The 42,934-nt window shown below is 60.6% G+C and carries 37 protein-coding genes; 25 read left to right on the forward strand and 12 right to left on the reverse strand.

Annotation, left to right across the window (positions count from 1 at the left end; all coding sequences use genetic code 11):
- Positions 1–72: 72 nt before the first annotated feature.
- The 3 genes from MRY75_RS08300 to MRY75_RS08310 form a co-directional block, all read right to left on the reverse strand.
- Entirely contained in the window at positions 73–780 is a 708-nt protein-coding gene (locus MRY75_RS08300) for a mannosyl-3-phosphoglycerate phosphatase (RefSeq protein ID WP_292306862.1), read from the reverse strand.
- A gap of 136 nt (positions 781–916) precedes the next feature.
- A complete protein-coding gene (locus tag MRY75_RS08305) occupies positions 917–2,431 on the reverse strand; it encodes a CRTAC1 family protein (RefSeq protein WP_292306864.1) in 1,515 nt (504 codons plus the stop codon).
- Positions 2,421–3,635 (reverse strand): ROK family transcriptional regulator, encoded by a 1,215-nt coding sequence (locus MRY75_RS08310; protein WP_292306866.1) that lies wholly within the window; start codon positions 3,633–3,635, stop codon positions 2,421–2,423. Before MRY75_RS08310 ends, MRY75_RS08305 begins: the two co-directional genes overlap by 11 nt.
- Positions 3,636–3,800: 165 nt before the next feature.
- On the opposite strand from MRY75_RS08310, the gene xylF reads away from it, so the two are divergent.
- The 8 genes from xylF to MRY75_RS08350 all read left to right on the forward strand — a co-directional run bounded on the left by xylF (position 3,801) and on the right by MRY75_RS08350 (position 12,908).
- Positions 3,801–4,814, forward strand: coding sequence for a D-xylose ABC transporter substrate-binding protein (gene xylF, locus MRY75_RS08315; protein ID WP_292306868.1), 1,014 nt, complete (start codon positions 3,801–3,803; stop codon positions 4,812–4,814).
- 74 nt (positions 4,815–4,888) lie between these two features.
- Positions 4,889–6,181 (forward strand): sugar ABC transporter permease, encoded by a 1,293-nt coding sequence (locus MRY75_RS08320; RefSeq protein WP_292306870.1) that lies wholly within the window; start codon positions 4,889–4,891, stop codon positions 6,179–6,181.
- The gene (locus tag MRY75_RS08325) at positions 6,181–6,936 is read left to right on the forward strand and encodes an ATP-binding cassette domain-containing protein (protein WP_292306872.1); all 756 of its coding nucleotides are present in this window, start codon (positions 6,181–6,183) and stop codon (positions 6,934–6,936) included. Before MRY75_RS08320 ends, MRY75_RS08325 begins: the two co-directional genes overlap by 1 nt.
- Positions 6,937–6,992: 56 nt before the next feature.
- Positions 6,993–8,297, forward strand: coding sequence for a xylose isomerase (xylA, locus tag MRY75_RS08330; protein WP_292306873.1), 1,305 nt, complete (start codon positions 6,993–6,995; stop codon positions 8,295–8,297).
- 20 nt (positions 8,298–8,317) lie between these two features.
- Positions 8,318–9,769, forward strand: a complete 1,452-nt coding sequence (gene xylB, locus MRY75_RS08335) for a xylulokinase (RefSeq protein ID WP_292306875.1) — start codon at positions 8,318–8,320, stop codon at positions 9,767–9,769.
- A gap of 15 nt (positions 9,770–9,784) precedes the next feature.
- On the forward strand, positions 9,785–10,684 hold the full coding sequence (locus MRY75_RS08340) for an aldose epimerase family protein (protein ID WP_292306877.1): 900 nt from the start codon (positions 9,785–9,787) through the stop codon (positions 10,682–10,684).
- Positions 10,684–11,979 carry a cytochrome c peroxidase gene (locus tag MRY75_RS08345; protein WP_292306879.1) on the forward strand — a complete coding sequence of 432 codons (1,296 nt, stop codon included), beginning with the start codon at positions 10,684–10,686 and terminating at the stop codon, positions 11,977–11,979. Before MRY75_RS08340 ends, MRY75_RS08345 begins: the two co-directional genes overlap by 1 nt.
- A 257-nt stretch (positions 11,980–12,236) precedes the next feature.
- On the forward strand, positions 12,237–12,908 hold the full coding sequence (locus MRY75_RS08350; RefSeq protein ID WP_292306880.1) for an FkbM family methyltransferase: 672 nt from the start codon (positions 12,237–12,239) through the stop codon (positions 12,906–12,908).
- Between the two features lies 1 nt (position 12,909).
- Here MRY75_RS08350 and MRY75_RS08355 read toward each other — a convergent pair whose 3' ends face one another.
- From MRY75_RS08355 to MRY75_RS08385, 7 genes are all read right to left on the reverse strand, one after another.
- Positions 12,910–13,956, reverse strand: coding sequence for a glycosyltransferase family 4 protein (locus tag MRY75_RS08355; protein ID WP_292306882.1), 1,047 nt, complete (start codon positions 13,954–13,956; stop codon positions 12,910–12,912).
- Positions 13,956–15,536, reverse strand: coding sequence for an ABC transporter permease (locus tag MRY75_RS08360; protein ID WP_292306884.1), 1,581 nt, complete (start codon positions 15,534–15,536; stop codon positions 13,956–13,958). Before MRY75_RS08360 ends, MRY75_RS08355 begins: the two co-directional genes overlap by 1 nt.
- Positions 15,533–16,333: an ABC transporter ATP-binding protein gene (locus MRY75_RS08365; RefSeq protein WP_292306886.1), complete on the reverse strand. Its 801-nt coding sequence runs from the start codon at positions 16,331–16,333 to the stop codon at positions 15,533–15,535. Before MRY75_RS08365 ends, MRY75_RS08360 begins: the two co-directional genes overlap by 4 nt.
- On the reverse strand, positions 16,323–17,321 hold the full coding sequence (locus tag MRY75_RS08370; protein WP_292306888.1) for an ABC transporter substrate-binding protein: 999 nt from the start codon (positions 17,319–17,321) through the stop codon (positions 16,323–16,325). The genes MRY75_RS08365 and MRY75_RS08370 overlap by 11 nt, the downstream gene beginning before the upstream one ends.
- Before the next feature lie 101 nt (positions 17,322–17,422).
- Entirely contained in the window at positions 17,423–18,364 is a 942-nt protein-coding gene (locus MRY75_RS08375) for a lysylphosphatidylglycerol synthase transmembrane domain-containing protein (RefSeq protein ID WP_292306889.1), read from the reverse strand.
- A complete protein-coding gene (locus tag MRY75_RS08380) occupies positions 18,361–19,944 on the reverse strand; it encodes a sulfatase-like hydrolase/transferase (protein WP_292306891.1) in 1,584 nt (527 codons plus the stop codon). Before MRY75_RS08380 ends, MRY75_RS08375 begins: the two co-directional genes overlap by 4 nt.
- Before the next feature lie 35 nt (positions 19,945–19,979).
- Entirely contained in the window at positions 19,980–20,723 is a 744-nt protein-coding gene (locus MRY75_RS08385; protein WP_292306892.1) for a CDP-alcohol phosphatidyltransferase family protein, read from the reverse strand.
- A gap of 107 nt (positions 20,724–20,830) precedes the next feature.
- Between MRY75_RS08385 and MRY75_RS08390 the strand changes: the two genes are divergently transcribed.
- The 5 genes from MRY75_RS08390 (at position 20,831) to MRY75_RS08410 (ending at position 28,976) form a co-directional block, all read left to right on the forward strand.
- On the forward strand, positions 20,831–21,388 hold the full coding sequence (locus tag MRY75_RS08390; protein ID WP_292306894.1) for a cytochrome b: 558 nt from the start codon (positions 20,831–20,833) through the stop codon (positions 21,386–21,388).
- A gap of 106 nt (positions 21,389–21,494) precedes the next feature.
- Positions 21,495–23,060 (forward strand): glucans biosynthesis glucosyltransferase MdoH, encoded by a 1,566-nt coding sequence (gene mdoH, locus MRY75_RS08395; protein WP_292306896.1) that lies wholly within the window; start codon positions 21,495–21,497, stop codon positions 23,058–23,060.
- Entirely contained in the window at positions 23,060–24,559 is a 1,500-nt protein-coding gene (locus MRY75_RS08400; RefSeq protein ID WP_292306897.1) for a glucan biosynthesis protein, read from the forward strand. Before mdoH ends, MRY75_RS08400 begins: the two co-directional genes overlap by 1 nt.
- A gap of 370 nt (positions 24,560–24,929) precedes the next feature.
- A complete protein-coding gene (locus MRY75_RS08405) occupies positions 24,930–28,316 on the forward strand; it encodes a PAS domain-containing sensor histidine kinase (protein WP_292306899.1) in 3,387 nt (1,128 codons plus the stop codon).
- A gap of 249 nt (positions 28,317–28,565) precedes the next feature.
- Entirely contained in the window at positions 28,566–28,976 is a 411-nt protein-coding gene (locus MRY75_RS08410; RefSeq protein ID WP_292306901.1) for a response regulator, read from the forward strand.
- Positions 28,977–29,116: 140 nt separating this feature from the next.
- Here the strand turns inward: MRY75_RS08410 and MRY75_RS08415 are convergent, their stop codons facing one another.
- Complete coding sequence (locus MRY75_RS08415) at positions 29,117–29,773, reverse strand: GntR family transcriptional regulator (RefSeq protein WP_292306903.1); 657 nt, start codon at positions 29,771–29,773, stop codon at positions 29,117–29,119.
- Positions 29,774–29,907: 134 nt separating this feature from the next.
- Here MRY75_RS08415 and dctP point away from each other — a divergent pair, with 134 nt between their 5' ends.
- From dctP to MRY75_RS08440, 5 genes are all read left to right on the forward strand, one after another.
- Positions 29,908–30,894 carry a TRAP transporter substrate-binding protein DctP gene (gene dctP, locus MRY75_RS08420; RefSeq protein WP_292306905.1) on the forward strand — a complete coding sequence of 329 codons (987 nt, stop codon included), beginning with the start codon at positions 29,908–29,910 and terminating at the stop codon, positions 30,892–30,894.
- A gap of 65 nt (positions 30,895–30,959) precedes the next feature.
- Positions 30,960–31,508 carry a TRAP transporter small permease gene (locus MRY75_RS08425; protein ID WP_292306906.1) on the forward strand — a complete coding sequence of 183 codons (549 nt, stop codon included), beginning with the start codon at positions 30,960–30,962 and terminating at the stop codon, positions 31,506–31,508.
- Positions 31,508–32,824: a TRAP transporter large permease gene (locus MRY75_RS08430; protein ID WP_292306908.1), complete on the forward strand. Its 1,317-nt coding sequence runs from the start codon at positions 31,508–31,510 to the stop codon at positions 32,822–32,824. Before MRY75_RS08425 ends, MRY75_RS08430 begins: the two co-directional genes overlap by 1 nt.
- Positions 32,821–34,080 (forward strand): malonyl-CoA decarboxylase, encoded by a 1,260-nt coding sequence (locus MRY75_RS08435; protein ID WP_292306910.1) that lies wholly within the window; start codon positions 32,821–32,823, stop codon positions 34,078–34,080. Before MRY75_RS08430 ends, MRY75_RS08435 begins: the two co-directional genes overlap by 4 nt.
- A 2-nt stretch (positions 34,081–34,082) precedes the next feature.
- Positions 34,083–35,606, forward strand: coding sequence for a malonyl-CoA synthase (locus MRY75_RS08440; protein ID WP_292306912.1), 1,524 nt, complete (start codon positions 34,083–34,085; stop codon positions 35,604–35,606).
- 161 nt (positions 35,607–35,767) lie between these two features.
- Here the strand turns inward: MRY75_RS08440 and MRY75_RS08445 are convergent, their stop codons facing one another.
- Positions 35,768–36,673: a LysR family transcriptional regulator gene (locus tag MRY75_RS08445; protein WP_292306914.1), complete on the reverse strand. Its 906-nt coding sequence runs from the start codon at positions 36,671–36,673 to the stop codon at positions 35,768–35,770.
- Between MRY75_RS08445 and MRY75_RS08450 the strand changes: the two genes are divergently transcribed.
- From MRY75_RS08450 to MRY75_RS08480, 7 genes are all read left to right on the forward strand, one after another.
- Positions 36,563–37,873 (forward strand): hydroxyacid dehydrogenase, encoded by a 1,311-nt coding sequence (locus MRY75_RS08450; RefSeq protein WP_292306915.1) that lies wholly within the window; start codon positions 36,563–36,565, stop codon positions 37,871–37,873. The two genes, MRY75_RS08445 and MRY75_RS08450, sit on opposite strands and share 111 nt — an antisense overlap.
- A 2-nt stretch (positions 37,874–37,875) precedes the next feature.
- On the forward strand, positions 37,876–38,556 hold the full coding sequence (locus MRY75_RS08455) for an RraA family protein (RefSeq protein WP_292306917.1): 681 nt from the start codon (positions 37,876–37,878) through the stop codon (positions 38,554–38,556).
- 28 nt (positions 38,557–38,584) lie between these two features.
- On the forward strand, positions 38,585–39,538 hold the full coding sequence (locus MRY75_RS08460; protein WP_292306919.1) for a tripartite tricarboxylate transporter substrate binding protein: 954 nt from the start codon (positions 38,585–38,587) through the stop codon (positions 39,536–39,538).
- Between the two features lie 62 nt (positions 39,539–39,600).
- Entirely contained in the window at positions 39,601–40,062 is a 462-nt protein-coding gene (locus tag MRY75_RS08465) for a tripartite tricarboxylate transporter TctB family protein (protein ID WP_292306920.1), read from the forward strand.
- A gap of 3 nt (positions 40,063–40,065) precedes the next feature.
- Positions 40,066–41,565 carry a tripartite tricarboxylate transporter permease gene (locus tag MRY75_RS08470; protein WP_292306922.1) on the forward strand — a complete coding sequence of 500 codons (1,500 nt, stop codon included), beginning with the start codon at positions 40,066–40,068 and terminating at the stop codon, positions 41,563–41,565.
- A 3-nt stretch (positions 41,566–41,568) separates the two neighbouring features.
- A complete protein-coding gene (locus MRY75_RS08475) occupies positions 41,569–42,606 on the forward strand; it encodes an amidohydrolase family protein (RefSeq protein WP_292306923.1) in 1,038 nt (345 codons plus the stop codon).
- Positions 42,603–42,934 (forward strand): tripartite tricarboxylate transporter substrate-binding protein (locus MRY75_RS08480; protein WP_292306925.1); only part of this gene is annotated, 332 nt, incomplete at its 3' end. The genes MRY75_RS08475 and MRY75_RS08480, both read left to right, overlap by 4 nt.

A 42,934-nucleotide genomic window follows, 5' to 3' on the forward strand; every position in this document is an offset into this window, starting at 1 on the left:
AGCCTGGAACAACCTGATCACCCTCCCGGATGTCATCACGTCAATCGGGACCAGAGATTGGGCAAAAGTGGATCAATGACCGCCGCCCTTGGTATCACCTGCAAGCGGGGGCAGGGCTGGTTTGTGCGGGTTGGCGATGATCACGCCGTGATCGGCTGTTTCAAGCATGTCTAGGTCATTGGGTGCATCCCCGAGCGCCAGCGTGACCCGCGCTTCGAGTGACCGGCTGATCTGATCCATCGCATCCGCTTTGGTTCTGCCGAAAGACAGCGTCAGAAAACGTCCGCCGCGCTGGGCGGTGATCCCGTGTTCGGCCAGATGGTCTTTGAACCGGTGCAGCGTTGGATCGTCACCCGACCAGAGGCCGGGCTCGGAATAGCTACGGTTTTTCGCGCGCTTGGCGTCAGCCTCGGGCAATCCCGTGAGTGAGGCGACGGTTTCAGTGGCCATGTCGCCAAACCCGCGAAAGGGCTGTCGCAGCTCCTTGGGAAGCCTATTCAGGGCCGCGCGAAGGCCGGCATAGGTTTCTGAACCCTCATCGTCGCCCAGACCGATCACACCTGCTCCGTTCTCCACAATGGCTGGTGCACCACTCAGGCCCATCCGGTCCTGAATGGCACGGATTTCCGATGCGGTCTTGCTGCTGGCAAGGATGACCGGAACGTCAAGCTTGGCAAGCCGGTCAAGGGCCGGTTGTGCCGCATCCCATCGGTAGGTGTCGTGGTCCAACAGCGTGCCGTCGAGATCGGTAAAGACAACAAGCGTCGAAGGATTCCTCATGTACAAAGCTTCGGCCGAAGCGACCACAGGGACAAGTGCAAATGACCCGTCGCGGGCAATCGCCAACTTGCTGCCTAAAAAACAGGCATTTGTGCCTGGCGGGCTTGAGGTGAAAGAGAGCGTGCGCTTCGTGGGCCTATTGCGCGACGCCAAATACCTTGTTTGTGGGCACGTCTTGCCACGGGGTCGTATCGCCATCGGGCCAGATCACCCGCAGTTCCGCCTCCGCCGCAGATCCCAGACCAAAGTGCTGTAGACCAGCGTGGCCGCCGGCATGGCCGCCGCCCACCGTGATTTCACGCGTCTGAACGCGGTCAGCTGTCCTGAGTTCGATCACCGCGCCAACGGCACCGGTGTTGACGCCGGAACCTGAAACCTCGACGAGAAGCCAGTTCCCCCCTTCAGTGACGTTTTCCCAAACTTCAAGCGTCGCCCGCCGGTTGACAACGGCAAGATCAAGACGACCGTCATTGTCGAAATCCGCCAGCGCCGCACCGCGTGATCGGGCCATCGAGGCCACACTGGCCTCCACGGACATTTCCACGAACCGCCCGTCCTCGGTCTGGATCAGAAGCGAGTTCGGGTCGTCCATCGCGGCGTCGGGCATCTGTTCCACATTGCCCTTTGCCACAAAGATGTCGTCGCGCCCGTCGTTGTTCACATCGCCGAACGCCGCATGCCAGCCGGTTGATGGCCGTCCGTCGCCACCCACATGCGGCCGGTGCGCCGTTGTGCCCCGCTCGTAGGTTGCATCTCGCCATGTTGGCCCACCGGTGCCCGGATCGAAGACCTGGAACTTCTGATCGCCCATCGATGTGAGATAGACTTCGGGGAACCCGTCGCCGGTCAGATCCCGAGAGGCAATGCCCATCCCCCAGAGCGCATAGGTCCGCCATCCCTCGTCTTCCGTGTAAAGGCGCGGAGTATCGTCCATCTTCCACATCTGTTCCTGCCCACCGCGCACATAGTAGTGCCGGTCGTTCGACACGCGCAGATCGGCGACACCCGATCGGTTCCAGTCGGTAAATAGCATCGACAGGGCGCAAAACCCGGGTTCGAGTGCCTGTGGCGGACCGTAGCGATCTCCATCTGGTCTGTAGAGCAGAGTTGCGTCGCACGCTCGGAACGGGCCATCGGGATTCGTGCGATCCACATAGGTGCCGAAAGCCAGCGTCGGCAAGCTGGCCCCGGACTCCCACGTGGCGGAAAAGGCCGTGGTCCAACGGTCGGATGACGTGAAGCCCAGTGCGCCCTCGAAGGGCGCGAAGTCACACCCGCCCAATCCGCGCAACAACCGGTCTTCGCCCACCCGCAGTACCGCAAGATCCAGAAGACCGTCGCCGTCGATGTCGAGCGGATAGGCGCCGGTCACACCTGTAATTGCAAGAACGTCCGGCGTGTCCTTGGCAAAGACGACCCTGTCATTCGAACGGTTGCGGAAAAGAGTGGCCGGGTTCGATCCGCCCGCGGCGTAAAGCTCGGGCCGGGAATCGCCGTCACAGTCGAACGCAGCGACGCCGCCGCCGACGAAGTGTTCCCATCCCCCATCGTAGACATGAGGTGCAATATCCACCCCCTGAAAGCGGGGTTGTACAGGATCCGCACAGGCAAGACCCGGAAAGACCAAAAGGACCAGACATTTAGGCAGCATCGACGACTCCCTGCGCGCGTATTTTCAGGATCGACACCATCTCGATCCCGTGCGCGGCCGCCCCCTTGGCCCACATGGACTCGTCAAGATTGCGCACGGTGATTTCTGGCAGCGGCGCATCGACCTGGACCGTGTTGCGCCTTAATGCTTCCAGCATGATTTCGGGATAGGGCGGGCCGAATGGGGGGCGCGACCGGGCCAGAACGATGTGTTCCGGATCGAACAGGTTGACCAGATTAGCCAGTGCGACGCCAAGAAACTGGGACGCCCGTTCCAGCACGTCCTGGCAAAGAGTGTCCCCGGTGCGCGCCGCCTCAAGGATCTCGGGAATGGACGTGGGCCCATGCCCCTGTCGCCCTGTCGCTGCATCCCGCACCATCGCATAATCGCCGACATAGGCCTCAAGGCATCCTCGCTGTCCGCATTGGCAGACGGCGCCTTCGATCTGCACCTTCGTGTGGCCGAATTCCGCGCCGCACCCGCGTTCGCCTCGGTAGAGTTCGCCGTCCAGAACGATCCCCATGCCAACGCCATGCTCAACCGTCACGACAAGGAAGTTGCGCAGGCCGCGCCCCGCACCGAACAGGTGTTCCGCCTTGGCGACAAGGTTTGCGTCATTGTCGAGAAAGGTGGGGCAGGGCAGGTTCCGCCGGAAGAGCGGAGCGAAATCGACATTCCGTTCCGTGACCGACGAGGACCAATGCATGAACCCGGTTGACCCGTTCAGAAAGCCGGGCAAACCCAGAGTGAGACCGGCAATGGACGTCATCGGCAGGTTGCAGCTTTGGCAGGCGGCCTCCAGTGCCTTGCGCACTTCCCCGACGAGCACCTCTGCGGGCATCTGCGACTCGGCCAGCGGAGAGGTATAGGTGCCGATTTCCTCGCCTTGCGAGTCCACGATCATCACGAGGATCGCCTGCCGCGCGATCTTCATCCCCGCGACGTGAAATGCACCGCCGTTGATCCGCAGCATGATCCTTGGTCGACCGCGCTGGACGGTGTCGGATGGTGCGCGCTCGACCTCGCAGATCAAACCGGACTCCAGCAAGGCACCGCAAGCTGCCGTCACCGTTGCCGGGCTGCTGTCCAGGGCACGCGCGATGTCGGTTCTCGAGATTTCACCGGCATCGCGGATGCATTGCAGCACCCTGAATTGCGTCGCGCCGCGCGCGTCCAGCCCTCCAATCCCGATCCAATCCGTCATCGTGAATCATCCGTCCTCCCGGTCTGGAGGAAAGCGTAGCATTTTTTTACCGAGTGAAGAAAATTTAATTTGCTCACTGAAATAAGTGTGCAAGATGGAGGGGTCAGTGCCGATTCGAGGAGGTTTCGTCGGCTGCTCGGACATAGAACATTCAGGGAGGACTCAATGAAACTCTTCGCAACAACTGCGATTGCCATGGTGATGGCCACCGGTGCATTCGCTCAGACGGTCGGCGTCAGCTGGTCCAATTTCCAGGAAGAACGCTGGAAGACCGACGAGGCCGCCATTGTGGCTGCCCTCGAGGCCGCCGGCGCGGAATACATTTCGGCGGACGCGCAATCGTCGTCGTCCAAGCAGCTCTCCGACGTGGAGTCGCTGATGGCGCAGGGCGTCGATGCGCTGATCATTCTGGCGCAGGACACTCAGGCAATCATTCCCGCGGTCGACGCGGCCGCCAACGAAGGCATCCCGGTCATCGCCTATGACCGCCTCATCGAAGACCCCCGCGCCTTCTATCTGACCTTCGACAATATCGAAGTGGGCCGGATGCAGGCGCGTGCTGTTCTCGCGGCCCAGCCGTCCGGCAACTACGTGATGATCAAGGGCTCGCCCACCGACCCGAACGCCGACTTCCTGCGCGGTGGTCAGCAGGAAGTCCTGCAGGCCGCAATTGACGCCGGCAACATCACCATCGTCGGAGAAGCCTACACCGATGGCTGGTTGCCCGCTAACGCACAGCGCAACATGGAGCAGATCCTGACCGCGCAGGACAACAATGTCGATGCCGTGGTCGCGTCCAACGACGGGACGGCCGGTGGTGTTGTCGCCGCTCTGACCGCTCAGGGCATGGAGGGCATTCCGGTGTCCGGCCAGGACGGTGACCATGCTGCATTGAACCGCATCGCACGCGGTACGCAGACTGTATCGGTCTGGAAAGATGCTCGCGAACTGGGCAAGCGTGCGGGTGAAATCGCCGTCCAGCTGGCCGGCGGTGCATCCATGTCGGACGTCGAGGGCGCAAGCGAATGGACTTCGCCCGCAGGAACAACGCTGACCGCGCAGTTCCTCGAGCCGGTTCCCGTCACCGCGGACAACCTCACCGTGGTTGTTGACGCGGGCTGGATCGAACAGGACGCGCTGTGCCAGGGCGTCACTGACGGTCCGGCGCCCTGTAACTGACGGTCATATCCAAGCTGCGGCCTCTGCCTGACCCGGTGGAGGCCGCCTCATTCCTTCAAGCTTCCGAGGTCATCATGGCAGAGGCACCCGCCTCCGGCGCGTCGACCGGTCGAAAGAACATTCTCAAGACGCTTGAATTCGACACCCGCCTTCTGGGGATGGTCGGTGCATTCGTGATTGTCTGTCTGGTGTTCAACATTCTGACCGAAGGGCGTTTTCTCACTCCGCGCAACGTCTTCAACCTGACCATCCAAACCGTCAGTGTCGCGATCATGGCAACGGGCATGGTCTTTGTCATCGTGACCCGGCACATCGACCTGAGCGTTGGCGCGCTTCTCGCCACATGTTCGGCGATGATGGCCATCACGCAGACGCAATTCTTGCCCAGCCTTGGCATCGACTACGGAACGCCACTCGTGGCTCCGGTGGCAATAGTTGTGGGCCTGTTGACCGGTGCGATCATTGGCGCGTTTCATGGATGGCTGATCGGCTATCTTGCCATTCCGGCCTTCATCGTCACGCTGGGCGGCCTTCTCGTCTGGCGCAACGTTGCATGGTATCTGACAAGCGGCCAGACCATTGGCCCGCTGGATGACCGCTTCCAGATGCTGGGTGGGATCGGCGGCACCATGGGTGAAACCGCAAGCTGGGTGTTCGGTCTGATCTGTGTCGTCGCGGCCTGCGTTGCCATCTGGCTCGCTCGCCGATCGCGCATCGCGCACGAGTTTCCGGTCAAGCCGATGTGGGCCGAATTCGTGCTGATGGGTATCGCCGCCATCCTGATCCTCGGTTTCATCGCAACGCTCAACGCGTACGAGGTGCCCACGCGCGTACTCGAACGCAGCTTCGAGGATCGTGGGATGGTCATGCCCGAGGGGTATTCTGAAGGCTACGGCATCCCGTATTCAGTCCTGCTTCTGATTGCGGTTGCGGTGGTGATGACCCTTGTTGCCCGGCGCACCCGTCTGGGACGCTACATCTTTGCCGCAGGTGGCAATCCGGATGCGGCGGAACTCTCCGGCATCAACACCCGGCTTCTGACGGTCAAGGTCTTTGCCATCATGGGCGTGCTGTGTGCCCTGGCCGGTTTGGTGGCATCTGCCCGCCTGTCCTTCCATTCGAACGATATCGGTACGCTGGACGAACTGCGTGTGATCGCAGCCGCCGTTATCGGGGGCACCGCGCTCGCCGGTGGCATCGGGACGATCTATGGCGCGATCCTTGGCGCGTTGATCATGCAGTCCCTGCAATCAGGGATGGCCATGGTCGGAGTGGATGCGCCCTTCCAGAACATCGTGGTGGGTGGCGTGCTGGTGTTCGCCGTGCTCATCGACATCATCTATCGCAGAAGAACGGGGGACACGTGATGGTCGATCGAAGCGGAACCCCCCTTGTCGAAATGCGCGACGTCTCTGTGTCGTTCGGCGGGATCAAGGCAGTCGACCATGTGACGGTCGATCTTTATCCCGGCGAAGTCGTGGGGCTTCTCGGCCACAACGGCGCGGGCAAATCGACACTGATCAAATGCCTTTCGGGCGCCTACAAAATGGATGCGGGTGAGATCCTGATCGACGGTCAGAAAGTCGACATCCAGAACCCGCGTGATGCCCGCAAGCACAACATAGAAACGATCTACCAGACCCTTGCTCTGGCCGACAATCTCGATGCGGCGTCGAACCTCTTCCTGGGCCGCGAGCTTGTCACGCCGATGGGCTTTGTCGACGACGCTCGGATGGAGGCGGAAACCCGCAAGATCATGGGGCGCCTGAACTCCAACTTCAAAAAGTTCAGGGACCCTGTGAAGGCGCTCTCCGGTGGTCAGCGCCAGTCCGTTGCCATTGCCCGGGCCGTATATTTCAACGCCCGCATCCTGATCATGGACGAACCGACCGCAGCACTGGGTCCGCAGGAAACACAGATGGTGGCCGAGCTCATCAACCAGCTTAAAGCGCAGGGCATCGGTATTTTCCTGATCGAGCATGATGTGCATTCGGTGATGGATCTGTGCGACCGGGCTTCGGTGATGAAGAACGGGCAACTCGTCGGCACGGTGAACGTGAACGAGGTCACGGATGAGGACATCCTCGGGATGATCATCCTCGGCAAGAAATCGGGAGACTAGGGCTGAGGCCCGGTCTTCACAGACACACAACAAGACCAAGCCAAAGAGAGGCAGATATGACGGACTTTTTCGCCGGCATTCCGAAACTGCGATACGAAGGTCCGGACAGCACCAATCCGCTGGCGTTCCGGCACTATGACCCGGACGAGATCGTGATGGGCAAGCGGATGGAAGACCATCTGCGGTTTGCCGTCGCCTATTGGCATTCCTTTGCATGGGAAGGCGGCGATCCCTTCGGCGGGCAAACGTTCATTCGTCCGTGGCATCCGCAGGACGACATGGGTCGAGCGAAGATGAAAGCTGATGTCGCCTTCGAGATGTTCGATCTCCTGAACGTGCCGTTCTTCTGCTGGCATGATGCGGACATCCGGCCCGAACAGGGCAACTTTGCGGACAATCTGTCCACTCTCGAAGAGATCACCGATTACATCGGCGAAAAGATGGAAGGGGCACGCACGAGGCTGCTCTGGGGCACCGCCAACATGTTCAGCCATCGCCGCTGGATGGCGGGCGCATCGACAAATCCTGATCCGGACGTGTTTGCCTTTGCCGCCGCAACGGTCAAAAGCTGCATGGATGCGACCCACAAGCTTGGTGGTGCAAACTACGTGTTGTGGGGCGGGCGCGAGGGATACGAAACCCTGCTCAACACCGATCTCGGTCAGGAACTGGATCACATGGGCCGCTTCCTGAACATGGTTGTGGACTACAAGCACAAGATCGGATTCGAGGGCACGATCCTTGTCGAACCGAAACCGCAGGAGCCCAGCAAGCATCAATACGATTTCGATGTCGCCAGCTGCATTGGTTTCCTGCGCAAGTACGGGCTGGAAAAAGAGGTCAAGCTGAACATCGAGCAGGGTCATGCGATCCTAGCGGGACATTCCTTTGAGCACGAGCTCGCATTGGCCGCATCCGAAGGCATGCTTGGTTCTATCGACATGAACCGCAACGATTACCAGTCCGGCTGGGACACCGATCAATTCCCCAACAACACACCCGAAGTGGCGCTGGCCTACTACCACGTCCTGAAATCCGGCGGCTTCACCACCGGCGGCACCAATTTCGATGCAAAGCTGCGCCGTCAGTCGATTGACCCCGAAGACCTGATTGCGGCCCATGTCGGTGGCATGGACATCTGCGCGCGCGGGCTCAAGGCCGCCGCGGCGATGATCGAGGATGGGGGATTGGAAAAAGCGCTGGCGGATCGGTATGCGGGTTGGGCCACGCCCGAGGCGAAGGCGATGCTCGACAGCGATCTTGCCACGATCGCGCAGCGCGTGCTGGACGACGGCATCAATCCTGAGCCGCGTTCGGGTCGGCAGGAAATCCTCGAAAACTACGTCAACCGCTTCGTCTGACGATCAACGCAGGAGCCATCATGTATCTTGGACTGGACCTGGGAACCTCGGGCCTTCGCGCGATCCTCACCGACGAAACCGGGTCGGTTCAAGCCGAGGCCGAGGCGGCCTTCAGCGCCACGCACCCTCATCCCGGCTGGTCGGAACAGGACCCGGCGGACTGGATTGCCGCCTGCAAGGCAACGGTCGCGGAAATCCGCACCAAGGACCCCGCCGCTTTTGCCAGGCTCAAGGGCATCGGTCTTTCCGGTCACATGCATGGAGCAACGCTGATCGATGCCGCTGATACCGTTCTGCGCCCGTGCATCCTTTGGAACGACACCCGGTCAATAACGCAGGCAGCGGCGCTCGACGCGGCACCTGGACTGCGCGAGATCACCGGCAATATCGTCTTTCCCGGTTTCACCGCACCGAAGCTTCTGTGGGTCCGTGACACCGAACCAGACGTTTTCGAAAAGGTGGCCAAGGTCCTCTTGCCGAAAGACTATCTGCGCCTTTGGTTGACTGGCGAATATATCTCGGACCTGTCCGACAGCGCGGGTACCGCCTGGCTGGACGTCGGAAAGCGCGATTGGTCTGATACGGCCCTCGGCGAGGGCGCGATGCGACGTGACCAGATGCCGGACCTCGTTGAAGGAGCGCAGCCCGGTGGAATGCTGCGTGCGGACCTGATGTCCGACTGGGGACTGTCTGAGCCCGTGGTCGTGGCAGGCGGCGCTGGAGACAACGCGGCAGCGGCCTGCGGCATCGGGGCTTTGGGCGAAGGGACTGGCTTTGTTTCGCTCGGAACCTCGGGAGTCCTGATGACGGGCCGGGACCGCTACGCCCCCGATCCCGGTTCTGCCGTGCACAGTTTCTGTCATGCGGTGCCGGACCGGTGGTACCAGATGGGGGTGATCCTTGCCGCGACCGACAGCTTGAATTGGCTGGCGCGCAACCTGCGCGAAGAACCTGCAGACCTATCGTCTGCGCTGCCGGAAAAAGCGACTGGACCCTCACGCCTGACCTTCCTGCCTTATCTTTCGGGCGAAAGAACCCCGCACAATGACAGTGCGATCCGGGGGGCTTTCATCGGCCTCGATGTGGCGATGGACCGCGCTGATCTCACGCAAGCCGTGATGGAGGGTGTGGGTTTTGCGCTCAGGGACAGCCTCAAGGCACTTGCCGGAACGGGTGCACGCTTCGATACGCTTTTTGCCGTCGGTGGCGGCGCGCGATCGCGTTTCTGGCTCACGACGCTTGCCAACACGTTGAACCTGCCGTTGTCCCTGCCTGCCGGAAGCGAACTTGGGGCGGCCATGGGTGCGGCGCGTCTTGCCATCTGTGCGCATACCGGCGCCACGCCGGAAGAGGTCATGACCCAACCCAAGGCGGCCACGATCATCGAACCGAACGACACTCTCGTCGAAGCGTACGACGCCGCCTATGATCGCTATTCGGCGCTTTATCCCGCGCTGAAGAATGCTGGGTGATCCGTGGAGAGGGTCGTGCTCGAAAATGAAGACATGCGTGTGGCGCTTCTGTCTCATGGCGCGATCACGCAAGGCTGGTGGCTGGGAAACACGCCCCTGATCCTTGGCTACGAGGACCCGACTGCATACCTGTCTGATCCCTACTTCATGGGGGCCATGGTCGGACGTCTGGCGAACCGGGTCTCGGGCGCGTGCTTCGATCTGGACGGGCGGCATTATTGTCTGGAGGCAAATGAAGGTCCGAACCAGTTGCATGGCGGTCCCGACGGGCTGTGGAGTCGCTCCTGGAGCATCAATGCCATTAGTCCGTCCGAAGCGCTGCTGACCTTCCATTCGCCGGATGGCGACGGCGGCTACCCGGCTGCGGTCGACCTGCGGATGACCGTGACACTCGGGCGCGACAGCCTGACCTACCAGATAGAGGCACGACCCGATCGCCCAACGCCTCTGAGCCTTGCTCAGCACAATTACTATTGCCTCGGTGAGGGCGGCCTGTCCTTGCATGTGAATGCCGCAGGTTGTCTTGAACTTGATGTGGCCCAGGTCCCGACGGGAAACGTTCTTCCCCTGTCCTGCACAACGCACGATTTGCGCACAGGCACCGCGCTGGGGAAGGACGGGCCGGACATCGATCACTTCTATCTCTTCGATGCAGATCGCGATCCGACCGAACCCAAAGCCACGTTGCGCGCAAAGTCAGGTCTCACACTCGCTTTTTTCTCCGACCAGCCGGGCGCGCAGGTCTATACCGCGCATGGTCTGGGGCACCCGTTCGCACCGCGCGCTGGGCTGTGTTTCGAGCCGTCAGGCTATCCCGATGCCGTCAACTGCGCCGCTTTCCCGTCGGTGATCGCCACGCCGGACGCGCCGTATCGCCAGACGCTGCGCCTCGTGGTGTCCGGGAGGGCCGATTGATGCGCTGCTTGATCCCCTCTGTTGCAGCGGCGATGGTCGCAACGGCCGCATTCTCGCAAGACCTTGGTCCGCGCCCCATCTTCCCCGAGGTCGATCCCGCGCGTGCTCAACTCGGGCAGCTTCTGTTCTACGACCCGATCCTGTCAGGCAACCGTCGTGTCAGTTGTGCCACCTGTCATCATCCTGATTTCGGGACCTCTGATGGCGTGTCCCTCGCCATCGGGGACGGCGGCATCGGGCTTGGTCCGAAACGGCGGATCGACCCCGACAACCCGCCGGAACAGCGGATCCCCCGCAATGCGCCGGGTCTGTGGAACCTTGGCGCGACCGAGTACACACGCTTCTTCCATGACGGACGGCTCGAACTGGACCCGTCCCAGCCGAACGGCATCAGGACACCGCTTGGCGCGGACATGACAGTCGGGTTCGACTCTCCTCTTGCGGCGCAGGCGATGTTCCCGGTCTTGTCAGGCGATGAAATGGCCGGGCATTATTCCGAGAACGAAATCAGTCGATTGGTACGCCAGGGCCTGCTCGCGCAACCGGGCGGTGCCTGGGACGAGATCGCTGCACGCGTTTCCGCCATTCCGGCCTACCGCGCATTGTTCGAGGCTGCGATGCCCGGAGAGCCGATCACCTTTGCCAATATTGCAAATGTCATTGCGGGCTTCATCGCTTTCGAATGGCGGGCCGACGACGCTCCGTTCGACCGCGCCATGGCGGGTGGACCGCCACTTTCGCCCATGGCGCAGGCTGGGCAGGAGTTGTTTTACGGGGCAGCAGGATGTGCCAACTGCCACTCCGGCTGGCTTCAGACCGACCATGATTTTCACGCGATTGCCGTTCCTCAGTTCGGCCCAGGCAAGGCTGCGCGCTTTGAAAGCCATGCCCGCGACGAAGGCCGAATTCGGGTCACGGGCAAAGCCGAGGATGCCTACGCCTTTCGAACACCCTCCTTGCGCAACGTGACCCTGACCGCGCCTTACGGACATAACGGGGCCTTTCCGACGCAGGAGTCTGCCATCCGGCACCACCTTGATCCCGAAACGTCGTTGCGGTCCTATGATCTGGGGCAGGCGATCCTGCCCGACCTGCCCGGCAGCCAGGATGACGTCGTTCTGTCTTCTGCGGAGGACATCAACGCGATTGCGGCGGCGAACGAGTTGCCAGCCAAGGTGTTGACGGATGAGGAGATTGCAAAACTCGAGGCCTTTCTGAAGGCGCTCGAGGATCCCGCCGAACGGCTGGGCGTTCCGACATCGGTGCCCAGCGGCTTGCCCGTTACCGGCTTGTGACTGTTCCGAAATGCGCGCCGGCATTGTGAGATTGCGCATTTGCTTGGTTCACCCCAGATGCCCGCAAAATACGACAATGGAGCGCAGCAAACGGTGATACGTCCGGAAAGACCAGTGGTGCGTGGCCCAAAGCTCTGCAACGATGAGGTGTGTTGTGTGGGGGCGGGCAAGTGACGCAAAACCATAGACCCAAACCAAGGTCAGGGGTTGGGCGATCTTTGGACCTCTATTATCGCGATGACGCGCGGACAGCGCGTATGGATGCCTTGAACCGACACTTCGTGGTGCCGAACGGCCTTGTTTTCGACATCGGGGCACATGTCGGAGACCGAACAGCAAGCTTCTTGCGCTTGGGTGCGTCCGTCATTGCGATCGAGCCTCAGCCACGTGTTTTTCGTGCGCTGCGCTTGCTGCACGGACGCGCGCCCGGCGTGGTCTTGCTGCCTTGTGCGGTCGGGAAAGAGATCGGAGAGGTCACGCTGCACCTCAACGCACGCAATCCAACTGTGGCCACAGTCGCCCCTGACTTTATCGAGGCGGCAAGAGGTGCGCCAGGATGGACAGACGAGGTCTGGGAGTCCTGCGTCACGGTTCCGATGACGACGCTGGACGCATTGATCATCCGTTGTGGTGTCCCGGATTTTATCAAGATCGACGTGGAAGGGCATGAAGCCGAAGTTCTTGCCGGGTTAAGCACTGCCGTACCGGCCTTGTCTTTCGAATTCACGACCATCCAACGGCATGTTGCCAAGACCTGTGTCGAACGGCTCGGCGCCTTGGGTTCCTATCGGTTTAACCTGAGCCTCCGTGAAGACCACGCTTTGCAGCACAGCGACTGGTTGACGGCGGACGCACTCCACACGGAAATGGACGCCTTGCCGGATGCTGCAAATTCCGGTGATGTCTACGCCGTGCTGAGCCAAGAGTGATCTAGGGCAAAGCGTCCAAGACATCGCCAGCGACTTTGGCGGTGTCCGACCAGGTGGGCAGCAGGTGGCCTGCAGTTCTGGCCGCGATTGCCATTTGAGACCGGAGGGCTGGATCGACGAGAAGCGTTTGCAGAGCATCTGCAAAGGCGTGTGCATCCTCGGGAGGCACAAGGACTCCGGCATCACTCGGGACCGTGTCAGGCACCGCTCCGGTGGCGCAACTGACGATGGGCAACCCGGCGGCGAGCGCTTCGTCGAAGACGAGGCCATAGCCTTCGTAGCGGGTGGCAAGGGCAAAGATGGACGCTTCGCTGAAGAGAACACCCAGTTCTTTGTCCGAAACGCGCCCCGCTATGGTGACACGGTCGGACAAGTCCAGATCGACCAAGAGCTGCCGAAGCTCTGCCGCGTGATCATCGTCATAGGCCGCGCCGGCAATCACGGCAGTCCACCCCTCTGGGTCGAGTAAGGCCAGGCTTTGAAGCAGGATGTCGTGACCTTTGCGGGGGTGTTGAATGCCGACTGACAGGATCATCGGAGGGTCCTTGGGCGCAGATGCATGGACGGGCCGATCCGTTCCCGGTCGTGCGACCGTCATGCGATGCGGGGCAACATCGAACTGATTTTGCAGGATCGTTGCCGTGTGCGGGCTGGGCACCAGAACGTGCGACACCCAAGCCAGGTTGTCGCGTTCGACGCGGTAAAGAAAGTCGCGCCGCGCTGGGCTCAATCCGCTTTCGAGGGCCAGGGGATGATGGACCATGGCCACGGTTGGAACCTTCAAATCTGCGAGCGCGCCGGTGTCGATGGTGGCGGACAAAAACCCATCGAGGATCACGGGACGGTTCGGATCGAGGCTTTTCAATTGGTCGATCAGGTCACCCATATCCTCTGGACTCGGATCGGGAAAGGAGGCGCCGATCTGGAGGAACTGCATATCGCGCCCCTGTTGGCGCAGACTTTCGAGAAGGCGGCGTTCGTAATGATACCCGCCCGTCGGTTGGGTGATATCTCCGGGTATGGCAAAAGCAGCGGGGCGCAGGGTCATCAGATTTGCTCGGGGGCGTAGATGGTCAGGACATGTTGTTCGACAAAGGCGACAAGCGCATAACCAAGAGCCGACAACACCGAGACGAGGACAACCGAACTCCACAACATGTCGTAGTCCGACAGTGAGGCCGACAAGGCCATCAGACTGCCAATACCACCGCCTGTGGCGAGCCATTCGGCAACCGTGATGGCCAGCACTGAGGCAGGCACAGCCATCCGCGCGGCCGCAAAGAAGGCGGGCAGCATGGCGGGTATTCGGACACGAAACAGACGGGTCAAGGGCCCGGCGGCAAAGCTGTCGAAGACATCGAATATCTGGCCAGGTGTCTGTCGCAACCCATGCAGGCAGGCGACAAGTGTTGGAAAAAAGACCATGATCGCAACCAATGTGATGGTGCCGATGGCTCCACGCCCCAGCAGAAGCACCACCAACGGTGCGGTCGTGACAATCGGCACAGATCGCAGCGCGATAGCCAACGGCATCGCCGTGTGGGACAGGGCGGGCACAAGCGTCAATAACATGGCAAGCCCGGCACCGGCTGCGAGACCGGCAAGGTAGCCCGGAATGAGAAACATCGCGGTTTCGCCGAGCGCTTTGCCCAAGGCCGCGCGGGTCTGCGCCGCGTCGGGATCGACGAAGAGAGCTTCGACGACGTCGATTGGACCCTTTGCAAAGAAGGCATTGAGATCGAACAGCCAAATTGCTCCGGCCCATGCCAGAAGGACCAACAGCACAACGAGACCCGTGTCGCGCCATGCCGCACTGGCCCCAACAGCCTGAGTGGGCATCGCGAGAATGACAGGGGGGTCTTCAAGAAGAATACGGCGCGCCAGTGCTCCGATCAGAAGATAGGCGAGGATCGCAACCGCCGTTGCAACTGTCGCCAGCGCCCAGGTCATTTCGACATCAAGGGCGCGCAGCGCGCGGATGGTCAGGACGCCCATGCCCCGTTCTGAACCGGTGAACTCTCCGACCATGGCTCCGAGAAAGGCTGCGGGGGCGGCAATCTGAAGACCTGTGAACAGGTAGGGAAGCGCTGCCATGGCACGCACATGAACAAGCGCTGAAAATCGCCCCCGCCCATAGCTGCGCACGAGATCGAACCAACTGTCCGGTGCCGCGCGCAGCCCGACCAGCAAGGGAATGAGCGTTGTGTAGTAAACCGCAAGTGCAGCAAGCACGATCTGAGGCCCGTTTCCGGGACCAAAGAAAACCCGTAGAATTGGTCCGGTGGCGACGAGCGGCAAGCAGAAGACGATCAGTGCAAGGCCTGTCACCACGCGTTCACTGCGCGGCCACGCCGAGGCCAAAGCCGCGAGCACCAAAGCCGCCAGATTGCCCAGCACAAATCCCGCTGTCGCGTTGCCCAGCGTCACCCAAAGAGCGCGCAGCATCAGTTGCCATTCGTTCGCAAGGTACAGCAGAATTTGGCTCGGCGCGGCGACTACGTAGCTGTCGGTCAGGACATGTCCGGCGGCCTCCCATCCCAGCAGAACGACGATGATGCCCAGCCAGGCATCCGGGCGTCGGATGCGAGGACGCAAAAGGCGCAGACCGCGCTCTGCCGTGAGTGTCATTGAGCCGCCAACGGCTTTTCCGCCTCAGACTTGCTGTCGGACAATGCGCTGAAGACCTGTTCGATCAGGTCTGCCGCAGTCCTGTCTCGTGCCATTTCTTGTGTCCGTGGTCGTGGCAGAACGATCGGGATATCGGTGACGATCCTTGCGGGGCGCGGCGACAGGACGATCACGCGGTCTGACAGCAGAACGGCTTCGCTGACCGAATGCGTGACAAGGATCGTTGTTGTGCCTTGCGCCTCCCAGATGCGGGGCAGATCCTGTGCAAGCTGCTGGCGCGTCAATTCATCGACCGCGCCGAAAGGCTCATCAAGCAGGAGGAGACCTGGCCGGGTTGCCAGCGCCCGGGCAATCGCGGCACGCTGGCGCATGCCACCGGACAGTTCTGCCGGACGTGCGTCTGCAAAGCCGTCGAGCCCCACAAGCTGGATCAGTTGATCAATCGAGTGGCTGTCCACAGGTTTTCGCGCGAGCTTCAGCGCCAAGGCAATATTGCCGTGTACGCTGCGCCATGGCAGCAGCGATGGGTCCTGAAACGCAACCGAGAGGCCAGCCCGTTTGCGTGTCTCTAGTGGTGCTGCACCGCCGATGGACACGCTTCCGCTGCTTGGCTCCTCCAGCCCTGCAATCATCCGCAAGAGAGTCGACTTGCCGCAGCCGGATGGTCCGACAAGCGCCGTTGTCTGCCCCGACTCGAATGTCAGGTCCAAGGCCTGAACCGCTTCCGTTCCGCCTTGAAAGGTCTTGCCAAGACCGGTGCAGACAATCTCGGGCGGTGGTGTGCGATCAGGCGGCATGGACCTCTTCTAGGATCGAACGGTCCCAAAGGTCAGGCGTGACCGTCCGACCGAGGAGCGCGAGAGTTTCGATATTCGCCGCAACTGTCTCGTCTGTCCACCACCCGAAGCCATTGGCATCCGTTAGGTCGGAAAACATCAGTGGCACCTGGCGCGCGGCCTGCAGCTTCTGCGTCTCGAGATCAAGCCCAGCATCCGGGTACATCTCGAGCGTCAAGGCCGCGGCCGCATCGGTATCGGCGCGATACGCCTCCCAGCCGCGCACTTCGCCGGACATCAATGCGACCAGTTCTGCACGGCGATTGGCCAGCGTGTCTTCGGTGGCGATATAGGTTTGTGAATGGACCGAGTAGCCGTGATCGGCCATCAACATGGTGAGGTTGTCCACTCCCTGCATCGTCATCGCAACAGGCAGATCCGTTTCCCAGCACAGCAGGCAATCGACCTCTCCTGCCAAAAGTGGCTGGGCGGAATATTGCGTCGGGACAATGTCGATCCCGTTAATGTCGACACCGTTCAGGCTGCACAGTGCCTGAAGCACCGGTGTGTTGGCCAACGCCATGCCGATGCGCTTGCCCACCAGATCGGCAGGTTCGTTGACTGGGTTCGCGGGCAACGAGGCAATGACGAAGGGATTCTTCTGCATCGCAACGCCCAGAATTTTGAAAGGCGCGCCTTCTGCAACGGCCGCGGCGGTGTAATCCGCCGCTGAAATCCCCACCAATGCCGTACCCGACACGACTGGCGGTTCGACCGGTGCATTCGGACCTCCGGGCAGCAGGGACACCTCGAGTCCGGCCTCGGTCCACCAACCGCGGTTCAGCGCGATATAGCTGCCCGCAAATTGGCTGGAGTGCAGCCAAGAGAGCTGCAAGCTCACCGTCGTTTGCGCCTGCACCAGAGTGGGTTTGAAGCCGAGCGCGCTGACGCCGGCGACTGCGGCACCGGCGGTCAGAAAATTCCGTCGTGATAGGGGCGTATGGGTCATAACATCCTCCTGAAAGTTAGCTTTAAGCTAAGCGGGGTCCCAGCCATGGCAAGTGTGCGGTGTCCGCCAATCATATCGCGTAACGCGTTCTTGGTCTGCGGCTACAATTTAATGCGCTCTGCATGTGGTTTGTGCCGGAGAAAAAACAGACCGGGCAGAACCGCCACGACGAATGACAGACCAAAGGCAACACTTGCAGCGAGCCCACCACTTGCCGAAGCTCCCGCAAGTGGCAGCAGCGCGGCGGCAGCCCCTTCGCGCAGGCCCCACCCGGAAACCGAGATCGGGATGAGCATCGTAAAGAGGATCAGGGGGACCAAAGCGGCCATGGCCGGTACGGAGAGATCAACCCCAACCGCGCGCGCGCATGCCGCAAAGGCCGTGATGTTGCAAAAGGTCGTTCCGACACTCAGCGCGAGATGTGCCGGAAGGAACCTGTCCGTAAACACGGTTTTCCCGAGCAATGTCAAAAGGATAACCGCTCCGCGTCCAATCGCGCCACCGAGGCGGCTGGCACCCCAGACCAATAGTGGAAGCATCAGTCCGGCCAAGAGACAGACTGTCACCGGCGCAGCCAGCCAGTTCGGCCAATCCAGACCTCCGGGCACAAGCTGTGTCGCACCGAACGCAACAGCAAGCGTGATGAACATCGCGATTTGGCCGATCAGGCGCTCAATCACGACAGCTTGTCCCGAAACAAGCAGGCCTGCTTGCTCCCGCTCGCGGTAGGCGCGGGCGGCATCGCCGACCATACCTCCGGGAAGCGACTGGTTCACGACCTGTGCAAGGTAGTATTCTCGGATAGCGTGTCCCACTCCGAATGAAATCCCGAGCGCCCGTGCCGTCACCTGCCAGCGCACCGCCGACAAGATCGTTTGGACGGTCAACAGACCAACGGCACAGGCAAGCCAAGGCCAGTCGGCTGTGGCAAGGCGGTGCACGGCCGATGGCCCATCTGCCGCCTTCCAGAGCAGGGTAAGCAATCCGCCGGCGACGATCAACTGGCCGACGGTCCAGAGATACGGCGGACCTCGGCGTTTCAACTGCCGTTACCTTCGACCGGAGATGAAAAGGTTTCGAGGATCAGATCGCGCATCGCGTTCATGGGGCGCGGAGCTGCACCAGCGTCAGGGATCAACCCGTCCGTCCAGCCCCATTCGGCGACCCGCTCCACAAGATGATCCGGTCCAATGACGTGCATGGGAACGTCGGGGCGCTCATCAAGGGCGACAAAGCTTGCGGCCTGATGATCCCCCAGGACGAAGATCAGTGGCGGGGCGTCGGCCTGACGCGCCGCGTAGTCGAAGACCACGTTCAAAGCGTAGTCGATGGCCTTCCGATACTGATCTCGGACACGGTCCTGATCGCGCCAGACGACATCCGGTGGATCACCCGCGGCGGCCATCGGATTGAAAATTTCGCCGTTTCCGATGGCGTCCCAGTCCACCAACTCGGGAACCGGAAGCCATGGCGCATGGGACGAGCCGAGCGCGATCTGAATGAAACGATGGCGGTCATCAGGGCCTGATCGCAGCGCCCGGTCCATTGCAGCGAAGGTGAACTGATCCGGCATGGTGACCCAGTTGAAGGGCAAGCCTTCGTATCCAAGGTCTTTCGCGGCGAGGACCGTTTCGAAGCCCATGAGGTCGGACTCGGGCCAGTCGAGGGTGATTTGTGGCATGACCGCAGCCGTGTGGAAACCGGATGCCTGGGCCATGTGGAACAGGGTCCGTCGCCCACTGGCCAGGACCGCTCCGTAGCTGGTCTGATCCGCGACCCACAAACCATTGGCGAAGGTCGCGTGGCTGAGCCAGCTTTGACCACCGCGCGTGGGAGCGGCAAGAATGCCCGATCGCATCGCTAGGCCAAGCGCCTCCAGACGCGCTTCCGCTGCATGCAAGGTTGCGCGATGGGTTGCTGCGTAGAGAGGGGTGTCGAGGCTGGCGCGTCCATAGCTTTCGACGAAGACGACCAGAACGTCGCGATCAATCTCGTTCAGCAAGCCCGTGCGGTCGGCAAACCGATCTTGCGCTGCCGCTTCGGCAAACTGGCGCAGGTTGGCAAGCGTGTCGCGGACCATGAGGGTCCGCTCCACAGCGACCCGTGCCGTGAACGCCGCACCGGGGACCGGAGTCGGCAGCGTCCAGCGGCCCATCGCCTGTCCGATCTCCGCGCTGGCGAGACCGCCGAACAGAATGGCCGTCACCAGAGCGACACGGTTTGGAACTCGGCCAACGCTTACCCGTGCCCAGACGCCCGTCGCCCACCAGAGCGCGATGGCGACACCGACCAGCACGACCAAAGCCGCGATGACCCCTGCAACCGTCAGGAAAGGCCCCACCGCCCCGTTCGCGAGCCGAAGCCCGGCCTCGATCAGCGGGAGGTCGGCAACGGGATTGAAGCCGCGGGTGAGGGCGGTGAACATTCCGAAATCTGCGGTCTTGAGCACGACGATCAGCAAAAGCACCGAAACCAATATGGCGCGTATCGCTTTCTCCAGCCTTCCGGGACGCAAGGCGACCAGCGCCAGAAGAATGACGGGAAGTTCAAGCGGAAACAGCAGCAAGGCATCCCATCCCAGTGCCGCCGGATGATTGGGCTGAACGAGAACGAGATGCAGCACCAGCCCTGCGAGTATCAAATGCCCAACACGTCTGATCACGAGCGCGACCGCCAGAGATGCAGGATGTCTACGGCAAAGGACCAGAGCAGTGCGATCGAAGCAACGGGGACGATCAGCGACGTTGCCAGCCCCGGAAAGCTGGGCGCCTGCAAGGCGATCAACGTCGCCAGTTGCACGACGCACACCACCTTGCGGCTGAAACGCTCAGGCAAGTCTCCGTGCAGCCAAGGCAGCGCAAGGGCAGCCAGTGCAAATGCGTAGCGCGGCAGACCCAGGAGAATGATCGCGACGCCCACGTTGGCGTTGAAGGCTGCATTCACCGCCAGAACCAACGCGAGGATCGAGTCCACTTCGACATCGAACCGGGCACCGAACCCGGAAACAAGTTTTTGTCGTCTTGCCAGCCAACCGTCGATCCCGTCCAGTGTCAGCGCCAGCGTTGCCACCGCAAAGAACGCCCACGACGGCGCACTGCCTGCGATCACGGGAGCCAGAAGCGCGGACACCATCATCAATCGGATGAGTGTCACGGTATTGCACAGACCCAGTCGCTGATGCGGGTAATCCCTTTTGAAATACCATCCTGCGAGACCGGCTGCCGCGACGTAGAACGTGACCGAGACCGTCACCGCGACAGCAGATGTGCCCGGCATGAGCAGCGCGCAGAGACCCACACCGACTGCGCCCAGTGCTGCAAGGCACAAAAACGCTGCAAGATGCCCGCGCACGGGCATTCTGTTGCGGTTATCGCGAATAAGAGGCGTGTGAGACACGGTCATTATTGAAAGATTGACCCGGGTTTGCGACTGTCAAGTCAAGGTGGTTGGGACGACGCTCTTATTGGTCAGAGACCGATGGCCGCCGAATAGCATATTGTGAGGTCTTCATGACCAATTTCGAAACTCAATACAGTCGGATCGCGCGCCTGATCCATTGGACGATGGCACTTCTGATCCTGGCCATGATCCCGGTCGGGGTTCTCATGACGCAGCCTGATCTGGATCGTTCCTTGCAGAACACGCTGTTCATTTTTCACAAGAACATCGGCATTCTGTTGCTGGTGTTGATCGTCCTGCGGATCGGTTATCGATTGACCCATCGACCTGCTCCGCTGCCGTCGGACCTTCCGGAGTGGCAGCATCGTGCGGCGGGCCTGTCGCATCTCGCGATCTATGCCCTTTTGCTCATCATGCCGGTTGCCGGTTACATCCGGGTCAAGGCAGGCGGTTTTCCCATCGAGTCTCTGGATTCTCTTGGCATGCCGTCGCTCGTGATGCGGTCTGATGCGCTGGCCGAGATCGCCAAGTCGATCCACTATCTTGGTGGCTTTGCCCTCGCCGGGCTTGTTGCGATGCATATCGGTGCTGCCTTGCATCATGGCGTCGTGCGCAAAGATGGCGTTTTTTCGCGCATGTGGCCGCCCTTCGGTGCGCGTACCGACTAATCCGGCTTGTCGCCGCGCGCCTGCGCCATAAGTCATTTGTGACAAGAAGCTTACCTCGCGCTTCTTTTCGTCTTGCCCAGAGCGCTTCGGGAAACGGGTCATCACCATGTCGCTTGCAGAAGTCCGACCCATTGCGCCAGTACAGCGGATTGGGTCCATTTCTCCCCGTGTTGCCTACGTGGCCGCGACCGTTGTCATGGCCGCGTTGATCGTCGCTGGCTTTGCGCTGAGCATCGCGACTTGGACACCCGCAGCTGTCATCGCTCTGCTTCTGGTGGCCATTACGGCGGGCTGGATCTCCGGTGGCGCAATGACCGCAACGCTTGGACTGATGTCCGAACCTGCTCACGCGAGCCGAGTGCCTGACGATTGGTCTCCGTCAGAGAAAACAGCGATCCTTGTGACGCTATGTGGCGAAGACCCGAAGCCGTTGGCGCGTCATCTCAAAGCACTGCGAAGAGCGTTGAACACTGTCGGATTGGGCCAAACGACGCAGATTTTCGTTCTCTCCGATACTTCCGGCGGTACGAAAATCGCGGCAGAGGAGACCGCTTTTGAGGACCTGCGCGTCGATGGGACGCTTCTCTACCGGCGGCGTCTGATAAATGCGGGGCGCAAACCGGGCAACATTGCGGACTGGCTGTCCAAGCATGGCGCGGATTTTTCCTACATGCTCGTGCTCGATGCAGACAGCAGAATGTCGCCGCAACGTATCCGCAATCTGATCTGGCAGATCGCAAGCCGCCCGGGTCTTGGTCTGCTGCAAGCGGGCATTTCGCTGGTTCCCGGAACGACACGGTTCGGCAGATACCAACGCGTGGCAGCGCGCCTTTTGTCGCGAAACTTTGGACGCGGGTTTGCCGCATGGACCGGCGACAGCGGGAATTACTGGGGCCACAACGCGATCATGCGTACAGCCGCATTCAAAGAGGCGGCCTCTCTTCCCAATCTGTCCGGCCCTGCGCCTTTTGGCGGCATTGTCCTGAGCCATGACTTCATCGAGGCCGCGTGGATGCGGCGCGCCGGGTGGTCGATCTCGCTTGATCCCGACACGTCGGGCAGCGCCGAAGAAGCGCCTCAATCTGTGTCGGAATTCCATCGCCGCGACCGCCGTTGGTGTCAGGGCAACCTCCAGCATATCCGGCTCTTGTTCGAGCCCGGTTTGTGCCTGATCAGCCGCATGCACCTCGTTTCGGGCATCGTCAGTTACCTTGCTGCACCGATCTGGCTGACGTTGATTGTCCTGATCGCAACGGGGGCGGTGCCCGTCAACGGATCGGCGGCCTTGCTATTGGTCTTGATCGCCCTGCTTCTGCCAAAGCTGTGCGCCATGGCCGATTGGCTGGGTCGCGCGCGCACGAAGCGTCGTCGCTTGGTGGCTTTGCGCGCTTTGAGCGCCGAGCTTGTGTTGTCGAGCGTCATTGCACCGCTGGTCATGGTCCGTCACACAATGTCCGTCCTGTCTATCTGCTTGGGGCGCGACTGTGGGTGGAAATCACCGCGCCTGCCACAGATGCGTGTCCCCGACGGACTTCCCGAAGCGGTTGTGGGCGTCGCCCTCCTGACGCTGGTCTGGGCAACGAACGCATCCGCGACGCTCTGGCTGACCCCCGTTCTGATCCCGCTCTGCGCTGCACCTTTGATTGTCCGCGCGCTCGACGCACCGGTCTGATGAGACGGCGGAGTTTCCTTGCCGGTGTGACGGCGGCTGGTGTGCTGGGCGCTGGGCGCGTCTTCGCTGACATGCCGTCCTCCTTGCTGGACAAGGCACGGCGCCTTGCGGCAACGCCGTACATTCCGCAGAGAACCCCTTTGCCTCCACCCTTCGCTGGTCTGAGCTACGATGCCTATCGTGGCATTCGACCAATCCCCGGGCGGGCGGCAATGCTGCCGCTGGGGAAGGATTTCTCGGTGGACCTGTTGCCACCGGGCCTCTTTTTTCCTGATCCCGTCCGCATCGACCGCGACAGCGGGTCCGGACCGCAGGAGATCGTGTTCTCGACTGACCTCTTCAGCTTTCAGGACCGCTATTTCGACACGATCCCCGACAGCGCACCCGGTGCCGGGTTTTCCGGTCTGCGCTTGCGACATCCACTCAATGCGCCGGACCGACTCGATGAGGTGCTGGTTGTCCAAGGTGCAAGCTACTTCCGGGCCATCGGTCAGGCGATGGTGTACGGGTTGTCGGCACGTGCGGTGGCCATTGGCACTGGCGGCCCAGACCCCGAGGAGTTTCCCCGTTTCACCCATCTTCGCTTGCACGCGCCACAATCAGGGACGGTCAGCCTGGAAGGCGTCATCGACAGTCCTTCCCTCGCTGGACATATCCAAATGACCCTGCGACCCGGCGCGGACACGGTGATGGACATCTCGTGCACGCTGATGCCCCGTCGAGACATCGCCGATATCGGCGTGGCCCCCTTGACGTCCATGTATCTCAAGGGGCCTCTTCGTGCCGCGGTCTCGGACGATTTCCGTCCGCGGGTCCATGACAGCGATCTTCTCTGGATCGAGAATGGTGCAGGCGAACGGATCTGGCGCCCGATCTCGAACCCGGCGCAGGTGGAGACATCGAGTTTTGTCGACACCAACCCGGCCAGTTTCGGTCTGTTCCAGACTGCCCGTGCCTTTGCAGATTTCGAAGACACAGAAGCGCGTTACCATGATCGGCCAAACGCGGTCGTCCAGCCCAAAAGCGCATGGGGGCGCGGTGCCGTGGTGTTGGTCGAAATCCCGACCGGTGACGAATTCATGGACAATATCGTTGCGTTCTGGCGGCCCGAGGCACCGCTTGCAGCGCACAGCGAGCACAGATTTGACTACAGTCTGCGCTGGACGCGGGCAGCCGCCGGCTCTGACCGGGATGCCCGCGTCCTGCAAAGCCGTAGCGGCAGAGAACATGATCAACCCGGGACGCGTCGCTATGTGATCGACATAACCGGCGAGGCGTCGGGCCGTGTCCTAGACATCACGGCCGAAGGCGTGGTCGAGATCACGGGGGTGAGCCTGTTTGATCTTCCAGAACAGCGCGGCACACGGATGACCTTCCTGCTGAACCCTCAGGACAGAGACGCGGTCGACCTTCGACTTGTGGTGCGTGAACTTTCGGCGGATCGGCGTGATCTTGTCTGGCTGCATCGCTGGACGCGTGCGCGGGACGGCGGTGTCTAGCGATTTGACCTCGGGGCTTCTGCACGGAGGGAGAAGGCCGTCGAACTTAGTTCGCTTCGTTCTGTGCGACAGAACCAAATCTCAAAAAAATATTTCGAGGTCCCGCAAATTGCACGATTGTTGCAGTTGAGGCATCGTGTGTTGCATCAATACAAATACCGGCAAGTTGGCCTTACGTTGCCGATTGCGGGTGTCATGATGCTGTGTAATATCGCAATCAACCTAAGGTGTTGAGACCGATCAAATGGCACACGCGTAGATCGGTTATTTTTATCAGTACAACTTGGATGTTTGTTTCACGGAATCAGTCCGTGACGGTGTTCGGGTTGATTTGTCTCCCCATTTTTTTGCTTCACGGAAGGGTGATGGATTGAACACATCGGCCGACAATCTCTTTCTGTCCCACCCGGATCCGATGTGGATCTACGACTTGGAAACGCTGCATTTCCTGGCTGTCAACAGAGCCGCAATCGCCAATTACGGTTATTGCGAGGACGAATTTCTTGCGATGACCATCGCCGATATCCGCCCGGATGAAGACAAGCCCGCCCTTTTTTCGAAAGTTGCAGGTGTCACGGACGAATGGAACAAGGCAGGGGTCTGGCGGCATAGACGCAAATCCGGTGAGATCATCCATGTCGATATCACCAGCCATGTCATTGATCACGATGGGCGTCCTGCGAGACTGATTACGGCACGCGACGTGAGTCAGTGGGTCGCCTCGGAACAGGCTTTGGCGCGTGCGAAGCGCATGCTGGAAATTGCCGGGCAGTCGGCAAAATTCGGTGCGTGGCGCTATTGCGTGAGACGGGACCTTCTCGAGTGGTCGGCCGAGACAGCGCGTATTCATGATGAACCGGAAGGATATTCGCCAACGTCAGCTGAAGGCATTTCGTATTACATTCCCGAACATCGGGAACGGATTACGAGGCTCTTCCAAGCCTGCCTGGATCGTGGTGAACCTTGGGATGACACCTTTCAGATCGTCACGGCCAAGGGTCGCAAGCTGTGGGTTCGATCGACTGGTGAGGCGGAATACGACAACACCGGCAAGATCATCCTCGTTCAGGGCTCGTTTCAGGACATTTCCGAACTGGTGACCATCCGCAAACGGGCCGAGGAATCCGAAATGCTTCTGGCGATTGCCGGTCGCGCGGTCAAACTGGGCGGTTGGCGCGTTGATCTCGCCAGTCAGAAGGTGACCTGGACGGATGGCGTGGCCGCCATCCATGAATTGCCAGCGGGCACCCCGCCAACGCTCAAGGATGGTGTCGATTATTTCGCACCCGAAGAGCGCGACTCGGCGCGTGAGGTCCTTGAGGAATGCATGGAGAACGGAACTGCCTTTGATGATGTCCGCGATCTGATCACGGCGAAGGGCAAACGCGTTCAGGTCCGCTCGATTGGGGTGCCCGTGAAAGATGATACGGGCCGGATTGTCGCCGTACAGGGTGCGATGCAGGACATCACCGAGCTGACCGCCGCCCAACGCAAGGTTAGCGAGCTTGACAGGCGGCTGGGCGAGACGCTGGAAAATATCGGTGATGCCTTCTTCATGCTCGACCGGGAATGGCGGTTCTCCTACCTCAACAACAAGGCCGAAGAGCTTGTGGAACGCAAGCGCGAGGAGTTGATCGGCCGCCGGGTGCATGATGAGTTTTCTGAATATACCGGAAGTGTTTTTGACGTTCAGTACACGCGGGCGTTCGAGACCGGACAGACCGTTAGGTTTATCGAACACTATCCGCCGCTCAATCGCACGTTCCGCGTCAATGCACATCCCACATCAGAAGGATTGGCCGTCTATTTTTCGGACATCACCGAGGAATGTCGCCAGACCGAAGAGTTGCGGTTGCTTAAGGCCGCCGTGGAACAGATCAGCGATGTCATCATCATCACGGAAACCGTTACGCAAGACGAATTGGGTAATGCCAAGATCGTCTATGTGAACGACGCGTTCGAACGGCTGACAGGGTTCACGCGTGAGGAGGCCATCGGTCAGACACCCAGCATATTGCAAGGTCCGAAGACACAGAGGTCGGAACTGGACCGCATTCAAAAAGCTTTCGAGACCCAATCGCCTGTGCGCGCGGAATTGATCAATTACACGAAATCCGGTCAGGAATACTGGCTGGATCTCGATGTTGTGCCGCTTGAGAATGATACGGGAGAGGTCACGCACTTCGTCGCTGTGCAGCGGGACATAACCGATCGCAAGCGCGCGGAAACAGACCTCCGCGTTTCCGAGGCGCGCTTTCGCCTCATCGCCGAGGCAACCGAAAACACCGTTTGGGATTGGGATATTGCTGCAGGTCGTTGGTGGTGGAGCGACGGGATGGCGCGGCAATTCGGCCACCACCCCGATCCCGAGGCCACGGAACCGGAATTGTGGCACGACAACGTGCACGAAGACGATCAGGCGCGAGTCGACGAGTCATTCGAAAAACTGCTCATGGGTGAAATCGGATCAGCCCACGAGCAGTATCGCTTTCGACGAGCCGACGGCTCTTGGGCCCATGTCGACGACCATGCCTATCCGATCCGCGATCAGGACGGCCGCATCATTCGCGTCATCGGAACCATGGCTGACGTGACAGAACGTCTGCAAATGGAAGAGCGTCTGCGTCAGTCGCAAAAGCTCGAAGCCGTCGGGCAGTTGACGGGCGGCGTTGCACATGACTTCAACAACCTGCTTACGATCATCATCGGCAATATCGAGATGCTTCAGGACAGTCTCGACGAAGACAACCCGTTGTGGCGTTTTGCCGAGGCAAGCGCTGTCGCGGCGGATCGGGCGGCTGAATTGACAAGCCGTCTCTTGTCCTTCTCGCGCAAACAGATGTTGCAACCCCGGGTGATCGACATCAACGCCGTGGTTTCCGATGTCGAAGACATGCTGCGCCGTACTTTGGGAGAGAATATCGACATCAGGATCAACCTCGGCAATGGCCTCTGGTCAACCGAAACCGATCTGGCTCAGGTCGAGGCCGCTCTGCTGAACCTTGCGATCAACGCGCGTGATGCCATGCGCGATGGTGGAGCGCTGACCATTGAAACCGCGAATGCGGTCCTTGACGAGGATTACGTCGCGGGCGAACCTGATTTGGCGGCCGGTGAGTATGTTCTCGTCGCGGTCAGCGACACCGGGCATGGGATCTCCAAAGATCACATTGCCCAAGTCTTTCAGCCCTTCTTCACCACGAAAGCCGTCGGCGAGGGAACCGGTTTGGGCTTGAGCATGGTGCACGGCTTCGTCAAACAATCTGGTGGTCACATTCAAATCTATTCTGAGGTGAATGAAGGCACGACCATCAAACTGTATTTTCCAAAGCACATCGGAGATCGTGTAGACAGCGGCCCTATCTTGCAGGACAGGGCACTGCAACGCGGTCAGGAAACCATTCTGGTGGTTGAGGACGACGTGCTTATTCTCCAGCAGATGATGACGCAATTGACCGGGCTCGGATATCATGTCGTCACGGCGTCGGCAGGTCCGCCGGCGCTCGAAATATTGCGTTCTAGATCAGATATCGACCTGCTCTTGACCGATGTGATCCTGCCCGGCGGTATGAACGGACGGCAGATTGCGGACGCCGCATCGGAAATTCATCCGGAGTTGAAGGTGCTCTTCACGTCGGGGTATTCTGAAAATGCAATTGTCCACCAAGGACGGATCAATTCGGATGTCAACTTTCTGAGCAAGCCGTACCGCCGCTCGGAACTTGCCGCAAAAGTTCGGGAAGTCCTTGACGCCTGACCTTCAACGACAAGAACCATTCGGTTCGACGCAGAGCGACCCGCCATCACGCAAAGAGTGGTCATAGGGTGCAGCACGGCTCTGCTTCGAACGCGACGCCAAAACTTGGCAGCGCACCATACGACGCGCCCGAACACAGCCCGATCTGTGGCAGCGGAGCACGATATTTTTTCTCCACGACCTTGCTGACCGCTGTGGTTCGTGAAAACAGTCTCGCTGCACAGCCAGCATATATGAAACGAGGTGGATATGCCCGGCCTGGACATATTGTTCCTAGACGACGATCAAGTGGTTTGCGAAATACTGGCAGCCCAAATGAAGCGCCTCGGTCACGCTGTCACTGTGGTAACCGATCCCAAGGCAGCTGTTGAGCTTTTGCGGTCCCGCAATGACTTCGACGTGTTGGTGACGGACATTTCTATGCCGGGTAACCTGAGCGGTATGGATGTCGCGACAACTGCATGGGGTCTGTCCGAAGGTCGGATCAAGATCATTTTCCTGACTGGCTTCTTAGATCTGACGAAGTTCAGCGAACCGCTGTCCGAACTTGATTATACCTACCTGAAGAAACCCGTGAGAAAGGCCCAATTGGCGGAGGCGCTGACCACGGGTCCGACCACTCTTCGTGTGCGTGCGTCAGTGCCCGTCGATCGCAGCTAGGCAAAGGACGCACCGGGGTCCGTCGGCCAGAATGCTTTGGTTGTCGTCCACCACGAAGTGACTGTTGGGCTCGTCTGGTTCACGTGCGGGTATGGGCCAATACCCTTGCCCATACCCCACACTCAAACCAGCCAGAAACGTCACTCTGCAGCGGGCTTAAGGCTCGCCATCAGGTGATGAAACTTTTCTCCCTGAACGGCGATATGGGCGCGCATCACATTTGCGGCTGTCTCACCGTCCCCGCTTTCAAGCGCGGTCACGATCGCCTTGTGCTCGGACATGGACTGCCGCAGGCGCCCGCGGAGACGCAACTGCAAGCGCCGGAAGGGTTGCAGGCGGCGGTGCAGACGAAAGCATTCCTGCTCAAGGAAGCTGTTGCCGGATTGCCGGTACAACATGGCGTGGAACCGCTCGTTCTCGCGGAAATAGCCATTGGCATCGTTGGCTTCGACGGCGGCATCGCAAAGCGCGTTGGTCTCGTGCAGCTTCTGCAGGGCTTCATCGGAAATCCGTGTCGCGGCAAGCCGGGCGCAGACCGCTTCAAGCTCGGCCATGACCTCGAACATTTCGATCAGTTCGACCGGGCCGGGCTGGCGCACGAACACGCCACGCCGGGGCAATTGTTCGACGAGGCCGGACTGCGCGAGCCGCTGCAAAGCTTCGCGAATGGGCGTGCGGGATACGTCAAAGCGACCAGCCAACTGGACTTCGTCCAAGCGGTCCCCATCGGCCAGGGTCCCGTCAAAAATCAGCCCTTCGATCTCGTCGGCAATGATGTCGGATCGCTTTCGTTCCATGGAAATGTCTGTACCCAAAACTCTTTGAAAATGCAAGGATGTATATATTGTATACAAAAAAGTTGACTTCGAACACATGGCCGATACCTTAGTGCACGGTTCCAAAGGGAATCGGGAGTTTTAGGGAGGATTCCATGAACAAGTTTTTTGCCACTGCAGCGGCCGCCGCTGCCCTGTTCGCGGGCGCGCTAAGTGCCAACGCAACAGAACTGCGCCTGTCTCATCAATGGTCCGACAAGGACGTGCGCCATCAGGTCGCCCAGATCGTCGCCGACGAGGTTGCCGCAGCCGGTGTCGACCTCGAAATCAAGATTTTTCCGACCGAGTCCCTGTTCAAGGCACGCGAGCAGTATACACCGCTGTCGCGCGGCCAGCTCGACATGACGGTGCTGCCGCTGTCCTATGCCGGTGGTCAGCAGCCCGCCTACAACCTTACGCTGATGCCGGGTCTGGTAAAGAACCACGATCACGCAGCGCGCCTTTCCGACAGTCCCTTCATGGCCGCCCTGGAAGAGAAGATGTCCGAAGATGACGTGATGGTGCTGGTCCACGGCTATCTCGCCGGAGGCTTCGCCGCGAAGGACAAGTGCATCCGCAAGCCCGAAGATGTGGCCGGCCTTCAGACCCGCGCCGCAGGCAAGTCGTTCGAGCAGATGCTGGCCGGGGCAGGGGCATCCATCGCCTCGATGGCCTCGTCCGAAGTCTATAACGCGATGCAGTCGGGCGTTCTGGACGCGGTCAACACATCGTCCTCTTCCTTCGTGTCGTTCCGCCTCTACGAGCAGGTGGCCTGCTACACGCCCGCAGGCGAATTTGCGCTCTGGTTCATGTACCAGCCGCTCTTGATGAACAAATCCACCTTCGACGGCCTGAGTTCCGAACAGCAGGCAGCACTGATGGCGGCCGCCGAAAAGGCCGAAGCCTTCTACCTTGAAGAAGCCAAGAAAGAAGACGCCGCTTCGGTTGAAGCGTTCCGTGCTGCCAATGTGGAAATCGCCGAGATGACTCAGGAAGACTTCGACGCGTGGTTGGCTCTGGCCAAGGAAACCTCGTTCAAGGCCTTCGTCGAAGAACTGCCGGATGGGCAAGCCCTGCTGGACCTCGCGCTCGCCGTCGAGTGATGTGATCCGCCGGGGACGGCACCGCGCCGTCCCCGAACCACTTTCCGAACCAACGCGAGGATGTCATGGCGACGCAACTCTCCGCTGCCCCGGCACGCACCGGCGGCAACCCCTTCCTGCGCATCGTGAACGGCATCTCGACCGTGGCGGGCTGGACCGCAGCGGCGATGATCCTGACCTCGGTGTTCATCACCTGCCAGATGATCTTCGTGCGCTTCGTGCTGAACCAGTCGACTGTCTGGCAGACCGAGGCGGTGATCTATCTGATGGTCGCCTCGACGCTGATCGGGCTGCCTTATGTCCAGCGGATGCGCGGGCACGTGAATGTCGATCTCATCCCGCTGGCCTTGGCACCGCGGCCGCGCTTTGCGCTCGCCATGCTCACGCTGGGCCTGTCCATCGTCGTCGTCGCCGTGATGTTCTGGTATGCCTATGATTTCTGGCACCTCGCATGGTCGCGCGGATGGAAGTCGGAAACCGTCTGGGCCGTGCGGCTCTGGATCCCCTATCTGGCGCTGCCCGTGGGGTTCGGCCTCTTCCTTCTGCAACTGATCGCCGATTTCGTGGCCTTGCTGATCGGTGCCGACAAACCCTTCGGACTGGAGAACAGCTGATGGATCCGCTTCTCCTCGGCGCTTTTGTCGCCATCGCCACCATTGTGGTCCTGTTCTCCGGCGTGTCTGTCGCGCTGGGTCTGGTGATCGTCTCCGCCGGGTTTCTGATCGTCTTCGACGGCATGCGGTCTCTGGAACTGCTGCCCGAAATCATGTTCGGAAAGCTGAACTCCTTTGCGCTGCTGTCGATCCCGATGTTCATCATCATGGGCGCGGCCATCGCCTCTACCAGAGCGGGCGCAGATCTCTACGAGGCGCTTGAACGCTGGCTGACCCGCGTGCCGGGCGGTCTGGTGATCTCCAACCTTGGGGCCTGCGCGCTCTTCTCGGCGATGTCGGGGTCGAGCCCCGCGACCTGTGCCGCCATCGGCAAGATGGGCATCCCCGAGATGCGCAAGCGCGGCTATCCCGATGCGGTTGCCGCCGGGTCCATCGCCGCCGGCGGCACGCTGGGTATCCTGATCCCGCCCTCTGTGACGATGATCGTCTACGGGATCGCGACCGAAACCTCGATTGGACGTCTGTTTTTGGCGGGGGTTATTCCGGGGCTTCTGTTGGTGGCCCTGTTCATGGCGTGGTCGCTCTATTCGACCTGGCGGTCGGGTGACGCCTCTGTCCTTACGGCGACGCCCTACACCTGGCGCCAGAAGCTCGAGATCCTGCCCCGCGTCCTGCCGTTCCTGCTGATCATCTTCGGCGTGCTCTATGCCATGTATGGCGGGATCGCGACGCCGTCGGAAACGGCGGCTGTAGGCGCACTGATGTGCCTGCTGATCGCAATGATCATCTACAAGCTGTGGAGCCCGAAAGCGCTCTGGGTCGTCCTGCGGGACAGCACGCGGGAATCCGTGATGATCCTCTTCATCATCGGCGCGGCGGGTGTCTTCAGCTACATGCTCAGCTCGCTCTTCATCACGCAATCCATCGCGGAATGGATCGGCACGCTGGACGTGAACCGCTGGGTGCTGATGTTCGCCATCAACATCTTCCTGCTGATTGCAGGGTTCTTCCTGCCGCCTGTGGCGGTGATCCTGATGGCCGCACCGATCCTGCTTCCCATCATCCTGTCCGCCGGGTTCGATCCGATCTGGTTCGCGGTGATCCTGACGATCAACATGGAAATCGGCCTCATTTCGCCGCCGGTCGGACTGAACCTCTACGTCATCAACGGCATCGCGCCCGACATCAAGCTCAAGACCATTCTTGTCGGATCGCTGCCCTATGTCGGCTGCATGGTACTAGCCATCATCCTGCTTTGCCTCTTCCCCGGTCTGGCGACATGGCTGCCCGATATGATCATGGGGCCTGCGATATGACGATCTTTGCCGATCTTCTGTCCACGGTGTTCGAGCGGCGCTACCGGCCATGGGGCTCGGCGCAAAGGGACAGCCGTCCGGTCACGGCGCTGGTCGCCGACCTGATCAGCGGCGCGGGCGAGGTAACCGGCGCGGGCCTCGCGCGGCAGATCATCGACCGGTATGGCGAGATGGACGACGAGGCAAAGCTCGCGTTCTTCCGGCATATCGCGACCGACCTCGCGATTGCGCCTTCGGCTCTGCGCGCCGCACTCGATGCCTACGAAGCCGAGGGTCAGTCCAAAGCGACCTATCGCGCCGTGATGGCCGCGTCCGAACCGCCGCGACAGGAGTTGATCCGCCGTCTGAACCAGGTGCCCGGTGCCACGAAGTCTTTGGTGCGCATGCGGGCTGATCTCTTGCGACTGGCACAGGGGGACGAGGCGCTTCTCGCGCTCGATCTCGATTTCCGGCATCTCTTTGCAAGCTGGTTCAACCGGGGCTTCCTTGTCCTGCGGCGGATCAGCTGGGAAAGCCCCGCTGACATCCTCGAAAAGATCATCGCCTACGAAGCGGTCCATGCCATCGACAGTTGGGATGATCTGCGTCGGCGTCTGCAGCCCACGGATCGGCGTTGCTTTGCGTTCTTCCACCCGGCCATGCCGGATGAGCCGCTGATCTTTGTCGAAGTCGCTTTGACCCAAGGGATTGCGCGGTCGGTTCAGGCCGTTCTCTCTGAAAACCGCAACGTCCTGCCTGCCCATGATGCGGACACGGCGGTGTTCTATTCCATCTCGAACTGTCAGGCCGGGCTTGCCGGCATCTCTTTCGGAAATATGCTCATCAAACAGGTGGCTGCGGATCTCGCAACCGAACTGCCCGGCCTGAAGACCTTTGTCACCCTGTCGCCCATCCCGGGGTTTGCCTCGTGGCTGGCGCAGCAGGACCCGCAGGCAAACGTGCAAGACGGCGAGACCTTGCGGGCGCTGGCGGCGCATTACCTGGCCGAGGCCAAACGCACCGATGGCATGCCGCTTGACCCCGTCGCGCGGTTTCATCTGGGCAACGGCGCGCAGCTGCATGATCTGCACCTGAACGCGGACACTTCACCCAACGGGATTCGCCAATCGCATGGTGTGATGGTCAACTATCACTACGATCTCAAGAAGGTGGCCGAGAACCACGAACGGTTCGCGACCTCGCAAGTGGTCGCAATGTCTTCCAGCATCCGGTCGCTTGCGGTAAACGCCACCAAACTATTGTCTGAGGAGGCGTAACCATGCCCAACCCTCTTTATGATGCACTCTTCGGCATTCACGCCGGAAAGACGACGCCCTTCCTGCATCTGCAGGATGGGTCGGTCATCAGCCACCAGGACTTCCTCGAACGGGCAGCGCGCATCGCGTATGTCCTGACACAGATCGGCCTCAAGCCCGGTGACCGGTTGGCAGCGCAGATCCACAAATCGCCCGAAGCGCTCTGCCTCTATGCCGCCTGCGTTCAGGCCGGGGTCATCTTCCTGCCGCTGAACACGGCCTATACGCCGGATGAGGTGACATACTTCATCGAAAACAGCGGCGCGCGCTGCGTTGTCTGCGATGCCAAGAGCGCCGGTGACCTCGCGCCGATCGCGGCTCGTCTGGGAGCGCGGCTAGAAACGATGAACGCCGATGGCGGCGGAAGCCTGACCGATCAGGCCGCGGCCCAGCCCGCCTCGTTCGACACGGTCTCGCGGACGTCGGATGATCTTGCGGCGTTCCTTTACACGTCAGGCACGACCGGCCGCTCCAAGGGCGCGATGCTCACGCAGGACAACCTTCTGTCAAACGCGCTGACCTTGGGCGATTACTGGAAATTCACGGCCAACGATGTGCTACTGCACGCCTTGCCGATCTTCCACACGCACGGGCTTTTCGTGGCGACCAACGTCATTCTGGCGACCGGGGGATCGATGATATTCCTGCCGAAATTCGATCTCGATACGATGATCGCTCTTATGCCCAAGGCGACGACGATGATGGGGGTGCCCACTTTCTACACGCGCCTGCTGGATGACACGCGGTTTACCAAGGATCTCACAGCGCATATGCGCCTTTTCGTGTCCGGCAGTGCGCCGCTGCTTGCCGACACACATGTCCAGTTTAAAAAGCGCACGGGGCACCGCATCCTCGAACGCTACGGCATGACCGAAACCAACATGAACACCTCCAACCCCTATGATGGGGAACGCCGCGCCGGGACGGTCGGGTTTCCGCTTCCGGGAGTGGAACTCAAGATCACGGATCCGGCGACGGGGCAGACCTTACAACAGGGCGAGGTTGGCCAGATCGAGGTCCGCGGCCCCAATGTCTTCAAGGGCTATTGGCAGATGCCGGAAAAGACCGCCGCCGAATTGCGCGAAGACGGGTTCTTCATCACCGGCGACTTGGGAAAGCTTGATGACGACGGCTATGTGCACATCGTCGGTCGGAACAAGGACCTCATTATCTCGGGCGGTTACAACATCTACCCCAAGGAGATCGAGCTGGTCCTCGATGAACAGCCTGGTGTGCTCGAAAGTGCGGTCATCGGTGTCCCGCACGCGGACTTTGGCGAGACCGTTCTTGGCCTGATCGTTCCGGAGCCCGGTGCCGATCCTGACCTTGAGGCAATTGGTGATGCATGCATGGCGTCGCTCGCCCGTTTCAAGCACCCAAGAAAACTGATCCTGGTCGATGAGTTGCCACGAAACACGATGGGCAAGGTCCAGAAGAACGTCCTTCGCGATGAATACAACGACATTTTCATGTCTGCCGACACATAGGACAAGCCGCGCCAGAGTTCCTGTGCCGTTGGTGATGAAGCCCGAAACCATCCGACTGTGGCGCCAAGCCCGAACGCGATGAGCAGCAAGCGCGCCGGCCGCGGATTGCGTTTTCTTGGATCGCGGAACCAACGCGTCTGGAGCCGAACCCGAGATTTGCGTCAAAGCCGTTCAAAAGCTGTTGGCCGAGCAAGGCCATATTCTCCGCAAAGGTCGGACAGTACGGCGTGGAGGCGCGCAATGATTTCGCCGCGCGGCGAAACAGTACGTTCGACGATACCGATTTGACGGGTGATTTGTGGGCTGCCGAAGGGAAGTCGCGCGATGTCTGCGGTGTCGGGTTCCTGAAGTGCGGCATGCGGGACAACCGAAATGCCAAGGCCCTGGCGCACGCAGGTGACGATTGAGCCAATTGTATCAATCTCGGCGACATCGTTCGTCACCACACCCAGGCGCGATATCTCGGTGTCGATCAGGTTTGCAAGCGGGACGGCACTGCGAAACCGGATATAGGGTTGGCTGTTGAGCAACGCGATCGGATCCTGCAATTCCATTTCTCGCGGAGCGATGAGCCACAAAGGCTCGCGCACGAACGGACTCCATCGCAAAGCGTTCGGAAAACCCACGTGTTCCGCGACAATGGCCGCATCCAAACGCCCTGCTGCCACATCGGCGATCAGTGTCGAGGACAGAGAAATACGCAAGCTGGGTTTCAGTCCGGGATAGCGTTGCCGCATTTCCACCAGTGCGCTTGGAAGCAGGTTCAAGGCGCTGGATCGGACGGAGCCAAGCATCAACGTCCCTGCGATCTGGTCGCCGCGCAGACTGGCGCGCGTATCTTCTTCAAGGCGTAGAATATCCATCGCCATTTCAATGACCTGAAGGCCCTCGGGCGTCGGTTGCGGCGGCCGCGTGCTTCGGTCGAAAATCGTGATCCGCAGCTCATTTTCCAATGCGTGAATCTGCTGGCTGACCGCCGAGGGTGTCAGGCCGACGACATCCGCCGCATGGGCAAAGGTGCCATGCGACTTGATTGCCAAAAGCGTCTTAAGTTGCCGAGTGTCCATCAACCAAATCCAGTTTTGTTAAATATAAGAAGCAGAATTACGCGCTTTTGTGAAGCCCTGCTTGGCATTAGGGTGATCGCTCAAGGAGGACACCCTCAGTTCGGATCGGGAGACCGACGAGGGCCAATCGACAAATCAGACAAGATACAGCGCGGCTCGACGTGTCGGGACGCTATGGAGACACGCGCTATGAGCAAGACAATTCTCGTAACAGGACCAGACCTTGATCCGGCAGCGTCGCAAGTGGTTGCCGATCATGGCTATCAGACTGTGCACACGCCGGCCTATGCCGATAGCGCCGTGATTTCCGAGTTCATGAGAAAGACCGGCGCTGTTGGCATCGTGTCTCGGATGGGGCGCGTCGATGCAGAGGTCATGGATGCGAGCCCTCAGCTGAAAGTGATCTCCAAGCACGGTGTCGGCGTCGACAATATCGACATCCAGGCCGCTGCCGCGCGAGGCATTCCCGTGCTGGTGGCGACGGGTGCCAACGCCGTATCCGTGGCTGAACATGCAATTGCCCTGTTGCTCGCCGCTGTAAAACGCATCCTGCCGCTGGATTCTGGCCTCCGGGCAGGGCGGTGGGAAAAGCCAGGGTTTTCCGGGCGCGAGATAGCCGGGTCAACCATGGGCCTGATGGGCATGGGAGCGATCGCGCAGGCCACGGGCCGCATTGGCAAGGGGCTCGGTCTGAAACTGATCGGATATGATCCCTACGCGCCGGACAGCGCCTTTGAAGCTCTTGGGGCGACGCGCTGCGCAACTTTCGAAGACATGTTGACCCAGACGCATATACTGTCGCTGCACTGTCCACTGACCGACAAGACCCGGGGTATTCTGAACGCAGATGCGCTCGCTCGGATGCCTGCCGGCGGCTATGTCATCAACACGGCGCGCGGTGGTCTGATCGATGAGGCCGCTTTGGTGGCATCGATTCAGTCAGGCCATCTGGCCGGAGCCGGGCTTGATACATTTGCAGTGGAACCGCCCGCCCCCGACCATCCGTTCTTTGCCGTGCCAGAAATCATTCTGACTCCGCATATCGGCGGGGTGACTCGTCAGGCGGGCGCCCGTGTCGGTGTCGATGCAGTGCGCGGGATCTTTCAGATCCTCGACGGTCAACTCATCGCACCTGAAAGAATTATCAATCGCAAGTTGCTGGAAGCCTCGCAAGCGTCGCTCGCCAGCGTGGAGAAATAACCATGACCATCGGTTTCCGCATCCTCACCCGCGACCGCATCGCTCCGGCCGAGCTTGTTGCTGAATTCGCCAAGCTGCCAGTCGCCAATGTGTCCGACAGCATGTCGCGCATGACCGCGGCCGGACCCACCCTGCGTCCGATGCACATGTCTGGCGGCATGGCCGGCGTGGCGCTTACGGTCAAGGCGCGTCCCGGCGACAATTTGATGCTGCACAAGGCCATCGACATGGCCCAGCCTGGCGATGTGATCGTCATGGACGCTGGGGGCGACACGACCAATGCCCTGTTTGGCGAGATGATGCTGGCGTATGCGATCAAACGCGGTGTGGTCGGGCTGGTTCTGAATGGCGCAATTCGGGATTCCGATGCCATGAAAGAGGTCAATCACCCCGTCTATGCCGCAGGCGTGACCCACCGTGGCCCGTACAAGGACGGACCCGGCGAAATCAACGTTCCCATCGCCATCGACGGGATGGTGGTTCATCCGGGCGATATCATCATCGGCGACGGCGATGGCGTGCTTTGCGTGCCTCTGGATGAGGCAGAAGACGTTCTGAAAAAGGCGCAAGCGAAGCTGGCCGCAGAAACTGCACAGATGCAAGCCATCGCCGAAGGCAAGAACGACCGATCATGGGTGGATGCGGCACTGACCAAACTCGGCTGCGCCCTGCCTGAAACTTGAAACAATCGCATAACGTAGGAGGAGTGACATGCTCAATATCGTCAAGAAGGCCACCATTGCGGGGCTGATGTCCCTGACCGCAGGCGCGGCGCTGGCAGAATACCCGGAAAAGCCCATTGAGGTTATCGTCGGCTATTCCGCTGGCGGCGGCACTGATGTGATGGCCCGTACCGCAGCACCGTTCATCGAGAAATACCTCGGCGAAGGTGCAAGCATCGTGGTCAAGAACATGCCCGGTGCGTCCGGTCAGATCGGTGTGACCGAGGCGGCCAATGCGGATCCCGACGGCTACACGCTTGGCACGTTCAATCTGCCGGGCATGATGGCACGCACGATCGACCGAGAAGCCGACTATGATCGTGACAGCTTCACCTACCTTGCCAACGTGGTGAACGATCCCAACGTGATCGTGACCTCCAAAGGCAGCGGTCTCGACACGCTGGACAAGCTGATCGCGGATGCCAAGGAAAACCCGGGCGCCATCACCGTGGCGATGTCGAGCCTTGGCGGTGACGACCATTTCGCGCTGATCAAGCTGCAGAATGCGACGGAAACCGAGTTCACCATCGTGCCGTTCAAGGGGTCTGCTCCGGCAAGGACCGCCCTTCTGGGTGGCCACGTTGCCATGGGCATCCTGAACATCTCGGAAGTTGCCGAGTTCCAAGACCAGCTGAACGTGCTGGGTGTCGCAACGACCGAGCGGTCGCAGTTCGCCCCCGACCTGCCGACCTTTCAGGAACAGGGTCTGGACCTCGTGAATGGCTCCATGCGCGGCTTCATCGCACCGGCTGGGTTGCCAGAAGACGTTCAGGCAAAGCTGATGGACGCCTTTACCCAGTTGAAGGATGATCAAGAATTCCTCGACGCCATGGCAGCGACGGCGAACCCGGTCGAGATCGTCACCGGCGAAGAGTTCCGTCAGCTGACGTCCGATCTCTACGACCTGGCGAACAGCGTGTGGCAAGCCACCCCCTGGAACTGAAGCCAACAGGGCGCGAGGGGTAATCCCCTCGCGCATCCCCCCTCCTGACACATGAGCCCCAAATGTCCGAGAGCCGCAAACCCCGCCTGACACGGCCCGAGACCCTCACCGCGATTGGCATCATCTTGGTTGCGGCCGGGTTCCTGATCCCGACGGTTGACCTGCGCCCGATCTCTGCGCTCCTGCCAGCTGCGATGCTGATCGGCCTGATCGTCCTGTCGGTCTTTTTGTTGCTGGCTGATCAGCGCAAAGCCAAAGCCGGCGAAGACGCGGCCCCCATGACAAAGTCACCGAAACGCGTGCTCGGCGCCTTTGGTCTGATCGTCGCCTATGCGATCGCAACTGACTTTTTGGGCTTTTACCCAAGCACCGCTGTCACAATCCCACTGGTGGCGTGGATCTTCGGGTATCGCAGCCCCATCGGCCTTCTCATAGCGACCGTAATCGTCGTGGGCACGATCTGGGCGATCTTTGATTTCGGGATGTCTCAGGATTTCCCCGCTGGCCGGCTCTGGGACCGTTGAACCATGTATTCCGATCTTATCCACGCCTTGCCTGACGTCTTTGCGCTGACGAATTTCGCGGCAGTCATCATTGGCGTCATTGCGGGGATCGTTGTCGGGGCCATGCCCGGTCTCAGTGCGACGATGGCGATCTCGGTACTTGTGCCATTTACCTTTGGTCTTGAGCCGCTTGTCGCGCTCGGCCTGATGGCGGGCATCTACAACGGTGCCATGTATGGCGGGGCGATCCCGGCCGTGCTGCTGCGCATTCCCGGCACACCCGCCGCGGTCGCAACTACGTTTGACGGCTACCCAATGGCGCAGAAGGGGGAAGGTGGCTTTGCGCTTCAGGTCGCAGTCGTGTCCTCGGCCCTTGGTGGTATCGCGTCTGCCTTCGCCCTGATGCTGCTTGCGCCGCCCCTGTCCCGAGTGACGCTGCTTTTCGGCCCGTCGGAAGTGTTCTGGGTTGCGGTGTTCGGCCTCGCCTCGATCATCTTCCTTCTGGGTGGAAACCCGATCAAGGGTCTGATCTCGGCCTGTTTCGGGGTCTTCGTGTCGGTCGTCGGCTCTGACCCGATCTACGGCAATGACCGTTTCACGTTCGGTCAGTTGGAGATGCTCGACGGCATCAACATCGTGATCCTGCTCGTCGGGCTTTACGCGCTGCCACCGGTGATCGATCTGCTGGAAACACCTCTGAAGACAGACGGCGTCAACAGCACCAAACTTGGCACCGAATCCCTTTGGAAGGCTCTGCCCAAGATGAAGGGTTTCGGCATGACGTGGGTGCGCGGTTCCCTCATCGGGATTTGGATCGGCATTCTGCCTGGTGCAGGTGGCTCCATGGCTGCCTTCATGTCTTACAACGAGGCGCGTCGGACCTCCAAGAACCCGGACGCCTGGGGCGAGGGTGAGCCCGAGGGTGTCGCCGCAGCGGAGACCGCAAACAACGCGGACACTGCATCCGCGCTGATCCCGGCGCTTACGCTGGGCATCCCGGGGACAGCGGTGGCGGCTGTCATGTTGGGTGGACTTCTGGTCCACGGCCTGCAGCCTGGACCCATGCTATTTCGCGACAATCCGGACATTGTATTCGGCTTCATGTGGCAGTTCCTGTTCGGCGCGATCCTGCTGGTGCTGCTGGGCGGGTCACTTGCCACCAACAGCTTTGCCCGCCTGCTGAATCTGCCGCGCCCGCTGCTTGGATCGGTGATCATCGTTCTCATGCTGATCGGCGTTTATTCGATCCACGGGCGCATGTTCGACGTTTACCTCATGCTTGGCTTCGGCGCGGTCGGATGGGTGATGGACAAGCTGAAGTTCCCTCTGCCCCCTGTTGTTCTGGGTCTTATCCTCGGCGGTTTCGCCGAAGAGAACCTGCGCCTTGCGCTTCGCATTGGTCGAGGCGACTGGATGGTTCTGTTCCAGAATACGACGAGCCTCGTTCTGGTTGCCCTGACGATTGCCGTGATTGTCGGACCCACCCTCAAGAAACGCTACATCGACAGCCGGAAGGCGGCGTGAGGGGTGGCGAGCCCGCACCATAAGGTTCGCGAGCAGTGGCTGGCCCTGACGCAGGAAAACATTCTTGCTCCGGGTCAGCCGATACTCGACGCCCACCACCATCTTTGGGATCGACCCGAGGGACGGTATCGCGCCGAGGAATTTCAGGCAGATCTGACCAGCGGTCATGATGTGCGCGCCAGTGTCTACGTGCAGTGCCGCACTGGGTACCGCGCAACCGGGCCTGAGGCGTTGCGCCCGGTTGGCGAGGTCGAGACCGTATTGGATTGGACCAGCGGTGACTTCAGAATTCCGGTCTCCATCGTGGCGATGGCGGATCTGCAACTTGGAGATCACGTGCGGCCGGTATTGGAGGCTCTGGTCGACGCGGGGAACGGCCGTGTGACCGGGATTCGCAACACCACCGCATGGCACGCCGACCCGATGGTGCGATCAAACCCCAACCCGCCGCCAGACGGGCTGTTACGGAGCGATGCCTTTCTGAACGCCGCCCGCGCTTTGGCCGCTCGCGGGCTGACGCTCGACGTCTGGGCTTACCAGACGCAACTGGACGAGGTTCGTGCGCTGGCCCAAACGCTGCCTGAGCTGACGATCATCATCAATCACTGCGGCGGGCCGCTTGGTGTCGGGTCTCATGAGCGCCACGATCCTTCAAACTTCCACGCGTGGCGCGATGCGCTGGCCTCGGTCGCAGCGCTTCCCAACACGCGGATCAAGATCGGCGGTTTCGGGCTTGGTGTCTTTGGCTGGCGATATGCCGATGCGCCCAAACCGCCCCTGTCCAAGACGCTGGCCGAGGATTGGCGTCCGTGGGTCGAGACCTGCATCGCGCTCTTCGGCCCGGACCGCGCCATGTTCGAAAGCAACTTCCCCGTCGACAAGGGCCAGTACAGCTACCGAACGCTCTGGAACGCCTTCAAACGCCTTGCGTCTAGGCTGACGCCTGCGGAACACGATGCGCTGTTCTGGAAAACAGCCGCGCAGACGTACCGCGTGGAGCACCAGATTTTCGCTCATGACTTTGGGAGGATACCGTCATGAAAAGAGCCCTCACCGCACTGATTGCGCTTGGCCTGTCAACCACGGCCGTACTGGCTGAATACCCCGAGAAACCTGTTGAGGTCATTGTTGGCTATTCCGCAGGCGGCGGCACCGACGTGATGGCACGCACCGTCGCGCAGTTTCTGGAACAGGAGCTGAACGGCTCGGTCGTGGTCAAGAACATGCCCGGTGCGGGTGGCCAGATCGGCTTTACCGAAGTTGCGGGTGCCAATCCCGATGGCTATACGCTAGGCACGTTCAACCTGCCTGCGGCATTGGCCCTGACGCATGACCGCGAGGCGGACTATGACGTGACCAGCTTCACTTA

It is taken from the genome of Marivita sp. (assembly GCF_022763305.1).
Classification (GTDB): Bacteria; Pseudomonadota; Alphaproteobacteria; order Rhodobacterales; family Rhodobacteraceae; genus Marivita.

What these genes read in the sequence shown, in the direction of transcription:
- MRY75_RS08300 (WP_292306862.1), bottom strand. Translation starts at nt 780, where the DNA reads ATGAGGAATCCTTCGACGCTTGTTGTCTTTACCGATCTCGACGGCACG.
- MRY75_RS08305 (WP_292306864.1), bottom strand. Translation starts at nt 2,431, where the DNA reads ATGCTGCCTAAATGTCTGGTCCTTTTGGTCTTTCCGGGTCTTGCCTGT.
- MRY75_RS08310 (WP_292306866.1), bottom strand. Translation starts at nt 3,635, where the DNA reads ATGACGGATTGGATCGGGATTGGAGGGCTGGACGCGCGCGGCGCGACG.
- xylF (WP_292306868.1), top strand. Translation starts at nt 3,801, where the DNA reads ATGAAACTCTTCGCAACAACTGCGATTGCCATGGTGATGGCCACCGGT.
- MRY75_RS08320 (WP_292306870.1), top strand. Translation starts at nt 4,889, where the DNA reads ATGGCAGAGGCACCCGCCTCCGGCGCGTCGACCGGTCGAAAGAACATT.
- MRY75_RS08325 (WP_292306872.1), top strand. Translation starts at nt 6,181, where the DNA reads ATGGTCGATCGAAGCGGAACCCCCCTTGTCGAAATGCGCGACGTCTCT.
- xylA (WP_292306873.1), top strand. Translation starts at nt 6,993, where the DNA reads ATGACGGACTTTTTCGCCGGCATTCCGAAACTGCGATACGAAGGTCCG.
- xylB (WP_292306875.1), top strand. Translation starts at nt 8,318, where the DNA reads ATGTATCTTGGACTGGACCTGGGAACCTCGGGCCTTCGCGCGATCCTC.
- MRY75_RS08345 (WP_292306879.1), top strand. Translation starts at nt 10,684, where the DNA reads ATGCGCTGCTTGATCCCCTCTGTTGCAGCGGCGATGGTCGCAACGGCC.
- MRY75_RS08350 (WP_292306880.1), top strand. Translation starts at nt 12,237, where the DNA reads ATGGATGCCTTGAACCGACACTTCGTGGTGCCGAACGGCCTTGTTTTC.
- MRY75_RS08355 (WP_292306882.1), bottom strand. Translation starts at nt 13,956, where the DNA reads ATGACCCTGCGCCCCGCTGCTTTTGCCATACCCGGAGATATCACCCAA.
- MRY75_RS08360 (WP_292306884.1), bottom strand. Translation starts at nt 15,536, where the DNA reads ATGACACTCACGGCAGAGCGCGGTCTGCGCCTTTTGCGTCCTCGCATC.
- MRY75_RS08365 (WP_292306886.1), bottom strand. Translation starts at nt 16,333, where the DNA reads ATGCCGCCTGATCGCACACCACCGCCCGAGATTGTCTGCACCGGTCTT.
- MRY75_RS08370 (WP_292306888.1), bottom strand. Translation starts at nt 17,321, where the DNA reads ATGACCCATACGCCCCTATCACGACGGAATTTTCTGACCGCCGGTGCC.
- MRY75_RS08385 (WP_292306892.1), bottom strand. Translation starts at nt 20,723, where the DNA reads ATGACCGTGTCTCACACGCCTCTTATTCGCGATAACCGCAACAGAATG.
- MRY75_RS08390 (WP_292306894.1), top strand. Translation starts at nt 20,831, where the DNA reads ATGACCAATTTCGAAACTCAATACAGTCGGATCGCGCGCCTGATCCAT.
- mdoH (WP_292306896.1), top strand. Translation starts at nt 21,495, where the DNA reads ATGTCGCTTGCAGAAGTCCGACCCATTGCGCCAGTACAGCGGATTGGG.
- MRY75_RS08400 (WP_292306897.1), top strand. Translation starts at nt 23,060, where the DNA reads ATGAGACGGCGGAGTTTCCTTGCCGGTGTGACGGCGGCTGGTGTGCTG.
- MRY75_RS08410 (WP_292306901.1), top strand. Translation starts at nt 28,566, where the DNA reads ATGCCCGGCCTGGACATATTGTTCCTAGACGACGATCAAGTGGTTTGC.
- MRY75_RS08415 (WP_292306903.1), bottom strand. Translation starts at nt 29,773, where the DNA reads ATGGAACGAAAGCGATCCGACATCATTGCCGACGAGATCGAAGGGCTG.
- dctP (WP_292306905.1), top strand. Translation starts at nt 29,908, where the DNA reads ATGAACAAGTTTTTTGCCACTGCAGCGGCCGCCGCTGCCCTGTTCGCG.
- MRY75_RS08425 (WP_292306906.1), top strand. Translation starts at nt 30,960, where the DNA reads ATGGCGACGCAACTCTCCGCTGCCCCGGCACGCACCGGCGGCAACCCC.
- MRY75_RS08430 (WP_292306908.1), top strand. Translation starts at nt 31,508, where the DNA reads ATGGATCCGCTTCTCCTCGGCGCTTTTGTCGCCATCGCCACCATTGTG.
- MRY75_RS08435 (WP_292306910.1), top strand. Translation starts at nt 32,821, where the DNA reads ATGACGATCTTTGCCGATCTTCTGTCCACGGTGTTCGAGCGGCGCTAC.
- MRY75_RS08440 (WP_292306912.1), top strand. Translation starts at nt 34,083, where the DNA reads ATGCCCAACCCTCTTTATGATGCACTCTTCGGCATTCACGCCGGAAAG.
- MRY75_RS08445 (WP_292306914.1), bottom strand. Translation starts at nt 36,673, where the DNA reads ATGGACACTCGGCAACTTAAGACGCTTTTGGCAATCAAGTCGCATGGC.
- MRY75_RS08455 (WP_292306917.1), top strand. Translation starts at nt 37,876, where the DNA reads ATGACCATCGGTTTCCGCATCCTCACCCGCGACCGCATCGCTCCGGCC.
- MRY75_RS08460 (WP_292306919.1), top strand. Translation starts at nt 38,585, where the DNA reads ATGCTCAATATCGTCAAGAAGGCCACCATTGCGGGGCTGATGTCCCTG.
- MRY75_RS08465 (WP_292306920.1), top strand. Translation starts at nt 39,601, where the DNA reads ATGTCCGAGAGCCGCAAACCCCGCCTGACACGGCCCGAGACCCTCACC.
- MRY75_RS08470 (WP_292306922.1), top strand. Translation starts at nt 40,066, where the DNA reads ATGTATTCCGATCTTATCCACGCCTTGCCTGACGTCTTTGCGCTGACG.